Annotated in this window: 57 protein-coding genes (2 of these 57 only partly in view); 12 read left to right on the forward strand and 45 right to left on the reverse strand. The window is 73.4% G+C overall.

Features of this window, described 5'->3' with window-relative positions:
* On the forward strand, positions 1 to 241 hold the final stretch of the coding sequence (locus BCL65_RS11240; RefSeq protein ID WP_106268049.1) for a DNA-formamidopyrimidine glycosylase family protein. Its footprint begins 569 nt before the window's first position; the window shows 241 of its 810 coding nt (coding positions 570-810); its start codon lies off the left edge, out of view; its stop codon occupies positions 239 to 241.
* 20 nt (positions 242 to 261) lie between these two features.
* On the opposite strand, the gene BCL65_RS11245 is transcribed toward BCL65_RS11240, so the two are convergent.
* The 3 genes from BCL65_RS11245 to pgsA form a co-directional block, all read right to left on the reverse strand.
* A complete protein-coding gene (locus tag BCL65_RS11245) occupies positions 262 to 591 on the reverse strand; it encodes a helix-turn-helix domain-containing protein (RefSeq protein WP_106268051.1) in 330 nt (109 codons plus the stop codon).
* Between the two features lie 179 nt (positions 592 to 770).
* Positions 771 to 1259, reverse strand: coding sequence for a CinA family protein (locus BCL65_RS11250; protein ID WP_106268053.1), 489 nt, complete (start codon positions 1257 to 1259; stop codon positions 771 to 773).
* Positions 1256 to 1846, reverse strand: a complete 591-nt coding sequence (gene pgsA, locus BCL65_RS11255; RefSeq protein ID WP_106268055.1) for a CDP-diacylglycerol--glycerol-3-phosphate 3-phosphatidyltransferase — start codon at positions 1844 to 1846, stop codon at positions 1256 to 1258. The genes BCL65_RS11250 and pgsA overlap by 4 nt, the downstream gene beginning before the upstream one ends.
* 108 nt (positions 1847 to 1954) lie before the next feature.
* Between pgsA and BCL65_RS11260 the strand changes: the two genes are divergently transcribed.
* Positions 1955 to 3265, forward strand: a complete 1311-nt coding sequence (locus BCL65_RS11260) for a CapA family protein (protein ID WP_243401014.1) — start codon at positions 1955 to 1957, stop codon at positions 3263 to 3265.
* 27 nt (positions 3266 to 3292) lie between these two features.
* Here BCL65_RS11260 and BCL65_RS11265 read toward each other — a convergent pair whose 3' ends face one another.
* The 3 genes from BCL65_RS11265 to dapA form a co-directional block, all read right to left on the reverse strand.
* Positions 3293 to 5872: an FtsK/SpoIIIE family DNA translocase gene (locus BCL65_RS11265; RefSeq protein ID WP_106268057.1), complete on the reverse strand. Its 2580-nt coding sequence runs from the start codon at positions 5870 to 5872 to the stop codon at positions 3293 to 3295.
* Positions 5873 to 6175: 303 nt separating this feature from the next.
* Positions 6176 to 7861 carry a ribonuclease J gene (locus BCL65_RS11270; protein ID WP_106268059.1) on the reverse strand — a complete coding sequence of 562 codons (1686 nt, stop codon included), beginning with the start codon at positions 7859 to 7861 and terminating at the stop codon, positions 6176 to 6178.
* A gap of 22 nt (positions 7862 to 7883) precedes the next feature.
* On the reverse strand, positions 7884 to 8807 hold the full coding sequence (gene dapA / locus BCL65_RS11275) for a 4-hydroxy-tetrahydrodipicolinate synthase (protein ID WP_106268060.1): 924 nt from the start codon (positions 8805 to 8807) through the stop codon (positions 7884 to 7886).
* A 142-nt stretch (positions 8808 to 8949) separates the two neighbouring features.
* Between dapA and BCL65_RS11280 the strand changes: the two genes are divergently transcribed.
* From BCL65_RS11280 to BCL65_RS11300, 5 genes are read left to right on the forward strand one after another with little or no spacing between them, the layout of a single operon-like run.
* Positions 8950 to 10416, forward strand: a complete 1467-nt coding sequence (locus tag BCL65_RS11280; RefSeq protein WP_106268062.1) for an NAD-dependent succinate-semialdehyde dehydrogenase — start codon at positions 8950 to 8952, stop codon at positions 10414 to 10416.
* Positions 10417 to 10447: 31 nt separating this feature from the next.
* Entirely contained in the window at positions 10448 to 11158 is a 711-nt protein-coding gene (locus BCL65_RS11285; protein WP_106268300.1) for an AzlC family ABC transporter permease, read from the forward strand.
* Complete coding sequence (locus BCL65_RS11290; RefSeq protein WP_106268064.1) at positions 11155 to 11475, forward strand: AzlD domain-containing protein; 321 nt, start codon at positions 11155 to 11157, stop codon at positions 11473 to 11475. The genes BCL65_RS11285 and BCL65_RS11290 overlap by 4 nt, the downstream gene beginning before the upstream one ends.
* A 41-nt stretch (positions 11476 to 11516) precedes the next feature.
* Entirely contained in the window at positions 11517 to 12770 is a 1254-nt protein-coding gene (locus tag BCL65_RS11295) for an MFS transporter (protein ID WP_106268066.1), read from the forward strand.
* A gap of 17 nt (positions 12771 to 12787) precedes the next feature.
* A complete protein-coding gene (locus BCL65_RS11300) occupies positions 12788 to 13294 on the forward strand; it encodes a GNAT family N-acetyltransferase (protein ID WP_106268068.1) in 507 nt (168 codons plus the stop codon).
* Here BCL65_RS11300 and BCL65_RS11305 read toward each other — a convergent pair.
* On the reverse strand, positions 13287 to 14120 hold the full coding sequence (locus BCL65_RS11305; protein WP_165799999.1) for an HdeD family acid-resistance protein: 834 nt from the start codon (positions 14118 to 14120) through the stop codon (positions 13287 to 13289). The genes BCL65_RS11300 and BCL65_RS11305 overlap by 8 nt on opposite strands.
* Before the next feature lie 117 nt (positions 14121 to 14237).
* On the opposite strand from BCL65_RS11305, the gene BCL65_RS11310 reads away from it, so the two are divergent.
* Positions 14238 to 15446 carry an MFS transporter gene (locus tag BCL65_RS11310; RefSeq protein ID WP_106268072.1) on the forward strand — a complete coding sequence of 403 codons (1209 nt, stop codon included), beginning with the start codon at positions 14238 to 14240 and terminating at the stop codon, positions 15444 to 15446.
* A 45-nt stretch (positions 15447 to 15491) separates the two neighbouring features.
* Positions 15492 to 16001, forward strand: coding sequence for a hypothetical protein (locus BCL65_RS11315; RefSeq protein WP_165800000.1), 510 nt, complete (start codon positions 15492 to 15494; stop codon positions 15999 to 16001).
* Here the strand turns inward: BCL65_RS11315 and BCL65_RS11320 are convergent.
* From BCL65_RS11320 to rimP, 13 genes are all read right to left on the reverse strand, one after another.
* The gene (locus tag BCL65_RS11320) at positions 15985 to 16470 is read right to left on the reverse strand and encodes a tetratricopeptide repeat protein (protein WP_106268074.1); all 486 of its coding nucleotides are present in this window, start codon (positions 16468 to 16470) and stop codon (positions 15985 to 15987) included. The two genes, BCL65_RS11315 and BCL65_RS11320, sit on opposite strands and share 17 nt — an antisense overlap.
* Positions 16467 to 17246: a 4-hydroxy-tetrahydrodipicolinate reductase gene (dapB, locus tag BCL65_RS11325; protein WP_258176968.1), complete on the reverse strand. Its 780-nt coding sequence runs from the start codon at positions 17244 to 17246 to the stop codon at positions 16467 to 16469. Before dapB ends, BCL65_RS11320 begins: the two co-directional genes overlap by 4 nt.
* 10 nt (positions 17247 to 17256) lie before the next feature.
* Positions 17257 to 18585, reverse strand: coding sequence for a M16 family metallopeptidase (locus BCL65_RS11330; RefSeq protein ID WP_106268076.1), 1329 nt, complete (start codon positions 18583 to 18585; stop codon positions 17257 to 17259).
* Between the two features lie 8 nt (positions 18586 to 18593).
* Positions 18594 to 20843, reverse strand: a complete 2250-nt coding sequence (locus BCL65_RS11335; protein ID WP_106268078.1) for a polyribonucleotide nucleotidyltransferase — start codon at positions 20841 to 20843, stop codon at positions 18594 to 18596.
* A 210-nt stretch (positions 20844 to 21053) separates the two neighbouring features.
* Complete coding sequence (gene rpsO / locus BCL65_RS11340) at positions 21054 to 21323, reverse strand: 30S ribosomal protein S15 (protein WP_106268080.1); 270 nt, start codon at positions 21321 to 21323, stop codon at positions 21054 to 21056.
* A gap of 98 nt (positions 21324 to 21421) precedes the next feature.
* Positions 21422 to 23422 carry a peroxidase family protein gene (locus BCL65_RS11345; RefSeq protein ID WP_106268082.1) on the reverse strand — a complete coding sequence of 667 codons (2001 nt, stop codon included), beginning with the start codon at positions 23420 to 23422 and terminating at the stop codon, positions 21422 to 21424.
* A 230-nt stretch (positions 23423 to 23652) separates the two neighbouring features.
* The gene (locus BCL65_RS11350; protein WP_106268083.1) at positions 23653 to 24627 is read right to left on the reverse strand and encodes a bifunctional riboflavin kinase/FAD synthetase; all 975 of its coding nucleotides are present in this window, start codon (positions 24625 to 24627) and stop codon (positions 23653 to 23655) included.
* Between the two features lie 91 nt (positions 24628 to 24718).
* Positions 24719 to 25678: a tRNA pseudouridine(55) synthase TruB gene (gene truB / locus BCL65_RS11355; RefSeq protein ID WP_106268085.1), complete on the reverse strand. Its 960-nt coding sequence runs from the start codon at positions 25676 to 25678 to the stop codon at positions 24719 to 24721.
* Between the two features lies 1 nt (position 25679).
* Positions 25680 to 26105, reverse strand: a complete 426-nt coding sequence (rbfA, locus tag BCL65_RS11360; RefSeq protein ID WP_106268087.1) for a 30S ribosome-binding factor RbfA — start codon at positions 26103 to 26105, stop codon at positions 25680 to 25682.
* Positions 26106 to 26191: 86 nt separating this feature from the next.
* Positions 26192 to 29065: a translation initiation factor IF-2 gene (infB, locus tag BCL65_RS11365; protein ID WP_106268089.1), complete on the reverse strand. Its 2874-nt coding sequence runs from the start codon at positions 29063 to 29065 to the stop codon at positions 26192 to 26194.
* Between the two features lie 184 nt (positions 29066 to 29249).
* A complete protein-coding gene (locus tag BCL65_RS11370; RefSeq protein WP_308701014.1) occupies positions 29250 to 29699 on the reverse strand; it encodes a YlxR family protein in 450 nt (149 codons plus the stop codon).
* Entirely contained in the window at positions 29624 to 30664 is a 1041-nt protein-coding gene (gene nusA, locus BCL65_RS11375; RefSeq protein ID WP_106268093.1) for a transcription termination factor NusA, read from the reverse strand. The genes BCL65_RS11370 and nusA overlap by 76 nt, the downstream gene beginning before the upstream one ends.
* Before the next feature lie 2 nt (positions 30665 to 30666).
* Positions 30667 to 31191 carry a ribosome maturation factor RimP gene (gene rimP, locus BCL65_RS11380; protein WP_106268095.1) on the reverse strand — a complete coding sequence of 175 codons (525 nt, stop codon included), beginning with the start codon at positions 31189 to 31191 and terminating at the stop codon, positions 30667 to 30669.
* 164 nt (positions 31192 to 31355) lie between these two features.
* Here rimP and BCL65_RS11385 point away from each other — a divergent pair, with 164 nt between their 5' ends.
* Entirely contained in the window at positions 31356 to 32543 is a 1188-nt protein-coding gene (locus BCL65_RS11385) for a DUF4439 domain-containing protein (RefSeq protein ID WP_125206534.1), read from the forward strand.
* A gap of 27 nt (positions 32544 to 32570) precedes the next feature.
* Here BCL65_RS11385 and BCL65_RS11390 read toward each other — a convergent pair whose 3' ends face one another.
* Positions 32571 to 34418, reverse strand: a complete 1848-nt coding sequence (locus BCL65_RS11390; protein WP_106268099.1) for a proline--tRNA ligase — start codon at positions 34416 to 34418, stop codon at positions 32571 to 32573.
* A gap of 49 nt (positions 34419 to 34467) precedes the next feature.
* On the opposite strand from BCL65_RS11390, the gene BCL65_RS11395 reads away from it, so the two are divergent.
* A complete protein-coding gene (locus tag BCL65_RS11395) occupies positions 34468 to 35376 on the forward strand; it encodes a DNA-formamidopyrimidine glycosylase family protein (RefSeq protein ID WP_106268101.1) in 909 nt (302 codons plus the stop codon).
* Between the two features lie 30 nt (positions 35377 to 35406).
* On the opposite strand, the gene BCL65_RS11400 is transcribed toward BCL65_RS11395, so the two are convergent.
* The 11 genes from BCL65_RS11400 to rpsB form a co-directional block, all read right to left on the reverse strand.
* On the reverse strand, positions 35407 to 36333 hold the full coding sequence (locus tag BCL65_RS11400) for a GNAT family N-acetyltransferase (protein WP_106268103.1): 927 nt from the start codon (positions 36331 to 36333) through the stop codon (positions 35407 to 35409).
* Between the two features lie 22 nt (positions 36334 to 36355).
* The gene (gene ispG / locus BCL65_RS11405; RefSeq protein ID WP_106268105.1) at positions 36356 to 37519 is read right to left on the reverse strand and encodes a flavodoxin-dependent (E)-4-hydroxy-3-methylbut-2-enyl-diphosphate synthase; all 1164 of its coding nucleotides are present in this window, start codon (positions 37517 to 37519) and stop codon (positions 36356 to 36358) included.
* Positions 37520 to 37603: 84 nt separating this feature from the next.
* On the reverse strand, positions 37604 to 38869 hold the full coding sequence (locus BCL65_RS11410) for a M50 family metallopeptidase (RefSeq protein ID WP_106268107.1): 1266 nt from the start codon (positions 38867 to 38869) through the stop codon (positions 37604 to 37606).
* A 57-nt stretch (positions 38870 to 38926) separates the two neighbouring features.
* Positions 38927 to 40120, reverse strand: a complete 1194-nt coding sequence (gene dxr / locus BCL65_RS11415; protein ID WP_106268109.1) for a 1-deoxy-D-xylulose-5-phosphate reductoisomerase — start codon at positions 40118 to 40120, stop codon at positions 38927 to 38929.
* A 16-nt stretch (positions 40121 to 40136) separates the two neighbouring features.
* Positions 40137 to 40691: a DivIVA domain-containing protein gene (locus BCL65_RS11420; protein ID WP_106268111.1), complete on the reverse strand. Its 555-nt coding sequence runs from the start codon at positions 40689 to 40691 to the stop codon at positions 40137 to 40139.
* On the reverse strand, positions 40688 to 41782 hold the full coding sequence (gene rlmN / locus BCL65_RS11425; protein WP_219885657.1) for a 23S rRNA (adenine(2503)-C(2))-methyltransferase RlmN: 1095 nt from the start codon (positions 41780 to 41782) through the stop codon (positions 40688 to 40690). The genes BCL65_RS11420 and rlmN overlap by 4 nt, the downstream gene beginning before the upstream one ends.
* 104 nt (positions 41783 to 41886) lie before the next feature.
* Complete coding sequence (locus BCL65_RS11430; protein WP_106268114.1) at positions 41887 to 42720, reverse strand: phosphatidate cytidylyltransferase; 834 nt, start codon at positions 42718 to 42720, stop codon at positions 41887 to 41889.
* Complete coding sequence (gene frr / locus BCL65_RS11435; protein ID WP_106268115.1) at positions 42720 to 43277, reverse strand: ribosome recycling factor; 558 nt, start codon at positions 43275 to 43277, stop codon at positions 42720 to 42722. Before frr ends, BCL65_RS11430 begins: the two co-directional genes overlap by 1 nt.
* A 42-nt stretch (positions 43278 to 43319) precedes the next feature.
* Entirely contained in the window at positions 43320 to 44084 is a 765-nt protein-coding gene (pyrH, locus tag BCL65_RS11440) for a UMP kinase (protein ID WP_243401016.1), read from the reverse strand.
* A 166-nt stretch (positions 44085 to 44250) separates the two neighbouring features.
* Positions 44251 to 45090, reverse strand: coding sequence for a translation elongation factor Ts (tsf, locus tag BCL65_RS11445; protein ID WP_106268117.1), 840 nt, complete (start codon positions 45088 to 45090; stop codon positions 44251 to 44253).
* A gap of 77 nt (positions 45091 to 45167) precedes the next feature.
* On the reverse strand, positions 45168 to 46121 hold the full coding sequence (gene rpsB / locus BCL65_RS11450; protein ID WP_106268119.1) for a 30S ribosomal protein S2: 954 nt from the start codon (positions 46119 to 46121) through the stop codon (positions 45168 to 45170).
* 461 nt (positions 46122 to 46582) lie between these two features.
* On the opposite strand from rpsB, the gene BCL65_RS11455 reads away from it, so the two are divergent.
* Complete coding sequence (locus BCL65_RS11455) at positions 46583 to 47125, forward strand: murein hydrolase activator EnvC family protein (protein ID WP_106268121.1); 543 nt, start codon at positions 46583 to 46585, stop codon at positions 47123 to 47125.
* A gap of 17 nt (positions 47126 to 47142) precedes the next feature.
* Here the strand turns inward: BCL65_RS11455 and BCL65_RS11460 are convergent, their stop codons facing one another.
* The 13 genes from BCL65_RS11460 to BCL65_RS11520 form a co-directional block, all read right to left on the reverse strand.
* A complete protein-coding gene (locus BCL65_RS11460; RefSeq protein WP_106268122.1) occupies positions 47143 to 48087 on the reverse strand; it encodes a tyrosine recombinase XerC in 945 nt (314 codons plus the stop codon).
* 66 nt (positions 48088 to 48153) lie between these two features.
* A complete protein-coding gene (gene dprA, locus BCL65_RS11465; protein ID WP_106268308.1) occupies positions 48154 to 49407 on the reverse strand; it encodes a DNA-processing protein DprA in 1254 nt (417 codons plus the stop codon).
* The gene (locus tag BCL65_RS11470) at positions 49400 to 50941 is read right to left on the reverse strand and encodes a YifB family Mg chelatase-like AAA ATPase (RefSeq protein ID WP_258176969.1); all 1542 of its coding nucleotides are present in this window, start codon (positions 50939 to 50941) and stop codon (positions 49400 to 49402) included. Before BCL65_RS11470 ends, dprA begins: the two co-directional genes overlap by 8 nt.
* Positions 50938 to 51294 carry a YraN family protein gene (locus BCL65_RS11475; protein ID WP_106268124.1) on the reverse strand — a complete coding sequence of 119 codons (357 nt, stop codon included), beginning with the start codon at positions 51292 to 51294 and terminating at the stop codon, positions 50938 to 50940. Before BCL65_RS11475 ends, BCL65_RS11470 begins: the two co-directional genes overlap by 4 nt.
* A gap of 131 nt (positions 51295 to 51425) precedes the next feature.
* Positions 51426 to 51725, reverse strand: a complete 300-nt coding sequence (locus BCL65_RS11480; RefSeq protein ID WP_106268126.1) for a DUF2469 domain-containing protein — start codon at positions 51723 to 51725, stop codon at positions 51426 to 51428.
* A gap of 7 nt (positions 51726 to 51732) precedes the next feature.
* A complete protein-coding gene (locus BCL65_RS11485; RefSeq protein WP_106268128.1) occupies positions 51733 to 52566 on the reverse strand; it encodes a ribonuclease HII in 834 nt (277 codons plus the stop codon).
* The gene (lepB, locus tag BCL65_RS11490; protein WP_243401017.1) at positions 52563 to 53363 is read right to left on the reverse strand and encodes a signal peptidase I; all 801 of its coding nucleotides are present in this window, start codon (positions 53361 to 53363) and stop codon (positions 52563 to 52565) included. Before lepB ends, BCL65_RS11485 begins: the two co-directional genes overlap by 4 nt.
* Before the next feature lie 126 nt (positions 53364 to 53489).
* On the reverse strand, positions 53490 to 53846 hold the full coding sequence (gene rplS, locus BCL65_RS11495) for a 50S ribosomal protein L19 (RefSeq protein ID WP_106268130.1): 357 nt from the start codon (positions 53844 to 53846) through the stop codon (positions 53490 to 53492).
* Positions 53847 to 53987: 141 nt separating this feature from the next.
* Entirely contained in the window at positions 53988 to 54854 is an 867-nt protein-coding gene (gene trmD, locus BCL65_RS11500; RefSeq protein WP_106268132.1) for a tRNA (guanosine(37)-N1)-methyltransferase TrmD, read from the reverse strand.
* A 1-nt stretch (position 54855) separates the two neighbouring features.
* A complete protein-coding gene (rimM, locus tag BCL65_RS11505) occupies positions 54856 to 55431 on the reverse strand; it encodes a ribosome maturation factor RimM (RefSeq protein WP_106268134.1) in 576 nt (191 codons plus the stop codon).
* 103 nt (positions 55432 to 55534) lie between these two features.
* Entirely contained in the window at positions 55535 to 55774 is a 240-nt protein-coding gene (locus BCL65_RS11510) for an RNA-binding protein (protein ID WP_106268136.1), read from the reverse strand.
* A complete protein-coding gene (gene rpsP / locus BCL65_RS11515; RefSeq protein ID WP_106268138.1) occupies positions 55774 to 56193 on the reverse strand; it encodes a 30S ribosomal protein S16 in 420 nt (139 codons plus the stop codon). Before rpsP ends, BCL65_RS11510 begins: the two co-directional genes overlap by 1 nt.
* A gap of 218 nt (positions 56194 to 56411) precedes the next feature.
* A protein-coding gene (locus tag BCL65_RS11520; protein WP_106268140.1) for an amidohydrolase family protein crosses the window boundary here: on the reverse strand, positions 56412 to 56533 show its 3' end. It continues 991 nt past the right edge of the window; only the last 122 of its 1113 coding nucleotides appear in the window; the start codon falls outside the window, past its right edge; its stop codon occupies positions 56412 to 56414.

Here is a 56533-nt window from a genome sequence, read left to right on the forward strand (position 1 = left end):
CGACCCCGCCCGACGTCGGCTGCTGACCACGGCCCGACGGCTCATGGGCCGCAGCGTCGATGTCGGCCGCTCCCGCGGGCTGCAGGCGGTGCCGCGCGCCGTGCACGGACGGCTCGGCAGACCGTGCCACCGGTGCCGCACACCCGTCGCCGTCGGGCAGGCGAACGAACCGCCGTACGAACGCCCGGTCTTCTGGTGTCCGACCTGCCAACCGCGCGGTGCGACCGACCCGGACCGCTGAGCGGGCCGAGCGGGCGTGCCTCAGCCGACCGGCGTCAGGTCCTCGCGCGTAGAGGTGCCGCGGGAATACATCCCGGCGAGCACGTCGGCCGGGATCGTGTCCGGCACGTGCAGGCCCTCGGCGACGGCGATCTTGTCGCTGACCTCACGGAGCACGAGCGACAGCGGCACGTCGAGGGCCTCGCAGATCGAGGCGAGCAGCTCCGAGGAGGCTTCCTTCTGGCCGCGCTCGACCTCGCTGAGATAACCCAGCGAGACCCGTGCGGCCGAGGACACCTCACGCAGGGTGCGCCCCTGACGCTGCCGCGCGTCGCGCAGCACGTCACCAATCTCTCGTCGAAGGACGATCATGTCGCGCCCCCTTCCTTCCTCCACCACCCCGTGTCGAGGGGTGGCACTACCGTACCCCGAGCTGTGGGGGACACGCCGACCGGGTCGGGCATCGATACGGGTTCGTGGCCTGTCTGCGATCACACCTGCCCAACGCCCGCCGCCCCACCGGTGTTCCCGGCACCCGAGCGCATGCCGGATCACCGCCCGGCGGACACACTTCCTTCACCCCCGAGCAGATCCTCCGCGAGCCCGAGGACCGCACCGACCGCACCCTGGCGCACCGCCGCGCGGCCGCCGTCGAGCTCGAGCCTGCGCACGGCCGACCTCGCCGGGGTCACCACGGCCACGAACACCAGTCCGGGCGGCTTGCCGTCCTGTGCATCGGGACCCGCCACGCCCGTCGTGGCCAGCCCGACGTCCGCACCCGTCGCACGACGGACCCCACGCGCCATCGCCTCCGCCACGTCCGCGTCGACGGCACCGCGCTCCGCCAGCAGCCCGGGCTCCACTCCCAGCAACGTCCGCTTGAGCTCGGTCGCGTAGGCGACCACCCCGCCTCGGACCACCGACGACGCACCCGGCACCTCGACCATCGCGGCCGTCACGAGACCACCGGTCAACGACTCCGCGACACCGATCGTCCAGTGCCGGGCAGCAGCGTGCTCCAGCAACGTCCGAGCACTCATCCGGCGCGCTCCGGGCGTCGGGCGTCGCGGCGGATGCGCCATCCCTGGACGACGTAGTCGACGCCGGTGACGACCGTGACCGCGATGGCGGCGCCCATGACCACCCACGCGAGGACCAGGACCGACGAGTGGAGGTGGTCCAGAGGCAGCAGGAAGAGCAGGATCGCCGCGATCTGCAGCACCGTCTTGATCTTGCCGCCGCGCGAGGCGGGCATCACCGCGTACCGCAGCATCCCCATCCGCATCGCCGTGATACCCAGCTCACGGACCAGGATGACGGCGGGCACCCACCAGGGCAGCTCGCCCAACGGCCACCAGAGCAGCACGAGCGCCGCGCCCACGAGCGCCTTGTCGGCGATCGGGTCCAGGATCTTGCCCAGATCGGTCACCAGGCCTCGCGAGCGGGCGAGGTGGCCGTCGACCTTGTCGCTCACGGCGGCCACGGCGAAGATGCCGGTCGCCACCAGTCGCCACGTCACGGACTGTCCGTCGTCCACGAGCAGCGCCCACGCGAAGACCGGGACGAGGGCGATGCGCACCATGGTCACGAGGTTCGCGATGTTCCACGGCGAGGGTGTGGCGTCCATCCGTCCAGCCTACTGGGGTGGTCGCCGACCCCGTCCCGCCGGCCACTTCACCCACGGCTCCAGGACCGCCGCGCCCCACTGCGGCCCGCACCCCGGTAGTGTCGCGGCGTGCAGCACTCGCGGCCACACGGACCGGCGCACGCGCGCGACCGGGGCGCGCCCGCCGCGACACCGGTCCGTCTGCTGGTGGTCGCGGCGGCCGCCCTGGCGATCGTCACCGCCTGCGAGGTGGTCACCGATCCGGCCCTCCCGGCGGCGACCGTCACGGCGTCGCCGGACCTGACCGTCGCCAAGGATGCCCCGCCGGAACCGGTGCCTCCGGCGACGTTCACGGTCCTGGCGGCAGGGGACCTGCTCCCCCACGGCCCCGTGGTGCGGTCCGCCGACGGTGGCAGCGACTTCGCCGCGCTGCTGTCCGGCCTCGACCCGTGGGTCGCCGGTGCGGACCTGGCGCTGTGCCACATGGAGGTCCCGGTGGCCCCACCCGGCACGGCGCCCAGCGGGTACCCGTCGTTCGGTGCGCCCGCCGGCCTGGTGGACGCCGTCGCCGCCCAGGGCTGGGACGGCTGCTCGACCGCCTCCAACCACTCGGTCGACCGGGCCTATGCCGGTGTGGTGGCCACGCTCGACGCCTTCGACAGCGCCGGCCTCGGGCACGTCGGCACGGCCCGCTCGACGGCCGAGCAGTCCGCTCCGCAGCGGTACGAGCTCGAGCGAGCAGGCCGGACCCTGACGGTGGCGCACCTCTCGGCGACCTACGGGCTCAACGGTCTGCCGATGCCGCCGGAGGCCCCGTGGGCCGTGGACCTCATCGACGCCGACCGGCTGGTCGACGCCGCCGGCCGCGCGCGCGAGGAGGGCGCCGACGTCGTGCTGGTCAGCCTGCACGCCGGTGTCGAGTACACCGAGGAGCTCACCGACGAGCAGGTGGGCGTCGTCGCCGCGCTGGGGGCCTCCGGTGTCGTCGACCTGGTGATCGGGCACCACGCCCACGTACCGCAGCGTGTCGCCCGGGTCGACGGCGGCCCGGGCGGCGACGGGATGTGGGTGGCCTACGGGCTCGGCAACCTGCTGTCGAACCAGAGCGCGGCGTGCTGCGACGCCCGCACGAGCAACGGCGTGCTGCTCTCCGCGACCTTCTCCCAGGACCGGCCGTCCGGTCCCACCCTGATCGACGAGGTCCGCTGGACCGGGACCACCGTCGACCTCGCCGCCGGGCACCGGGTGCACGCGCTGCCGGACGCCCTCCGCGACCCGGGGAGCACCACCCTGACGGAGGCCGAGCTGTCAGCCCGCCAGGAGCGCGTCCGGGACGCCGTCCGGGACGCCGCCGCCGAACGCAGGCGCCCGCCCACGCCCACGGGAGACGAGCCCGTGGTGCTCCCCCGTGACGCCGGCGACGGCGCAGCCCGCGACTGACCTCGCCCGGGCGACGCCGGCGCACCGTCAGCGCACCGGGTCCTCCGCGTCGGTGTCCGCGCCGTCGTGGTACTCGGTGGCGACCGGCGGCCGGTGCGAGTCGGTGCCGTCGGCGTACGGGTCCGTCGTGCCGTCGTCGGACTCCTGGTCGTAGGCCGGTGCCGGTGCCGTCTCCCCGCGGATCAGGGCGAGCGCGGCGGGCAGGTCGTCCGGCTGCACCAGGACGTCGCGAGCCTTCGAGCCCTCCGACGGTCCGACGATCTCCCGGGACTCCAGGAGATCCATGAGACGTCCGGCCTTGGCGAAGCCGACGCGGAGCTTGCGCTGCAGCATCGAGGTGGAGCCGAACTGGGTGGAGACCACCAGCTCGGCCGCCTGGAGCAGCAGGTCGAGGTCGTCGCCGATGTCCTCGTCGATCTGCTTCTTCACGGCCGCCGGGGCCGTGACGTCCTGGCGGTAGACCGGCTTGAGCTGCGACTTCACGTGCTCGACCACGGCGTGCACCTCGGACTCGGTCACCCAGGCGCCCTGCACGCGCATCGGCTTGGCCGCGCCCATCGGGAGGAACAGGGCGTCGCCCTGGCCGATGAGCTTCTCGGCGCCCGGCTGGTCGAGGACCACGCGCGAGTCCGTGACCGACGACGTCGCGAAGGCGAGACGTGACGGCACGTTGGCCTTGATCAGTCCCGTGACGACGTCGACGGAGGGACGCTGCGTCGCGAGCACGAGGTGGATGCCCGCCGCGCGCGCCAGCTGCGTGATGCGCTGGATCGAGGCCTCGACGTCCCGCGGGGCGACCATCATGAGGTCCGCGAGCTCGTCGACGACGACCAGCAGGTACGGGTACGGCGCGATCTTCCGCTCGGAGCCCGGCAACGGCTTGACCTTGCCGGAGCGGACCCCGGCGTTGAAGTCGTCGATGTGCTTGAAGCCGAAGGTCGCGAGGTCGTCGTACCGGGCGTCCATCTCGCGCACGACCCACTCGAGCGCCTCGGCCGCCTTCTTGGGGCTGGTGATGATGGGCGTGATGAGGTGCGGGATGCCCTCGTAGATCGTGAGCTCGACGCGCTTGGGGTCCACCAGGACCAGGCGCACCTGCTCCGGCGTCGCGCGCATGAGGATCGAGGTGATCATCGAGTTGATGAAGCTCGACTTGCCCGCGCCCGTCGCGCCCGCGACGAGGATGTGCGGCATCTTCGCCAGGTTGGCGACGACGAAACCGCCCTCGACGTCCTTGCCCACGCCCATGACCATCGGGTGCTCCGTGCGGCGCGCCGCCGAGGATCGCAGCACGTCACCGAGCACGACCGTCTCGCGGTCGGAGTTGGGGATCTCGATACCGATCGCCGACTTGCCGGGGATGGGCGACAGGATGCGTACGTCCGCACTGGCCACCGCGTAGGCGATGTTGTTGGACAACGACGTGATCCGCTCGACCTTGGTCTTCGCGCCGACCTCGACCTCGTAGCGTGTGACCGTGGGCCCACGGGTGAAGTTCGTGACCTCCGCGTCCACCCCGAAGTCCGCGAACACCTTGGTCAGCGACTCGACGACACGGTCGTTCACCGCGGAACGCGTCTTGTGGGGGGCACCCTCGACGAGGGCCTCCTCGCTCGGGAGCAGGTACACCGTGTCGCCCGAGAGCATCGGCTGCTCCGCGCGCCCGGCCGGGGCGGGCGACGGCTCGGGCGCGGTGCGCGGGGCCGCCGCCGCTGCGGCGGGCACGATGGTGCCGGTGGCCGCGGGCTGCGTGCCCGCGGGGACCCGCTGGGTGCCGCCGGAGCGCTCGCTCTTGCGCCGCCCACCCTGCGCGGCGTCCCCGGCCGGGTCGAGGGTGGCTGCCTTCTCGAAGGCCTCGTCCCCGGCGTACTGGTCCAGCTCCGCCGCGGCCGCGTCCGCGGCCCGCTCCGCCTTGGTGCGACGTTTGCGCCGCTTGCGCGGCTTGGCCGTCTCGTCGGAGCCGTCGTGGGCCGAAACCCCGTCCGCGAGCCGCAGACCGTCGTCGGCGACGTCACCCTCGTGGTGGTTTCCCGTCAACCGGTCGTACAGGCCGCGCACCCGCTCGGGGATGCGATGGACCGGCGTCGCGGTGACCACGAGCAGCCCGAAGAACCCGAGCAGGAGGAAGAGCGGGACCGCCACCCAGGGAGTGACGCCGATGACGACCGGCGTCGCGGCGAGGTAGCCGATGATGCCGCCGGCCTCCTGGACCTGATCGAACCCGTCGCGCGGCGAGGGCGTGCCCTCGGCGATCGCCACGAGCGAGCAGACCGAGACGACCAGGAGGCTCAGCCCGATGGCGACGCGCGAGTTGGCCTGACCGCGCTCGGGGTGGCGCATCACGCGCACACCCAGCCACAGCAGCAGCACGGGGACGGCCACGCCCGCCAGCCCGACGGTGCCCGCCACGACGGCGTGGACGACCAGGCCGAACGTGCCGGGGATCCCCCACCACTCCCGCGCGGCCACGACGAGCGCGACAGCGATGAGGAAGAAGGCCACGCCGTCCCGACGGTGCTCCGGTTCCAGGTCTCTCGCTCCCTTGGTGATCGTGCGTGTCACGGTGCCCAGGCCGTGCGCGACGCCCAGGTAGGCGCCACGCACCATCCGGACGGGCCACGGTGGGCCGCTACGCGCCGGCCGACGACCGGACGTCCGCGCCCCCCGCGAGGCTCCGGAGCGGGCCGACGACGATCGTGCGGACGCGCCACGTCCCGAGGCGGACGACGAGGCGCGCCGCCCCGTCCGTGCCCCGCCCCGTGCAGCCCCGGGATTCTTCCGGGCGGTCGTCCGGGTCGCCATGATGCCCTCACCGTACCCGGGCGGCGAGGTCCGACGTCGCAGGCCGCGGGCGCGTGTCACACCCGGCTGGCGTGAGCAGGGTCACCGCGCTCGCGAGCTCGCTCCGCCTCAGGCCTCGACGACGACGGGGACGATCATGGGCCGACGGCGCAGCCGTCGGTTGACCCACTGACCGATCACGCGCCGCATCACCTGCTGCAGCTGATGAGTGTCCGTCGCACCGCCGGCGATCGCGTCCTCGAGCGCCTTGACCACGTCCGGCTGGATCTCGTCGAACACCGCCGCGCCCTCGGCCATGCCGCGCGCGAGGATCTGCGGACCCGCGAGCACCTTGCCGGTGGCGGAGTCCACGACGGCGAAGACGGACACGAAGCCTTCCTCGCTCAGCACCCGGCGGTCCTTGAGCTCGTTCTCGGTGACCTCGCCGACCGACGAGCCGTCCACGAACACGTAGCCGCACGGCACGGCGCCCACCACGGAGGCGCGCCCGTCCACGAGGTCCACGACGACCCCGTCCTCCGCGAGGACGACGCGGTCGGCAGGGATGCCCGTCTTCACCGCGAGCGCCGCGTTGGCCACGAGGTGGCGCACCTCGCCGTGCACGGGCATGACGTTCTTGGGCCGGATGATGTTGTAGCAGTACAGCAGCTCGCCGGCGCTGGCGTGCCCCGAGACGTGGACCTTCGCGTTGCCCGAGTGCACGACGCGCGCGCCGAGCCGCGTCAGTCCGTTGATGACCCGGAACACGGAGTTCTCGTTGCCCGGGATGAGCGAGCTCGCGAGGATCACCGTGTCGCCGTGGCCGATCTTGACGCGGTGGTCACCGTTCGCCATGCGGCTCAACGCGGCCATCGGCTCACCCTGCGAGCCGGTGCACATGTACACGAGCTCGTCGTCGGGGATGTCGCCGGTCCGCTTGAGGTCGACCAGCACGCCGGGCGGCACGTCCAGGTAGCCGAGCTCCGCTGCGATGCCCATGTTGCGGATCATCGAGCGCCCGGCGAGCGCCACCTTGCGGCCGTGCGCGTGGGCGGCGTTGAGGACCTGCTGCACCCGGTGCACGTGCGAGGAGAACGACGCGACGACGATGCGCTTCTCCGCCTGGGCGAACACGCTGTCCAGGACGGGCCCGATCTCGACCTCGTTGGTGACGAACCCCGGCACCTCCGCGTTGGTCGAGTCCACCATGAACAGGTCGACGCCCTGCTCGCCGAGACGCGCGAAGGCCCGCAGATCGGTGACCCGGCCGTCGAGCGGGAGCTGGTCCATCTTGAAGTCGCCGGTGTGCAGCACCGTGCCCGCACCGGTCGTGACGGCCACGGCCAGGGCGTCGGGGATGGAGTGGTTGACCGCGACGAACTCGAGACCGAAGACCCCGAGCCGGACCGTGTCGTTCTCCGCGACGACCCGCGTCACCGGCTTGATGCGGTGCTCCTTCAGCTTCGCCTCGAGGAAGGCGAGCGTGAGCTGGGAGCCGTAGATCGGGATGTCGCGGCGACGGCGCAGCAGGTACGGCACCGCGCCGATGTGGTCCTCGTGCCCGTGCGTGAGGACGATCGCCTCGATGTCGTCGAGACGGCCGGCCAGGTACTCGAAGTCCGGCAGGATCAGGTCGACGCCGGGCTGGTGGTCCTCGGGGAAGAGGACCCCGCAGTCGATGACGAGCAGCCGGCCGTCGTACTCGAGGACGGCCATGTTCCGTCCGACCTCGCCGAGCCCCCCGAGCGCCACGATGCGCAGTCCGCCCGCAGGCAGTTCGGGAGGAAGGGGAAGTTCGGGGTGCGGGTGGCTCACGTGGCCTCCTGGCCTGTGTGGGTTACGGGAGGGTGGAGACGGTGTCCAGGACACCGCCGGCGGCGAGGGCGGCGCGCATCACGGCGACGTCGGCGTCGGTGGCGGCGACGTTCGGGAGGCGCAGCTCGCGGTTCGTGTGGGCGCCCAGGATCTCCAGGGCCGCCTTGGCCATCACGGCCTGGGCCCCGGCGCCGTTGATGGCGGCGATCACCGGCAGCGTCGTCACGAAGGTCTCGAGGGCGCCGGTGTGGTCGCCCGCGTCGAAGCGCCGCACGACCTCCGCGAAGGCTCCGGCCACGACGTGGGCGGAGACGGAGACGATCCCGGCGCCACCGTGGGAGAGGAACGGCAGCAGCAGGGTGTCGTCGCCCGAGTACCAGGCGAGCCCCGTGGCGGCGCGCAGGGCGGGGACGCCGGTCAGGTCGCCGGTGGCGTCCTTGGTCGCGACGACGCGGGGGTGGGCGGCGATGCGCTCGTACGTCGCCGGCGCGATGCGCACGCCCGCGCGGCCGGGGATGTCGTACAGCATGACGGGCAGCTCGGTCGCGTCCGCGACCGCGGCGAAGTGACGGTAGAGCCCCTCCTGCGTCGGGCGCGAGTAGTACGGCGAGACGACGAGCAAGCCGTCGGCACCGGCTTCCGCAGCCTGCTCGGCCATGCGCACGGCATGGGCGGTGTCGTTGGACCCGGCCCCGGAGAGCACGGCGGCACGGTCGCCGACGGCGTCGACCACCGCACGCACGAGCGCCGCCTTCTCGGGGGCGTGGGTCGCCGGAGCCTCGCCCGTCGTCCCCGACAGCACGAGGCCGTCGTTCCCCTCGTCGACGAGGCGCCGCGCGAGTGCCGCAGCGGCCTCCAGATCGATCTCCCCGGTGGCCGTCATGGGAGTGACCATCGCGGTGAGAACGGCGCCGAACGGGCGCGCAGGGGTACCGGGCAGCGTCATGGGGACACCGTACCGTTTGCCGCCCCTTCCTCGTGCTGCTGTCCACGTGCTCGGGGCCGCCGCGTGAGACGCCGTGCCAGGGTGCTTCCCGGAGCGCACCCGGGCTGTTGCGGCGGCCCGGCGCCGCCACATACTGGATGGTATGACTGCGACGACGGCACCTTCTTCCGTGCGTGACACCCCCACCCAGGTCCTCGTCGGTGGCGAGTGGCGCCCGGCCTCAGGCGGCTCGACCTTCGACGTCGTCGACCCGGCCACCGAGGAGGTGCTGACGAGCGTCGCGGACGGGTCCGGCGACGACGGACTGGCCGCGCTGGCCGCCGCGCACGAGGCGGCACCGGCGTGGGCCGCCGTCCCGCCGCGGGACCGCTCGGAGCTGCTGCGGGCGTGCTTCGAGACGATCGTCGACCGCACGGACGAGCTCGCGGCCCTCATCACGGCCGAGGGCGGCAAGCCGCTCGCCGAGTCGCGTGCCGAGGTCGCGTACGGCGCGGAGTTCTTCCGCTGGTTCGCCGAGGAGGCCGTCCGGGCGCCCGGCCTGATGCGCACGGCACCGGCCGGTGCCAACCGCCAGCTCGTGCATCGCAGGCCCGTCGGCCCGGCGCTGCTGATCACGCCGTGGAACTTCCCGATCGCGATGGCGACGCGCAAGATCGGGCCGGCTCTCGCCGCGGGCTGCCCGGTGGTGATCAAGCCGGCGCAGCTCACTCCGCTCACCACCATGGCCGTCGCCGAGATCCTGCGCGCGGAGCTCGCCGCGCGCGACCTGCCGAGCGGAGTCGTCAACGTGGTGCCGACGTCGTCGGCGAGGTCGGTGACCGAGCCCGTGATCGCCGACGGCCGGTTGCGCAAGCTCTCCTTCACCGGGTCCACGGGCGTCGGCCGGGTCCTGCTCGGGCAGGCGGCGGAGCAGGTGCTCAACTGCTCGATGGAGCTGGGCGGCAACGCGCCGTTCGTCGTCTTCGCGGACGCCGATCTCGACGCCGCCGTCGAGGGCGCGATGGTCGCGAAGCTGCGCAACGGCGGGCAGTCCTGCGTCGCCGCCAACCGCTTCCTGGTGGACGGCAGCGTCGCGCACGAGTTCGCCGAGCGGCTCGCCGCCCGGTTCTCCCGGCTCTCCGTGGGACCGGGCGCCGAGGGGCACGACGTCGGACCGCTGATCGGTGCGAGCGCCGTCGACAAGGTCGACGAGCTCGTCAGCGACGCCACGGACCGCGGCGCGCACGTGCTCGTCGGCGGCGCGCGGCCGGACGGGAGGGGCTACTTCTACTCCCCCACCGTGCTCGCCGGTGTCCCCGCCGACGCCCGCTGCGTCACCGAGGAGATCTTCGGCCCCGTGGCACCCGTCGTCGCCTTCGACGGCGCCGACGAGGCGATCGCCCTGGCCAACGGTACGGAGTACGGCCTGGCGGCCTACGCCTACACCCGGGACGTGGACCTGGCGATGCGGGCCGCCCACGAGATCGAGGCCGGCATGATCGGCATCAACCGCGGCATGGTGTCGGACGCGAGCGCGCCGTTCGGGGGCGTCAAGCAGTCCGGGCTGGGGCGCGAGGGCGGGGCGGCCGGCCTGGAGGAGTACCTGGAGACGGTGTACGTCGCGTTGTGACCCACCCCGCGACGCATGGTTTCCTGTGCCCGTGAGTCGACCCCTGGCTCCCGAGGTCTCCGCTGCCGTCCGGCAGGGCGCCGGCGTCGCCGTCGCCACCGGGCTGTACGGGATCTCCTTCGGCGCGCTGGCCGTGGTCGCGGGTCTGTCCGTGGCACAGACCGCCGCGCTCAGCCTGCTGCTGTTCTCCGGCGGGTCGCAGTTCGCCCTCATCGGCGTCGTGGCCGCGGGTGGTTCACCCCTCGCCGCGGTCGCCACCTCCACCCTGCTCGGAGCGCGCAACATGCTCTACGGCGCGGTCGTCTCCCCCCTGCTGTCCCTGCACGGCTGGCGTCGGGCGGTGGCCGCCCAGGTGACGATCGACGAGTCCACGGCGGTCGCGGTGGGGCAGCGCACCCCCGCGGCCGTCCGCGCCGGGTTCTGGACGGCCGGCGTCGGCGTGTTCGTGCTGTGGAACGCCTTCACGCTCGTGGGCGCGCTGGCCGGTGACGCGCTCGGGGACCCACGGGCCTGGGGCCTCGACGCGGCGGCGGGAGCGGCGTTCCTCGCGCTCGTGTGGCCACGCCTGGCCGAACGACGGGCGCAGGCCGTGGCCGGGCTGGCGGTGGTGGTGACGCTGGCGCTGGTCCCCGTCGCGCCGGCGGGGATCCCGGTGCTCGCGGCGGCCGGTGTCGCCATCGTGGTCGGCGCCACCGCCCCTGCCGCGCCGCCCCCGGCAACGGGTACGGAGGCCGACCGATGACCACCACCGTGCTGTGGTCGACGGTGCTCCTCGCGTCAGTCGCCAGCTTCGGCCTCAAGCTCGCCGGCCACCTCGTGCCCGAGCACTGGCTGGCCACCGCGCGGGTGCAACGGACCTCCACGCTCGTCACCGTGGCGCTGCTCGTTTCCCTGGTGGTCGTGCAGACGTTCGCCGCCGGCTCGTCGGTCGTCGTCGACGCCCGCGTCCCCGCCCTCGCGGTGGCCGCCGTCGCGCTGGCGCTGCGGGCGCCGTTCATCGTGGTGGTCGTCCTCGCGGCGGCGGCCGCCGCCGGCCTGCGGGCGCTGGGCTGGGGCTGAGTGCGGGGCCTGCCTGCTCCGGCACGCTCTAGGCTGGCCCGATGCCCTCCCCCGGCCGCGCGCCGCGCCCCACCGCTCCGCGCCCCGAGGTCGACCTGGCCCGCTGGTCGCTCATGGCGCAGTTCGCCCTGTTCGGGGTGCTCGGCACCTCCTGGATGAGCCGGCTGCCCTCGATCCGGTCCGAGCTCGGCCTCAGCGCCGGTCAGCTCGGCTCGCTCCTGGTGGTCGGTGGCGCCGGCACGCTGCTCGCGGTGCTCGTCACCGGTGCCGTCGTCGCACGCTTCGGGAGCCGGCGGACGCTCGCCGCCGCCACGGCGGGCAACGTGGCCGGCTTCGGCGTCCTCGCGCTCGCCACGGCCACCGGCAGCATCCCGCTGTTCGCCGTCGGCGCGTGCGTGAACGGGATGTGCGGCGCCCTGACCAACATCCCGATCAACATCAGTGCGGCCGGGGTCGAGCGGGCCGTCGGACGGGCTACCCTTCCCCACTTCCACGCGGCGTTCTCCGTCGGCGCCGCACTCGGCGCCCTGGTGGGTGCCGGCTTCGCCTGGTCGGGAGCGCACGTCGCCGTGCAGCTCGTCGTGGTGACCGCCGCCGTGACCCTCGTGCGGGCCCTGCTCGTCGTGCCGGCGACGATGCTGGCCCCCGCCCACGGGCGGCCCGCCACCCTCGGCGCCGATGCCCGGCGTGGCAGCGGGGCGCGCGCGGCGCTGGCCGCGTGGCGGGAGCCCCGGACGCTGCTGATCGGTCTGGTGCTGCTCGCTGCCTCCCTCTCCGAGGGGTCGGCCGGGACATGGCTGGCGCTCGCCGTCGTCGACGGGTTCGCCGCGCGCGAGGCGGTCGGGGCCGTCGCGTACGGGACCTTCGTCGCGTCGATGACCGTCGTCCGGTTCGCCGGCACCGGGCTGATCGACCGCTACGGGCGGGTCGCCGTCCTGCGCGTCTCGGGGTTGTCCGCCCTGGCAGGGCTGCTCCTGTTCGGGCTCGCGCCCGCCCTCGTCCTGGCGTGGGTCGGCGTGGTGCTGTGGGGCTGCGGAGCCGCGCTGGCGAACCCGATCGCCATCTCGGCGGCGTCCGACGAGCCCCTCCACGCCGCGCCACGCGTGTCCGTCGCGACCTCGTTCTCGACGATGTCGATGCTCGCCGCGCCGCCGCTGCTCGGGCTGCTGGCCGACGAGGTGGGCGTGCGTTCGGCCCTGCTCGTGATCTGCGGTGCGGTCGTCCTCAGCATCGCCGTGGCCGGTCAGGTCCGGCCCCCGCAAGACGCACCCGTGGCGTCCACCGCCCGCTGGTGAGCACCTAGGGTGTGGCCATGGCACTGTTCCGCGAGACCGCCGACGTCTCCGTCCGTCCCGCAGTCCCCGGCGACGAGGAGGCCGTGACGCAGGTCCAGGTCGACGCGTGGCGGACCACCCATGCCGAGACGCTCGGGGGCGCCGTCGACGCCCTCGACGAGCAGACGATGCGGCAGCGATGGACCGAGGCGATCGCGCGACCGCCCGGCCCGGGGTTCGCCGTCCTCGTCGCGCTCGACGGACCGAAGGTCGTCGGCTTCGCCGCCGTCGGACCGGGTCAGGTCATGGCACTGGAAGTGGCTCCCGACCACCGGCTCGCGGGCCACGGATCCCGGCTCCTCGCCGCCGCCGTCGACCGGCTGCGCACCGACGGCTCCGAGGAGGTCGTCACCTGGGTCCTCGACGGCGACGACGGCCGCGAGCGGTTCCTCGCCTCCTCGGGCCTCCGGCCCGACGGGGTCGAGCGGGCTCTCGCCGCGGGCGTGCGCGACGTCGTCGAGCGCCGCTGGTCGGCCGTCATCTGACCTCGCGGGGCGTGTCGCGCCCCTCCGGCGGCTCGTCGCCGCCGGCCGCGCCGTCGCCGGCCGCGCCGTCGGCGGCCGTGTCGTCGGTGGCCGTGTCGTCCACCGGGGTGGAGACCGACCTGGGCCCCGCCGCCGCGGCGGGAGCGAACTGCGGGTTCGCGGACCCGAGCACCGAACCGCCCGTCACCACGACGCCGACCTTCTCCGCCTGCTCGCGCAGCCCCCACAGCTCGCGGGAGACGGACCGCACCGCGAATCCGGACACGAGGTGGATCGAGCCCGCGACGAAGGCGAACAGCGCGAAGACGATCGTCACCAGCCGGAGCACGTCGAAGGAGTCGAGCGGACGCGTGACGAGCAGCAGACCGAACAACCCCGCCGTGATGCCGAAGGTGATCATCCACGGCCAGCCGAGGTCGCGGTTGCGCGCCAGGGCGGCGCCACCGACGACGGCGACGATCCCGAGCACGATCGCCCAGCTCGCCAGGACGTAGTAGAGCGGCGTCGGGTCCAGCTCCGGCCAGAACGCCACGGCCACGCCGAAGAGCACGTTGACGCCTGCCTGCGCGAGCCACCACGCCGAGCCCACCTGGTGGCGGTGCACGAACCACTGGACCACGACCAGGACCGCGTCCAGCACGAGGAACGCGCCCACGAGCAGCCGCAGCACCCCCAGCTCGCCGAGGGGCTCGATCATCAGCAGCAGCCCGAGCACCACGAAGGCGATGCCGCGTACGACGGGCAGCCACCAGACCCGCCGGAACGGGTTGCGGAACTCCCCGACGGCTGCGTCCTGCGTCCCCGTGCCCGAGTCCTCGCGTGTCATGCGCAGTCCTCCCGTCGTCCGCTGCTGACCTGCGGTCATGCTACGAGCACGGTCGCCGGGCCGCACGGCAGGACGACGCCGGCGGGCGCGACGGGCGCAGGGTGACAGGATGAGCCGGTGCCACCGTCAGCCTCCACCACCCGCACCGTCCGTGACGCCGCCGGCGGGATCGCGGTCCTCGCGGTCGCGAACTTCGTCGCCATCACCACCGAGGTGCTGCCCGTCGGACTGCTGCCGCAGCTCGCGCGCGGCGTCGGCGTGTCGGAGTCGACCGCAGGGCTTCTCGTCACCGTCTACGCCCTGGTCGTCGCGGCCTGCGCCGTCCCGCTGACCCTGGCCACGCAGCGGTTCCCCCGCAAACCGCTGCTCCTCGTGACGCTCGCGACCTACGTGGCCGGCAACCTGCTCGTCGCCGTCGCCCCGTCCTACGCCGTCATGGCGGCTGGACGCACGCTCGGCGGGATCGGCCACGCCGTGTTCTTCTCGGTGTCGATCGCGTACGCCGCCCGACTCGTCGGCCCGCTCTACACCGGCCGGGCCCTGACCCTCGTCACCGCCGGCGGGACGATGGGGTTCGTCCTGGGCGTGCCCCTGTCGACCTCGCTGGGGACCGCCGTCGGCTGGCGCTGGTCGTTCGCGCTGCTCGCGGGCGTCTGTGCCCTGACGGCGCTCCTGGTGGCACGGCTGCTGCCCGCCGTGGCCGTCGCGACACCGCCGGCGCGGGACCGCGCGGTCGCGCGCCGGGGGCGCCGGCGGCTGGGCGTCGTGGTCGGCACCAACACGGTGCTGTTCGGCGGGCACTACGCCGTGTACACCTACATCTCCCTGCTGCTCCTGAGCACGGGGCTGTCCGAGGCGGCCGTCGGCCCGGTGCTCCTCCTCTTCGGAGCCCTGGGACTCGTGGGGCTGTGGGCGGCTGCCCGCTACCTGGACCGCACGCCACGCGCCCTGACCATCACCGCGATGGCCACCATCGTCGGCTCGCTGACCGCCCTCGCGCTCGTGCTCCCCCACGCCGCGGGCGTGCTCGTGGCCGGCGGCGTGTGGCTCGCCGCGTTCGGTGCCATCCCGGCGACGTTCCAGGCGGCGGCCCTGCGCACGCAGGGCGCCACGGCCGACGTCGCCGGGGCGTTCGTCAACGCGACGTCCAACCTCGGCATCGGCCTCGGAGCCGCCCTCGGAGCCGTCGTCGTCGCCGGACCGGGAACCCGCGTCCTGGCGCTGACCGGCGCCGGCGTCGTCGCGCTGGCCTGCCTCGCCGTCGTCGTGGCGCGCGGCGCCTTCCCGCGGGACCCGGCCGCGGCGAGCGCCGACCCCACGCGGTAACCGGCGCGTGACCCCGGCGTAGCACGTGCGTGCCAGCCTGGACCCATGGGTCAGGTGGGCAGGGGCGCCGGGGCGATCGTCACCGACTACTTCGCCGCGCCGACCGACGCGCTGGCGGCGACCGTCGCCCGGCAGCCGGACGGACCGTCCAGCGCGGCGCGCGGCTCCGGCGAGGCCCTGTTCGACACCGTCCGCATGCCGTCGGTGGACCCGTTCGTCATGCTCGGCACCCTGGCCGGGCACCTCTGCCGGCGCCCCTACGGCGAGGTCACCGGGAACCCACGGCACGGCATCGTCCTGACCGGCGGTGCGGAGGGGCCGTGGGTGGCCACCGTCTCGGACGTCGTCGCCGTCGAGCTCGCCGCGGCGTCCCCGGAGCACCTTGCCGACGTCGCGGTCCTCGCGGCTGGGCCGACCGGGCCGGTCGGCGCCGGGGCCGACGATCTGGCCACCGCACTGCGCGAGCTCGGTGAGCTGGCCGCGCGGGCGCTCGCCGTGCGGCACGCGCTCTACTGCTGGACGGTGCTGACGGACGAGGTCAGCCGCGCGGGCTGAAGAGCGACGAGGCCTGACGCAGCGCCGCCCGCGCACGACGGCGGTCCCCCGCGGCGTCGTAGGCGAACGCCAGGCGGTACCAGGCCCGCCAGTCCGTCGGCGCCGCGTCGACCGCGTCCCGGAACTCGCCGAACGCCTCGTCCGCCGCCGCACGGTCGATCCTGCCGCCGGGCGAGCGCGGGAGGTCGTCCACCGGGAGCTGCCCCGCGGCCGCCAGCTCGTCGGCCATGCGCTGCACGCGCGCGGCCAGCCAGAACTCTCGTGCGACGAGCCCGATCACCAGCAGCGGGATGATCAGCACGGCGAGGCCGATGCCGATGAGCAGCGGCTCGCCGCTGCCCACCATGGCCGCGCCACGCTCCACGATCGCCACGACGTACAGCGCGAGGAGCGCGGAGACGGCGAGCGCCCCGACGAGGCCACGGGGCAGCCGCCGCCGGACGCCCTCCGGCGCGCCGTCGTCGGTCACGACAGGTCCAGCACGTTCTCGAGGCCGACCGTCAGGCCCGGTCGTGACCCGACCTCCCGCACGGCGAGCAGGACGCCCGGCATGAAGCTGGCCCGGTCGAACGAGTCCTGGCGGATCGTCAGCTGCTCACCGGCGTTGCCGAAGAGGATCTCCTCGTGCGCCACCAGACCGCGCAGGCGCACGGCGTGCACCCGGACCCCGTCGACGTCCGCGCCCCGGGCCTCCCAGCCGTCCTGGGTCGCGTCGGGCGACGGCCCGAGCCCCGCGTCGGCCCGGGCGGCGGCGATCGCCGCCGCCGTGTGCCGCGCCGTGCCGGAGGGTGCGTCGACCTTGTTCGGGTGGTGCAGCTCGACGACCTCGGCGGACTCGAAGTAGCGCGCCGCCTTGGCGGCGAACGTCATGGCGAGCACGGCGGACAGCCCGAAGTTGGGGGCGATGAGCACGCCGAGGCCCTCGTCGCCGCGCTCGGCGTTGACCCGCTCGAGGTGCTCCACGACCCGGCCCCGGGACCCGTCGTCCCACCCGGTGGTGCCCACCACGGCGTGCGCCCCGGCGTCCAGGACGGCGTGCACGTTGTGCTCCGTCACCGCCGGGACGGTGAAGTCCACGGCGACGTGCGCGCCGGAGTCCCGGACCCCCGCCCCGACGTCGTCCCCCGCGTCCAGCCGGGCGACGAGCTCGAGGTCCTCCGCCTCCTCGACGGCGGCGCACGTCTGGGCCCCCATGCGCCCGGCGGCGCCGATGACGGCCACCCGGACGACGCTGCTGGTGCTCACGATGATCTCCTCATTCTCCGAAGGGGCCGACCCGCACCATCGAGCGCGGACGCGACGCGAGGTCGGCGGCGAGCTCACGGACGTCGGTGGCGGTGACGGCACGAACACGTTCCAACGACTCGTCGACGGTCAGGAGCTCGCCGAGCACGAGCTCCGCGCGGCCCAGCCGGCTCATGCGCGAGCCGGAGTCCTCCAGCCCGAGGACCATGCCGCCCGAGAGCTGACCGACGGAACGCTCCAGCTCGGCGTCCGTGATGCCGTCGGCGGCGATCCGCTCCAGCTCGGCCACCATCAGCGCGGTGACCTGGTCCACCTTGGCCGGGGTGCACCCGGCGTAGAGCCCGAAGAGGCCCAGACCGCCGTGCCCCTGCCCGAAGGAGTACGTGGCGTACGCGAGGCCGCGCTTCTCCCGGATCTCCTGGAACAAGCGGGACGACATGCCGCCGCCGAGGACGGCGTGCAGCACGGTGGAGGCGAACCGCCGGTCGTCGGACGCGCTGAGCCCCGTCCCACCGATGATCACGTTCGCCTGCTCGACCTGCCGGCGGATCGTCAGCTCGACGCCCGCGGTGGGCACGCCGTCGGACTCGGGGGCCCCCGAGCGGCGCGCGCGGGGCAGCCCCGCGGGGTCCAGGTGCCAACCGCCCGCGACGAGCGCGTCGCCGACCTGCTGGACGACGGTGTCGTGGTCCACGCCGCCGGCCGCCGCGATCACGAGGGTCTCCGGGCGGTAGTGCCACCGGTAGTGCTCCAGCACGGCGTCACGAGGAACGGCGCGGATGGAGTCCGGCGTCCCGCCGATGGGACGTCCGAGCGGGTGCGACCCGAGGGCCGCGGCGGCGAACTCCTCGTGGACGACCTCGCCGGGGTCGTCGTCCGTCATCGCGATCTCCTCGAGGATGACGCCGCGCTCGGTCTCGAGCTCGTCGGCGTCCAGACGCGCCGAGGTGACCATGTCGGCGATCACCTCGATCGCCATCGGGACGTCCTCGTCGAGCACCCGCGCGTAGTAGCAGGTGTGCTCCTTGCCGGTGGCGGCGTTCGCCTCGCCGCCGACGGCGTCGAACGCCTCGGCGATGTCGAGCGCGGAGCGGCTGGGAGTCCCCTTGAAGAGCAGGTGCTCCAGGAAGTGCGTGGAGCCGTGGTGGCCGTCGGTCTCGTCCCGGGAGCCGACCCCCACCCAGGCGCCCACGGTGGCCGAGCGGAGACCGGGCATGTGCTCGGTGAGCACACGCACGCCGCCGGGCAGGACGCTGCGACGGATCGTCGCGCCGTCCTGCCCGGCGGTCAGCTCGGCACCCGGCTGGCCCGCTCCGACGAGCGGGAGGTGCTGGCTCATACGGTCGGTCAGGCCTCCGTGGTCTGCTCGGCGGACTCGGAGCCGGCCTCGGCCTTCTCCTCGTCCTCGGTGACCGCGACGAGCGAGAGCTTGCCCCGCGGGTCGATCTCACCGATCTCGACCTGGATCTTCTGGCCGATGGAGAGCACGTCGTCGACGTTCTCGACCCGCTTGCCACCCACGAGCTTGCGGAGCTGGCTGATGTGCAGCAGCCCGTCCTTGCCCGGGGAGAGGGAGATGAACGCGCCGAACGACGTCGTCTTGACGACGGTGCCGACGAAGCGCTCGCCGACCTCGGGCACGTGCGGGTTGGCGATCGCGTTGATCGCCGCCCGCGCGGCCTCGGCGGACGGGCCGTCGGTCGCGCCGATGTAGACCGTGCCGTCGTCCTCGATGGAGATGTCCGCGCCGGTCTCCTCCTGGATCTGGTTGATCATCTTGCCCTTGGGCCCGATGACCTCGCCGATCTTGTCCACGGGGACCTTGACCGCGATGACGCGCGGCGCGTTCGGGGACATCTCGTCGGGCACGTCGATCGCCTCGGCGAGCACGTCCAGGATCGTCAGGCGCGCGTCGCGGGCCTGACCGAGCGCGGCCGTCAGGACCGACGCCGGGATGCCGTCCAGCTTGGTGTCGAGCTGGATCGCCGTGATGAACTCACGGGTACCGGCAACCTTGAAGTCCATGTCGCCGAACGCGTCCTCGGCGCCCAGGATGTCCGTCATCGCGGCGTACCGGGTCTCCTCGTCCACCGTGTCGGACACGAGGCCCATCGCGATGCCCGCGACCGGGGCCTTGAGCGGCACACCGGCGTTGAGCAGCGACAGCGTCGAGGCGCAGACCGAGCCCATGGACGTCGAGCCGTTGGAGCCGAGGGCCTCGGACACCTGGCGGATCGCGTAGGGGAACTCCTCGCGGCTCGGCAGGACCGGCACCAGGGCGCGCTCGGCGAGCGCACCGTGGCCGATCTCGCGGCGCTTCGGGCTGCCGACGCGGCCCGTCTCACCGGTCGAGTACGGCGGGAAGTTGTAGTTGTGCATGTAGCGCTTGCGCGTGACCGGCCCGAGCGAGTCGATCTGCTGCTCCATGCGGAGCATGTTGAGCGTGGTGACACCCAGGATCTGGGTCTCGCCGCGCTCGAACAGCGCCGAGCCGTGCACGCGCGGCAGCACCTCGACCTCGGCCGAGAGGGTGCGGATGTCCGCGAGCCCACGGCCGTCGATGCGCACGCCCTCGGTGAGGACACGCTGGCGCACGAGCTGCTTCTGCAGCGAGCGGTAGGCGCCCGACAGCTCCTTCTCGCGGCCGTCGAAGCCCGCCTGCAGCTCGCCGAGCATCTGCGACTTGATCTCGTCGAGACGGCCCTCGCGCTCCTGCTTGTCGGCGATCGCCAGCGCGTCGCGCAGCGGGCCGGCCACGGCCGACTCGACCGCGGCGTACGCGTCGTCGGCGTAGTCCGGGAACAGCGGGAACTCCTGGACGTCCTTGGCGGCCTGCTGCGCCAGGGAGAGCTGGGCGTCGCAGAGGGCGGCGATGAACGGCTTGGAGGCCTCGATGCCCTCGGCCACCACCTGCTCCGTGGGCGCGGTCGCGCCCTCGGTGCGGATGAGGTTCCAGGCGTCGTCGGTGGCCTCGGCCTCGATCATCGCGATGGCGACGTCCTCGGTACCGTCGGCGGTGGTGACCTTGCGGCCGGCCACGACCATCTCGAAGACGGCGCGCTCCTTGTCGGAGTGCTTCGGGAAGGCGACCCACTGGTCGTCGACGAGCGCGATGCGCACGGCGCCGGCGGGGCCGGAGAACGGCAGGCCGGAGATCTGGGTCGACGCGGACGCGGCGTTCATGGCCAGGACGTCGTAGGCGTCGTCCGGGTGCTGGGCCATGACCGTGATGACGATCTGGACCTCGTTGCGCAGGCCCTTGACGAACAGCGGGCGCAGCGGGCGGTCCGTGAGGCGGCACGTGAGGATCGCCTCGGTGGACGGGCGGCCCTCGCGGCGGAAGAACGAGCCGGGGATGCGTCCGGCGGCGTACATCCGCTCCTCGACGTCCACCGTCAGCGGGAAGAAGTCGAAGTGGTCCTTGGGGTGCTTGCCGACGGCGGTGGTCGACAGCAGCATCGTGTCGCCGTCGAGGTAGGCCGCGACGGAGCCGGCGGCCTGACGGGCCAGTCGGCCCGTCTCGAAACGGATGGTGCGGGTGCCGAAGCGGCCGTTGTCGATGACAGCCTCGGCGGAAGTGATCTCGGGACCCTCCACGGGTGCCCTCCTGATTCTCGAAGGCGCCGCCATCCGAGCGACGGTCTTCGATCGAGGCCCACGGAACCACGCACCGGACGTGCCGGGCGGTTCGGGGGGCCACTACCGAGGACCGGACCTCGGCCCGGCGGCGCGGTGTGGGTGTCTTACCAGGACATCACACCAGACCAGCCCGGCCCCTGCGAGAGGGGCCGGGCCGGCGGGGTGACGTCAGCGGCGCAGGCCGAGGCGCTCGATGAGTGCGCGGTAGCGCACGATGTCGACCTTCTGCAGGTAACCCTGCAGGCGACGGCGCTGGCCGACGAGCAGCAGGAGGCCACGACGCGAGTGGTGGTCGTGCTTGTGCTCCTTGAGGTGCTCGTTCAGGTCGTTGATGCGCTGCGTGAGCAGCGCGATCTGCACCTCGGGCGAGCCGGTGTCGCCCTCGTGAGTCGCGTACTCGGTGATGATGGACTGCTTGGTGGCAGCGTCGAGCGGCATGGCTCTCCCTCTGGTGTCGTTGCGCGGTGCTCCGGGACTTCTTCACCGGGCGCTCTGGATCCGCGGCCGAACTACGGCACAGCCATGGTATCAGCGGTTCATGCGCCTCCGTCGTGACCCGCGGGACGGCCGTCGACCCGGCGGAACGTCCCGTCGGGGAGCGGGTGCACGCCGGCGAACCGGAGCAGGTCCGTCAGCGTGGTGATCATGCGCCCGTCCTCCAGCCGGACGCCGTCGGCGGGCGTCCACGGGTCGGGCGTGCGCAGGAACGACTCGTCGTCCTGTCGCAGCAGGTAGACGAACGTCTCCGCCAGGATCCGGCTGCCCACCTCGCCCAGGAAGTTGCCGTTGCCCTCGACCGCGGCCTCCTGGAGCACGTAGTACCACAGCGGGGTGCGACCGCGCCCGATCGCGTCGAGGGCCGCCCCCACCTCGGGCGCGGTGCCCGCCGTGAGCTGGTCCCGGGTCAGCGGGGCGACACCGAGCTCCGCGGCGACCTCCTCCCCCGTCGGCAGCGCCAGCATGTAGCCGCGCAGCAGGTTGCGCTGCGCGAGCTGCTTCAGCATGGCGCTGACCGCCTGCGTCATCGGCGACCCATCGGCTCCCAGCGGGACCTTCGCCGGGTCGAGGGGCGCGCCGTCGTCGTCGACCTCGCCGAAGCCCTCCTTGAGCATGGTCCGCAGACCGTCGGCCAGGAACGGGTCGATCTTGCGCGCCCGGCGAGCCGGGTCCGGCTCGCCCTTGTCGACGAACCGGGTCCAGTCGATCGGCCAGTTGGACGGCAGCGCGTCGAGCTGCTGCGCCGCGCTGGGCGACAGCCCGCCCCCGCCGGTGAACCGGAAGAGGTTCTCGAGGGAGGCGAACCCGACGGCGCCCCCGGGGCCGAAGTTGACGTTGAAGTCGTAGCCGTTGCGGACCATCGAGTGGCCGAACCGGAACGCGGCGACGGCGAACTCCAGCGGCATGGCGATGGTACGCAGCGGGCGGAAGAGCAGCGTGTGCTCGTGCAGCACCTGGTCGAGGACCCCGGGCCGGGTGAGCGTGCGCAGGTAGTCGTGCAGCACCAGCCACTGGTAGTGGTGGCGCACGAGGGCGCGGGCCTGCTCGAAGGTGGCCCGGTCGTCGGGGGCGAGCCACGGCTGGGTCAGCCGCACCCAGTCGACGACGGCGTTGTGGAACCGGATGAAGGCCACGTGGAGCTGCGCCACCACGAGGTTCTCGTCGTTGCGGCCGTCGGGGATCTTCGTGCTGCGCCGCAGACCGGGGTTACCGGCGTCCTGCGCCTCCTGCTCGGAGAACCGCGGGAGGTCCCGCTGCGGGTCGTCGCCGGGTTCGACGAGCTCGAACCCCGGTACCGCCGTGGTCGAGACGCGGCCGAGCGCCAGCTTCACGGGGTCGGCGGCCGAGTAGGCGACCTCGCTCCGGGTGGGCCCCTCGGCCTCGCCCGGCAGCCGTGGTCCGCTGCCGTACATGCTGTCCAGGTCCAGCCCGGGGTGACGACCGTTGTGCAGGCTGGCCACGACGTCGTCCGGCCGGACGACGGTGAAGGGGTCGTTGACGATGTCGCCGAGCGCGAGGTCGCCGTCCGCGCCAGCGGTGGTGTCCGGGCCGTTGGTGTTCAGCGTGATGTCGTGGTCGATGAACTGGCCCCAGTAGGTGTAGACCGCCGGGACGGTCGAGTCCTGGGCGGGGTCACGGGCGTCCGACTCGATCATGTGCTCGCCCAGCGACTTCAGCGCCGTGACCGTGGCGGCCACCGTCGCCGCGTCCTGCGACGGCAGGTGAGCCGCGGGGAACTCGGTGCGCAGCCGGGCGAACAGGTAGTCGAAGGACGTCGTCGCGTCGAAGCGGCCGTGCCGGTAGTCGAGCAGGACGGCCGCCGCGGTCCTCGGCAGGAACGGCGCGTCCGACGTGCGCGGGTCGGCGGCCTCGCTCGTCCCGGGCGTGTCGGGGACGACCCGGCCGCCGTGCCCGACGTTGCGCACCGTCCGTCCGTGCGGGGTCTGGTTGAGGTCGACGCGCGGGTCCGGCGACGACGGTTCGGTCTGCGGAGCGGTGATCTTCTGGTCGGCGGTCGCGCCGGCCTGCGGAGCCTCCATGGCCCTGCCTCTCGCACGAGGGTTGCGGCGATCGGCCGTGGGCCGTCGCACGGACGCGTGCCCCCTCAGAGGCGAGCACACGGATGCGGGGCCGGTCGCACCTCCGCCCGAGGCGGTGCGGCGTCGCGAGAGGGGCTGGGCGCCCCAGACCAGGATGCCCCCGGTCCTGCCGGGAGGGAAGGCCGCGGACGGCGTTCGTGACACCCCGGCGGTCTTTTCACCCGCTCGGGTCAGCCGAGGATCGCGCGGGCGCGCGCGACGTCGTCGTGCATCTGGCGCACGAGCGGCTCGATCCCGTCGAAGCGCAGGGTCGCACGCAGGTGCTCGACGAGCTCGAGGACGACCTCCTCGTCGTACAGGTCCAGGTCCGTGCGGTCGAGCACGTACGCCTCGACCCGACGTTCGACGCCGTCGAACGTCGGGTTGGTCCCGATCGAGATGGCCGCCGGCAGCCGGACGTCGGGATGCCCGGGATCGCTCTCGGCGAGCGCGGGGCGCCGCAACCATCCCGCGTACACCCCGTCGGCGGGCACCATGCCGGCGATCCCGCCCAGGTTCGCGGTCGGGAAGCCGAGCTCGCGTCCCCGGGCGTCGCCGTGGACGACGGTGCCTCGCACCCGGTGCGCACGGCCGAGCACGTCGGCGGCCTGGGCCACGTCCCCCTCGGCGAGCAGCGCCCGGGCCGCCGAGCTCGACCACCGCTGCCGGGCGCCGGCAGACTCCGCGAGGCACTCCCCCACGTCGTCGATCGCCACGACCTCGAACCCGTGCTCACCGCCGAGCTCGACCATCGTCGCCAGGGTGCCGGAGTTGTCCCGGCCGAACCGGACGTCGTGACCGACCACCACGCTGCGGGCACCGAGCCCTGCGGTGAGGTACCGCGTGACGAACGCCTCGGGGTCCTGCGCGGCGAAGGCGAGCGAGTAGGGGATGACCAGCACGGCGTCGAGCCCCGTGGCCGCCAGGAGGTCCAGCCGGTCGGCGAGCCCCGTGAGGAGCTCCGGAGCGGACTCCGGCCGGTGCACGACGGCGGGGTGCGGGTCGAACGTCACGGCGACGGCCGCGAGGCCGTCGGCCCGCGCGAGGTGCACCAGCCGGCCGAGGACCGCCTGGTGCCCGCGGTGGACACCGTCGAAGTTGCCGATCGTGACGGCGGACGGACCGAAGCCGTCGGGGACCTGGTCCAGGTCCGTGAACACTTGCACGCCGATCGTGCTCCTCGCTCGGGGTCTCGTGGGGCGCCGCCGGTGACACCGACGGACCAGGATAGTCACGTGCCGCGCGGCACGGGACCGGTCAGCCGGCCGGTGCGAGCACCAGGACCGGTCGCGCCAGACGCTCGCCGTGACGCGTGGTGTCCTCGAGCAGCGCCACGAGCCGTCCGTCGGGGCCGATGCCCGCCAGGGTGCCCTCCGCCCCCGACGGGGCGACCCACTGGCCGTAACCCAGTGCCGTCGACTCGTCAGCCGTCAGCTCACGGACCTCGAACGCGGCCCGGGCGGCGTCCGCCGGCGAGAGCGTGGACAGGACGCCGTCGGCGTCCGCCTGCGCCTCCATCTCGTCCAGGGTGCGCGCTCCGGCCAGCCCGTAGCCGCCCACCCGGGTGCGGCGCAGCGCCGTGAGATGACCCATCGTGCCGAGGGCGACGCCCAGGTCCCGCGCCAGCGCACGGACGTAGGTGCCGGAGGAGACCACGACGCTCGCGTCGAGGTCCGTCACCGGCACGCCGTCCGCCGTGCCGGACCGGACCGCGCGGACGTCGAAGGCGCTCACCGTCACCGGCCGGGCCGCCAGCTCGACGTCCTCGCCGGCCCGGACCCTGGCGTAGGCCCGGCGACCGTCGACCTTGATCGCGCTGACCGTGGTGGGCACCTGCTCGATGTCGCCGGTCAGCGACGCGACCGCCCGCTCCAGGACGCCCGGATCGACGCCGTCGGCGACGCCGGGCGTCCCGACGACCTCGCCCTCGGCGTCGTCCGTGGTGGTGCCCACGCCCAGCCGGATCGTGGCCTCGTAGGCCTTGTCCGCACCGACCACGTAGGTCAGGAGGCGGGTGGCGCGGCCGACGCCGACGACGAGCACCCCGGTGGCCATCGGGTCGAGGGTCCCGGCGTGGCCCACCTTGCGCGTGCCCGCCAGCCGACGGCACCGGGCGACGACGTCGTGGCTGGTCAGTCCGGCGGGCTTGTCGACGACGAGGAAGCCGTCCGCCGCCGTGGGACGGCGTGGCGGCCGCTGAGGGCGGTGCTCGGCCACGTCAGTCGTCGTCGGACGTGCGGTAGGGGTCGGCCTCCCCGGCCGGCTCCTTGCCCTCGCGCAGCGCCGCCAGCTCGGCGTCGCGCCGCCGCGCCTCGAGCAGTGCCGCGTCGAGGTGCGCAGCCGTCTCCGGCACGGAGTCCAGGTGGAACTCGATGCTCGGCGTCAGGCGCATCTGCGTCTGCTTGCCCACCTCCGAGCGGATCATGCCCTTGGCGCTCTCGAGCGCTGCCGCGGTGCCGGCCCGCTCCTCGTCGTCGCCGTAGACCGTGTAGAACACCGCGGCCTGCTGCAGGTCACCGGTGACACGGACGTCCGTGACCGTGACGAACCCGAGGCGCGGGTCCTTGATACGGGTGTCGAGCAGCTGCGCGACGATCTCCTTGATGCGGTCCGCCAGCTTGCGGGCCCGTGGGTTCTGGCTCATCCGTACTCCCTCTCGTGACGCCGACGGCGTCCCGCCGCACCGCTGTGACCAGCGGGAGCGGCGGGACGCCGTCGGTGGTGCGGACCTCAGTCGCGCGGGATCTCGCGCATCTCGAAGGTCTCGATGATGTCACCCTCGGTGACGTCGTTGAACGACCCGAGACCGATACCGCACTCGAAGCCCTCACGGACCTCGGTGACGTCATCCTTCTCGCGACGCAGCGACTCCACGTTGAGGTCGTCGCCGACGACCTTCCCGTCGCGCAGGACGCGCGCCTTCGTGTTCCGGCGGATCGTGCCGGAGCGGACGATCGAACCGGCGATGTTGCCGAACTTCGAGGACCGGAACACCTGGCGGATCTCGGCGCTGCCGAGCTTCGCCTCCTCGTACTCCGGCTTGAGCATGCCCTTGAGGGCCGCCTCGATCTCGTCGATCGCCTGGTAGATGACCGAGTAGAACTTGACGTCCACGCCCTCGCGCTCCGCCAGGTCCTCGACACGCTCGCCGTAGCGGACGTTGAAGCCGATGATCACGGCGTTGTCCACCGTGGCCAGGTTCACGTCGTTCTGCGTGATGTCGCCGACGCCGCGGTGGATGACGCGCAGGTCCACCTCGTCGCCCACGTCGATCTTGAGCAGCGCGTCCTCCAGCGCCTCGACGGCACCGGAGACGTCACCCTTGAGGACGAGGTTGAGGGTCTCGACCTTGCCCTGCTCGAGCGCCTTGGTGAAGTCCTCGAGGCTGATGCGCTTGCGGCGCTTCGCCAGGAGGGCGGCACGCTCGGCAGCCTCACGCTTCTCGGCGATCTGACGCGCCGTGCGCTCGTCCGGCGCCACCAGGAAGGTGTCGCCGGCACCCGGCACGGACGCCAGACCCAGCACGAGGACCGGGCGTGCCGGTCCTGCCTGCCGCACGGACTCGCCGTGCTCGTCGAACATCGCCCGCACGCGGCCGTGGGCCGTGCCCGCGACGATGGCGTCGCCGACGTTCAGCGTGCCGGACTGGACGAGGACCGTCGCGACGGAACCGCGACCCTTGTCCAGGTGGGCCTCGATCGCCACACCGCGGGCGTCCTTCTCCGCGTTGGCGCGGAGGTCGAGCGCCGCGTCCGCCGTGAGCAGCACGGCCTCGAGCAGGTTGTCGATGCCCTGGCGCTGCAGAGCGGAGACGTCGACGAACATCGTGTCGCCGCCGTACTCCTCCGCGACCAGGTTGTACTCGGTGAGCTGCTGCCGGATCTTGTCCGGGTTCGCGCCCTCCTTGTCGACCTTGTTCACCGCGACCACGATCGGCACGTCGGCCGCCTGGGCGTGGTTCAGCGCCTCGATCGTCTGCGGCATCACGCCGTCGTCCGCGGCCACCACGAGGATCGCGATGTCCGTGACCTTGGCACCACGGGCACGCATGGCGGTGAACGCCTCGTGACCCGGGGTGTCGATGAACGTGACGGCACGGTCGGCACCCTCGTGCTCGGTGTGCACCTGGTACGCACCGATGTGCTGGGTGATCCCACCGGCCTCGCCCGCGACGACGTCCGTCGAGCGGATGGCGTCGAGCAGCTTCGTCTTACCGTGGTCGACGTGACCCATGACGGTCACGACCGGCGGACGAGGCATGAGGTCCTCGTCGCCCTCGCCGGCCTCCTCGGCCTCGAGGTCGATGTCGAAGGACCCGAGCAGCTCGCGGTCCTCCTCCTCGGCCGAGACCATCTCGATCCGGTAGCCGAGCTCGACCCCCAGGGTCGCGAAGGTGTCCTCGTCGAGGGACTGCGTGGCCGTGGCCATCTCGCCGAGGTGCATCAGCACCGTGACGAGCGAGGCCGGGTTCGCGTCGATCTTGTCCGCGAAGTCGTTGAGCGAGGCACCGTGACGCAGCCGCACCGTGGTGCTGCCGTTGCCGCGGGGCACGCTGACGCCGCCGAGCGACGGCGCCTGCATCTGCTCGAACTCCTGGCGCTTCGCCCGCTTCGACTTGCGCCCCCGGACGGGACGACCGCCGGCGCGACCGAACGCACCCTGCGTGCTGCCACGACCGGCACCGCCACGACCGCGGAACCCGCCGCCACCGCCGCCGGGGCGGAAGCCTCCGCGCCCGCCGCCGGGTGCACCGCCGGGACCGGCCGGTGCGCCGCCCTGGCCACCACGACCGCGACCGCCGCCGCCTCCGCGGCCACCGGCCGCCGGGCGCTCGCCCGGACGCGGCATGCTGGTCTTGCCGGGCATCATGCCGGGGTTGGGACGCGGACCGCCCGGACGAGGTGCCGCGGGGCGGGGACCGCCGGGGCGCGGACCGCCCGGACGCTCGCCCTGTGCCGGTGCGGCCTCACCGCGCTGCGGACGCTGCATGCCCTGCTGCGACGCGTACGGGTTGTTTCCCGGACGCGGCGAGCCGGAGCGCTGCATGCCCTGCTTGGAGGCATAGGGGTTGTTGCCGGGGCGCGGCTGACCGCCACGGCCGCCGGATCGCTGCTGACCCCCGGGCTTGGAGGCCGGCTTGGGCGCGGCACCAGGCTTGGGCGCGGCACCGGGCTTCGGTGCGGCACCCGGCTTCGGGGCCGTGCCGGGCTTCGGCGCAGCCTCTGCCGCGGGAGCCGCCTCCGGCTCGGGGGCGGTCTCGGCGGCCGCCTCCGGCTTCGGTGCGGCCTCCGGCTTCGGCGCTGCCTCCGGCTTCGGGGCCGGCTCGGCCGCGGGGGCGGCGGGCTCGGCCGGGGCCGGCTTGGCAGGCGCGTTCCGCGCGCCGGGCTTCGGCGCTCCGGGCTTCTTCGGGGCGGGCTGAGCGCTCTTCGCGCCCTGGTCGCCGCCGGCGCCCTGGAACTTGCTGCGCATGGTGCGCTCGACCGGCGCCTCGAGCGTCGAGGAGGCCGAACGAACGAACTCACCTGACGCCTTCAGCTCGGCCATCAGGGTCTTGCTTTCCACTCCGAGCTGCTTCGCCAGCTCGTGGACGCGGATCTTCGCCACATCTCTCCTGTCTCGGCCCCACCGAGAACAGGCAGGACCGTCGTTAGTACCGAGTACTCATCGCTGGGGACTCATCGGGTGCCCATCGGCTTCTGACCCGCTTCCTTGTCGATGTACGCGTGGTGCGGCCGGACGGTGGCGTCCGGTCGTGTCGTGCGCGGCACCTCGGTGCCGCGCAGGGGTGTCAACGGTCCTGCTGCTCCAGATGTGCCCGGACGGCCGAGAGGTCGAGCGGAGCGGCAGCGCGCAGAGCACGCGGCACGGCCCGCCGTCGCACGGCGCCTTCCAGGCAGGCGAGGTCCGGATGGATCCAGGCTCCCCGCCCCGGCAGGCTCCCACGCACGTCGACGACGACCCGAACATCCGTCCGAGATGCGTCGTCGGACGCCGCGATCACCAGCCGCAGGAGGTCCGACCGCAGGTCACGAGCCCGGCACCCGACACACGTACGCACCGGTCCCGCCGTCGGGGGCGAGGGGTGGTGCGGGCGTGCGGAGGCCAGGGCACGCGGCCCGGTCCCTGTCAGTCTAACGCGACTGGTCATGGCTCTCGACCAGCTCAGGCGTCCTCGCCCGGGGACACGGCCACCGCGGCCTCCGGAGATCCCTCGTCCGAGCGGATGTCGATGCGCCATCCGGTCAGCTTGGCGGCAAGCCTGGCGTTCTGCCCTTCCTTGCCGATCGCCAGCGAGAGCTGGTAGTCCGGCACGACCGCGCGGGCGGCCCGGGCGTCGGGATCCACGACGGTGACAGAGCTCACACGCGCGGGCGACAGGGCGTTGGCCACGAACCGGGCCGGGTCGTCGCTGTGGTCGACGAGGTCGATCTTCTCGCCGTGCAGCTCGGCCATCACCGCTCGGACGCGCGAGCCCATCGGACCGATGCAGGCGCCCTTGGCGTTGAGGCCGGACACCTTGGAGCGGACGGCGACCTTGGTCCGGTGCCCGGCCTCGCGGGCCACCGCGGTGATCTCCACCGAGCCGTCGGCGACCTCCGGCACCTCCAGCTCGAAGAGCTTGCGGACGAGCCCCGGGTGGGTGCGGCTGAGCGTGACCTGCGCGCCCTTCATGCCCCGGGAGACCTCGACCACGTAGCCGCGCAGGCGCTCGCCGTGCGTGTACTCCTCGCCCGGGACCTGCTCGTGGGGCGGCAGCACCGCCTCGGTCCCGCCGACGTCCACGAGGACGACGCGGGGGTCGCGCCCCTGCTGGATCACCCCGGCGATGACCTCGCCCTCCTTGCCGCGGAACATGCCCAGGACCTGGTCGTCCTCGGCGTCCCGCAGCCGCTGCACGATCACCTGGCGCGCCGTCGCCGTGGCGATGCGCCCGAAGTTCGCGGGCGTGTGGTCGAACTCCGGACCCAGCTCCACCAGGTCGCGCCCCTCGGGGTCCTCCGGGTCCGGGGTGCGGATCGCCTCCTGGGCGTAGACGGTCACGTGACCCGACCGCCGGTCGAGCTCGACCCGGGCGTGCTGGTAGGCGTCCGGCGTGCGGTGGTACGCCGAGAGGAGCGCCTGCTCGATGGCCTCGACCAGGACGTCCAGGCTGATCTCCCTCTCGCGCTCCAACAGCCTCAGCGTGCTCATGTCGATGTCCATCGTCAGCCTTCCTCACCGTCGCGGGCAGTGCCCGCGTCCTCGTCCTCGAGCCGTTTCAGCTCGACCTCGACCTTGCCCTTGCGCACGTCCGACAACGGGACCCGTGCGCCGTCGTCGAGCACCAGCACCGGACCGTCGGCACCCTCGACGACGTCGCGCAGCCGACCTGTCGTCGTGCCGCCGTCGACCAGCGTGAGCCGCACCGAGCGCGTCCGGGCGCGGCGGAAGTGCCGCGGCTCCGTCAGCGGGCGCGACGCCCCCGGCGTCGAGACCTCGAGCGTGTACTGGCCACGCACCACGTCCGCCGCGTCCAGGGCCGCCGAGATCTCTCGCGACGCGTCGCCGAGGCGGTCCGAGTCGAGGCTGCCGACCTCGTCGTCCGGCAGGTCGAGCGTGATCCGCACCGTCGACCGGCTCCCCGCCCGTGCGACCCGCGCGTCCTCCAGGTGCAGCCCGGCCGCCTCGACGACGGGCGAGACCACCGCACCGATGCGCTCGTCCGGGGTATGGCTCCGCTCTGCTGCCATGGATGCCTCCCGTGGGTTCTCCCGCGCCGGGACGTCCCGCGGCCGGTGTGTCGTTGTACGTCGTGCGTCGTCCAGCCTAACGAACGCGGTGCCGCTCGCGTGCCGAACGACCCGCGCGCACGGGTGGAGGAACGTCACACCCCGACGTGGCAAGATCAGGCACGATGGAACCGCATCCCGCACCTGCTCCGGTACGCCGACGCCGCCACCGGGCCGCCGTCGCCGGTGTGCTCGTCGCCGTGCTCCTGTCGGGCTGCGGGCTGCGGCTCGAGACGCCGCCCCCCGCCGAGCCCGTGCCGGACTCCGTGGAGATCGTGCGCCGCACCGCCGTGTCGGACGCCCTCTACGTCGCCGAGCAGGCCGAGTCGGCCGTGGAGGCGCTCGACGGGGACCGCGCCCGGCTGACCACCGAGCTGGAGCGCGTCGCCACGCAGTCGCGCGAGCAGGCCGCGGAGCTCGGTGGCGTGTACGACTCCGGGCTGGAGCCCGAGAGCACCGACGGCACGCCGGAGGCGTCGCCCAGCGAGGCGCCCGTCGTACCGCAGGACGTCGTCGACGCCCTGGTCGACGCCTCGGGCCGCAGCCGCACCGCGGCCGGGACGACGACGGACGGTCCCCTCGCCCGGCTGCTGGCCTCGGTCGGCGCGGCGCAGGCCGTCTCCGCCGGCCGGGTGGTCGCCTACACCGACGGGACCCTGCCCGCTCCGGTCGCGCCGGTGGTGCCCGAGCCTGCCGTCGCGGACGACGCCGCCGCGAGCGATGAGCCCGACGACGAGGGGACGGACGAGGGTACGGACGACGACGCCTCGGACGGCGGCGCCGCGTCCGCGCTCTCCCTCCTCGCGGCGCCGAGCGAGGAGGAGCCGACACCCACCCCCTCCGTCGAGGAGGGCGTGTCGAGCACGGTGCCCGACTCCGACGAGCCCGCCGTCGTGCCCCGCGGGCTCACGGCGGGCGACCTGCGGACGCTCATCGAGTCGGAGGACGCGGCGGGCTACGCGCTGCGGTTGCGCGCCGCGCGGACCTCCGGCGAGACCCGCGACCGCCTGACCGAGCGCGCCGACGTCCACACGAGCCGCGGCCAGGCCTGGGCGCTGGTCGCGGGGACGAGCCGCACCGAGCAGGACCCGCGTCAGGTGGCGTACACGGTGCCGCGGGGTGGTCGGCCCGCCGCCCTGGTGCGGACGGTGGAGTCCGGCCTGGCCACGAACTACGCCAGTCTCGTCGCCACGACGGCGCCCGAGACCCGGGCCGTCCTGGTGGACCTCCTCGTGGAGTCGGCCGTCACGCTGGACGCCTGGGGCGCGGAGCCGGTCGCGTTCCCGGGCCTGCCGGAGCAGCAGGACGACTGACCGACGCCGTCCCGCTGCCGGGGCGGGTCAGCCCAGCAGGTCGGCGACCCGCGCGGCGACGACGTCGACGGCCTCGGCGACCGCCACCTGCTCGGGCTCGCCCGACCGGGGGCGGACCTCCACGACACCGTCGGCCAGGCCACGGCCGACCACGACGAGCAACGGCACGCCGAACAGCTCGGCGTCCTTGAACTTGACACCAGGTGACACCTTCGGGCGGTCGTCGTAGACCACCTCGACGCCCCGGTCCGCCAGGGCCTCGGCGATCTCGGCAGCCTGGTCGAACACCTCGGTCCCCTTGCCCGTCGCGACCACGTGCACGTGGGCCGGCGCGACGTGGGCGGGCCAGGCGAGACCCTTGTCGTCGTGGTGCGCCTCGGCGAGCGCGGCGAGCACCCGCGTCACACCGATCCCGTACGACCCCATGGTCACCGTGGCCTGCTTGCCCTGCGGGTCCAGCACGTTCAGCCCGAGGGACTCCGCGTACTTGCGGCCGAGCTGGAAGATGTGGCCGATCTCGATGCCGCGCGCCAGCTCGAGCGGTCCCGAGCCGTCCGGCGCGGGGTCGCCGGCACGCACCTCCGCGGCCTCGATCGTCCCGTCCGCGGTGAAGTCGCGCTCCGCGACGAGGTCGAACACGTGCCGGCCCGGCGCGTCGGCGCCCGTGATCCACCGGGTACCGGCGACCACGCGCGGGTCCAGCAGGTACCGGATCGCGGACCGCGTCGCGTCGGCGTCGTCCGAGGTCGCGTCGAGCACCTGCTTGCCCTGCGGACCGAGCACGCCCGGTCCGATGTACCCCTTGACGAGCTCGGGGTGGGCGGCGAAGTCGGCGTCGGTGGCGGGCTCGGCCTCGGCCGGGACCAGCGCGGCCTCGAGCCGCTTGACGTCGACCTCCCGGTCGCCGGGCACGCCGACCACCAGCAGGTCGCGCGACCCGTCGGGCCGCGTCACGGCGAGCACCACGTTCTTCAGGGTGTCGGCGGCGGTCCACGGCCGGTCCGCGCGCGGGTGGTGGGCGTTCGCGAAGTCGACGAGCGTCGCGATCGTCGGGGTGTCCGGGGTGTCCTCGACGTGCGCCGCGGGAGCGTCGTCGTAGGGCACCGCGGCGGGGACGGGCGTCGCGACAGCCTCGACGTTCGCCGCGTAGCCCGCCGCCGAGCGCACGAAGGTGTCCTCGCCGATCGGCGAGGGCGAGAGGAACTCCTCCGACCGGGAGCCGCCCATGGCGCCGGACGTCGCCGAGACGATGACGTACTCGAGCCCGAGCCGCTCGAAGATCCGCTGGTACGCGCCGCGCTGACGCTCGTACGACTGCGCCAGGCCCTCGTCGTCGAGGTCGAACGAGTAGGCGTCCTTCATGATGAACTCGCGACCGCGGATCAGCCCGGCGCGCGGGCGGGCCTCGTCGCGGTACTTGGTCTGGACCTGGTAGAGCGCCAGCGGCAGGTCCTTGTACGACGAGTACAGGTCCTTCACCAGGAGCGTGAACATCTCCTCGTGCGTGGGGGCCAGCAGGTAGTCCGCCTGCTTGCGGTCCTGCAGTCGGAACAGGTTGGGACCGTACTCGGTCCAGCGGCCGGTCGCCTCGTACGGCTCGCGCGGCAGGAGGGCCGGGAAGTGGACCTCCTGCGCCCCGATCGCGTCCATCTCCTCGCGCACCACGGCCTCGATCTTCGCCAGGACGCGGAGCCCCAGCGGCAGCCAGGAGTAGATCCCGGGGGCGGCACGGCGGATGTAGCCCGCCCGCACGAGCAGCCGGTGGCTGGCGACCTCGGCGTCGGCCGGGTCCTCGCGCAGGGTGCGGACGAACAGGGAGGAGAGCCTCAGCAGGTCGCGGGGGCGGGCGGCGCTGCGGGCGGGCACGATCGACATGCGGGCAAGCCTAGCGGCGCGCACGGGATGCTTCGGCGACACTGGGAGCATGCCCGAGCTGCCCGAGGTCGAGGCGCTGGCCCGGTTCCTCGACGAACGGACGTCCGGCCGCACCCTGGTGGCGGCCGACGTCGCGGCGATCGCCGCGCTCAAGACCCACCACCCGCCGGTCACCGACCTCGTCGGCGGGACCGTGAGCGGCGTCGCCCGGCACGGCAAGTGGCTGGACCTCGCCGTCGTGCCCGGTGCCGGCGCGCCGACGGACCGCGGGGCCCTGCACCTCGTCCTCCACCTCGCGCGCGGCGGGTGGGTGCGCTGGCACGAGTCCGCACCCACCACGCCCGTGCGGCCACGGCTGGGAGGCTCGTCCCGGGGTGCCGCGCTGGCCCTGCGCCTGCGGTTCGACGACGGCACCGGCGTGGACCTCACCGAGGCCGGGACCCGCAAGCGGCTCGCCGTCCACGTGGTCCACGACCCCCAGGACGTCGACCAGGTGCGCACGCTCGGGGTGGAGCCGCTGTCGGCGGAGTTCACGCCGGAGGTCCTCGGGAGGCTCCTGGGCGCACGCAACCAGCAGGTCAAGGGCCTGCTGCGCGACCAGCACGCGATCGCCGGCATCGGCAACGCCTACTCGGACGAGATCCTGCACGTGGCCCGCGTGTCGCCCTTCCGGCTGACGCGGACGTTCACCGACGACGACGTCGCCGCGCTGCACGACGCGACCGTGACGACGCTGCGCGCCGCGGTGGCGACGTCGGCGGGCCGGCCGGCGGCGCAGCTCAAGGACGCCAAGCGGTCGCAGATGCGGGTGCACGGCAGGACCGGCGAGGCGTGCCCGGTGTGCGGGGACGCCGTGCGCGAGGTCAGCTTCGCGGACAGCTCGCTGCAGTATTGCGCGACCTGCCAGACCGGTGGCCAGGTGCTCGCCGACCGTCGCACCTCGAAGTTCCTGCGCTGACCGCAGGCGCACCGGCACGAGGCCGGGAGCTCAGAACAGGACCGTGGAGAACGTGCCCACCTGCTCGAAACCCACCCGGCGATAGGCCGCGAGCGCCGGAGCGTTGTACGCGTTGACGTACAGCGACACGGTGGGTGCGACGTCGCGCCGTGCCAGGGCGACGACGGCGGCCATGCCCGGGATCGAGAGGCCCTCTCCCCGCCGGGCCGGGTCGACCCAGACGCCCTGCACCTGCGCGACTCCCCCGGCGACCGCCCCGAGCTCGGCCTTGAAGACGACGGTGGCCCCGCCGCCCGGGTCCTCGGCGACGCGCACGTAGGAGCGACCCTCGGCGATGAGCGAGCGCACGCGGGCGGCGTACGCCCCGCCGCCTGCGGCGACCGGCGAGTAGCCGACCTCCTCGGTGAACATCCGCACGCAGGCGGGCAGGACGAGGTCCAGCTCCGTCGCGCGGGACCGCCGGACCCCCGGGTCCGGCGCGACGTCGGGGTCGCGGTCGATCACCAGGGACGGCTGGTCGGTCCGCACCTCGCGCGGCGGGGGCCACACGCGCGAGAGGAGCCCCCAGAGACGCTGCACCACCGCCCGGTCCCCCACGATGGAGCTGGAGCGCCGGCCCTGGGCGCGCGCGGCGGCGGCGAAGGCGGTGACGGCCTCGTCGACGGTGCGCGGCCCCAGCGCGGCGGGGACGACCGGCACGAGGTTCGCACCCGCCCAGCACACCGCCTCCAGCGGGCCCGACGCGGGGAAGCCCCACAGCTCGCCGCCCGCCGCGGCGAGGCCGGAGCGGTCGGCGACGTCGATCCGGGCGGCGGCGAGGACGGAGGCGACAGGGTCCGCGGCGCAGACGCGACGTGCCGCGGCGAGGTCCGCCGGTCCGAGGACCCGCGCGGCCGGCCCGCGCCGGGCGTCGGACAGCGCGGCGCGCGGGTCACGCAACGCCGGCCGCCAACCCATCGCTCTGCCTCCCCGGGACGTGTCAGGACACCGAGACGACCGGTGCGCCGGCCTGCGCGTCGTTCTCGGGCGCCGGCATCGACTCCGCGATCCGCATGGCCTCCTCGATGAGCGTCTCGACGATCATGGCCTCGGGCACGGTCTTGATGACCTCGCCCTTGACGAAGATCTGCCCCTTGCCGTTGCCGGACGCGACGCCGAGGTCCGCCTCGCGGGCCTCGCCCGGGCCGTTGACGACGCAGCCCATGACCGCGACGCGCAGCGGGACCTCCATGCCCTCGAGCCCGGCGGTGACCTTCTCGGCCAACGAGTACACGTCCACCTGGGCACGTCCGCAGGACGGGCACGAGACGATCTCCAGCTTGCGCTCGCGCAGGTTGAGCGACTGCAGGATCTGCAGGCCGACCTTGACCTCCTCGACCGGCGGCGCGGACAGCGAGACCCGGATGGTGTCCCCGATCCCCTGGCTCAGCAGGGCGCCGAACGCCGTGGCGGACTTGATGGTTCCCTGGAACGCGGGCCCCGCCTCGGTCACGCCGAGGTGCAGCGGCCAGTCGCCGCGCTGCGAGAGCAGCTCGTAGGCGCGCACCATCACGACCGGGTCGTTGTGCTTGACCGAGATCTTGAAGTCGTGGAAGTCGTGCTCCTCGAACAGGCTCGCCTCCCACACGGCCGACTCGACGAGGGCCTCCGGCGTCGGCTTGCCGTACTTCTCGAGCAGCCGCTTGTCGAGCGAGCCGGCGTTGACGCCGATGCGCAGCGAGGTGCCGTGGTCCTTGGCGGCCTGGGCGATCTCCTTCACCTGGTCGTCGAACCTCTTGATGTTGCCGGGGTTCACCCGGACGGCCGCGCAACCCGCCTCGATCGCCGCGAACACGTACTTCGGCTGGAAGTGGATGTCCGCGATGACCGGGATCTGGGACTTCTTGGCGATGATCGGCAGCGCGTCGGCGTCGTCCTGCGTCGGGCAGGCCACCCGGACGATGTCGCAGCCAGATGCCGTGAGCTCCGCGATCTGCTGGAGCGTGGCGTTGATGTCCGTCGTCTTCGTCGTCGTCATCGACTGGACGCTGACGGGCGCGTCACCGCCGACGTACACGTCGCCGACCCGGATCTTGCGGGTCTTCCTGCGCGGGGCGAGCACGGGGGCGGGAGCGGCAGGGATGCCGAGGTTCACTGCAGTCACGACCCCAGTATCGCGCGTCCTGGGGCGTGCTACGCACGCGGGAGGCGGACGTCACCTCGTCGGGCCGCGGCGGTCACACGAACTTCACAGGAGGCGGACCGGATCGACGAGGTCGGCGACCATGAGGACGGCTCCCACGCCGACGAGCACGACGAACACCACGTAGGCGACCGGCATCATCTTGGCGACGTCCGCCGGGCCGGGCAGGGTGGCACCCCGGACGCGCGCGACGGTGCGCCGCGCGCCCTCGTACAGGGCGTTGACCACGTGGCCCCCGTCCAGCGGCAGCAGCGGGATGAGGTTGAACATGAACAGCGCGATGTTGAGCGCCGCGAGCAGCATGAGCATGAGCTGCATGCGGGCCAGGACCGTGTAGTCCTCGGCCCCGGCGGCGTCGACGGCGACGCGACCGACGCCGACGACGGACATGACCGAGTCCTGGGCGCGCGGCTCGTCGGTGAACGCCTGGTAGGCCGCGTCGTAGATGCGCACCGGCAGGGTGGCGATCGCGTGCGCGGTGCCGGAGACCTGCATCCACACGGCCTCGGGCACGCTGGAGGCCGGCAGCGGCTGCCGCTCCACGCTCGAGGACACGCCCAGCAGCGCGCCGTCGACCATGACGGGCTCGCCGTCGTCGCCCGTCACGGCGTACCCCTCGTCGTCCGTCAGAGGACGCTCCGCGGGGGTCGGCGTGACCTGCAGCGTGACCTCCTCGCCGTCGCGCAGCACCGTGAGCGGGACGTCCTCACCGGCGCGGTCGTTCACCATGCCGACCAGCTGGGACCATTCCTCGACCGGTACGCCGTCGAACGACACGACCTCGTCGCCGGGCCGGACCCCGGCGGCGGCCGCCGCGGAGTCCTCACCGACGTCCGCGACCGTCGTCGTCGCCGCGGGCATCCCGATGCCGAGGAACACCACGGCCAGCAGCACGACGGCGATGACGAGGTTCATCACGGGCCCGCCGAGCATCACCACCAGCTTCTTCGGCGTGGAGAGGTGGTAGAACGCCCGGTGCTCCTCCCCCGGCCGGATCTCGCTGACGCTGGCGTCGCGCGCGTCGGCCACGACCCGGGCGAAGAAGCCGTCGCGCGGACGGCTGCCGGCCGGCGCGGGCGGCATCATCCCGACCAGGCGCACGTACCCGCCGAGCGGGATCGCCTTGAGCCCGTACTCGGTCTCGCCCTTCGTCCGCGACCAGAGCGTGGGACCGAACCCGACCATGTACTCGCTGACGCGCACGCCGAACTTCTTGGCCGGCACCATGTGGCCGACCTCGTGCAGCGCGATCGAGACGAGGATGCCGAGCACGATGACGACGATGCCGACGACGACGGGAAGGATGTCCACGCCTGCCAGCGTAGGCGACGTTCCTGGGTGCGCGGGGCGCCCCGTGCGCCGGGCGGCTCAGCTCCGGGCGAGCAGCTCGTCGGCGCGGCCCCGGGCCCAGGCCTCGACCGCCTCGACGGTCTCGAGCGTGACCTCGGCCGGTGCGACGCCCTCGTGCTCGCCCAGCACGCGTTCCACCGTGTCGACGATGTCGCAGAACCCGACCCGCCCGCTCAGGAAGGCCGCGACGCCCTGCTCGTTCGCGGCGTTGTAGACCGCCGGATGGGTGCCCGACGCCGCGGCGGCGGCCCGCGCGAGCCCGACGGCCGGGAAGGTCGCGTCGTCCAGCGGCTCGAACGTCCAGGTCGTCGCCTGCGACCAGTCGCACGGCGGGCTGACCACGTCGAGCCGGTCCGGCCAGGACAGGCCGAGGGCGATGGGCAGGCGCATGTCCGGCGGCGACGCCTGGGCGATCGTGGACCCGTCGCAGAACTCGACCATCGAGTGCACCACCGACTGCGGGTGGACCACGACCGTGATGTCGTCGGTCGGGACGTCGAAGAGCAGGTGCGCCTCGATCAGCTCGAGCCCCTTGTTCATCAGGCTCGCCGAGTTCACGGTCACGACCGGGCCCATGGCCCACGTCGGGTGGGCGAGCGCCTGCTCGGCGGTGACCGCCTTGATCTCGTCCCGGGTGCGGCCGCGGAACGGCCCGCCCGAGGCCGTGAGGATCAGCCGACGGACCTCGCTGCGGGCGGGCGAGTGGGCACCGCCGCGCAGCGCCTGGGCGATGGCGGAGTGCTCCGAGTCCACGGGCACGATCTGGTCGGGGGCGGCGAGCGCCTTGACGAGCGGACCGCCCACGACGAGCGACTCCTTGTTCGCCAGCGCCAGCGTGGAGCCGGCCTCGAGCGCCGCCAGCGTCGGTCGCAGCCCGACCGAGCCCGTGATGCCGTTGAGCACGACGTCGGCGCCGCGGCCGGCCACCTCGGTGGCGGCCTGCGGTCCGGCGAGGACCTCGACGTCGTCGGCGCGCGAGCCCAACCGGGTGGCCAGGGCCGCGCGCAGGTCGTCCGCCCGCGCGGGGTCGGCCACCGCGACCGTCCGCACGGCGAGCGCCTCGGCCTGCTCCGCGAGCAGACCGACGTCGGAGCCTCCGGCGCTGATCGCCTCGACCACGAACCGGTCGGGATGGGCGGTGACGACGTCGATGGCCTGCGTGCCGATCGAGCCGGTCGAGCCGAGGAGGGTGACGGTGCGAGGAGAGCTCATGGCGTCATCCTCGCAGTCACTCGACGCCGAGCAGCACCTCGATGGCCCGCGCCAGGAACTTGTCCACCGACGCCTCGCCGTAGGCGTCCGCACCCTTGGCCCGGCCGAAGGTGGCCGAGCGCACCTCCGCGGCCGTCAGGGGCTCCTGCCGGTCGAAGTACCCCACCAGGCGGTCGCACAGCGCGTCGACGTCATCCATGTCGTAGCCCTGCTGGCCGCGCTCCGCCGGGGCGAACTTGGCGCCGTCCGGGCGGCCCAGCCGGCCGTACAGCGTGCGAGCGCGCTCCGCGAGAGCGCCCATCCACGCCTCCTGCCCGTGCTGGTTGACGAAGTCGGCCCGCTGCCGGGCGATGAACGCACCCTCCAGCCGGTCGAGGGCGGCGTCGACCTCGTGCGTGTTGTACCCGCCGCGGACGAGCTCGAACGTCGACGTCGCGATGTCCGCGTTCGTCATCGGCTCCGGCGTCCGACCCTCGTACGCCTGACGCGCGTGGTCGAAGAAGTCGTCGACCTCGTCCGGGTCGTACCCGGAGCGCATCTTCGACACGGTGGAAAAGAGGGTGCTGCTCACTCGTCGTCCTCCTCGGCGGCCAGCTGCCCGCAGGCGCCATCGATGTCGCTCCCACGGGTGTCACGGATCGTGGTGGGGATGCCGTGCCCGCGCAATCGTGCCACGAACTCGTCCTCGACGGAACGCTCGCTGGCCGTCCAGATGGACCCCGGGGTGGGGTTCAGCGGGATGGGGTTGACGTGCACCCACCCCCGGCCCCGGGCGTTGAGCTTCTCGCCGAGCAGGTCCGCACGCCAGGCGTGGTCGTTCATGTCCTTGATCAGCGCGTACTCGATCGACACCCGGCGCCCGGTCACCTCGAAGTACCGGCGGGCGGTGTCCAGGGTCTCGTCGACGCTCCAGCGGGTGTTGATGGGCACCAGCTCCGAGCGCAGGTCGTCGTCCGGGGCGTGCAGGCTCAGCGCCAGCGTCACGGGGATGCCCTCGTCGGTGAGCCGGCGCATCGCGGGGACGAGACCCACCGTGGAGACGGTGATGTTGCGGGCCGACATGCCCAGGCCCTGCGGCGCCGGCGCGACGAGCGCCCGCACCGTCTCGATGACCGCCTTGTAGTTGGCCAGCGGCTCGCCCATGCCCATGAACACCAGGTTGTTCAGCCGGGCGGGGCCGCCGGGGATCTCGCCCCGGTCCAGCGACCGGAACGCCGCCCGCACCTGCTCCAGGATCTCCGCCGTGGACAGGTTGCGGGTCAGGCCCAGCTGACCCGTGGCGCAGAACGGGCAGGCCATCCCGCAACCCGCCTGCGACGACACGCAGAGGGTCGTCCGGTTCGGGTAGCGCATCAGCACCGACTCGACCTTGGCGTCGTCGAAGAGGTGCCAGAGCGTCTTGACGGTGGTGCCGCCGTCGGCCTCCATGCGCCGCGTGGGGCGGATCAGTGGCGGGAACATCGTCGTGGCGAGCGCGTCCCGGGTCGACTTCGGCAGGTCCGTCATCTCGGCAGGGTCCGAGGTGAAGTGGGTGAAGTAGTGGGCCGCGAGCTGCTTGGCGCGGAACGGCTTCTCGCCCATCTCCACGACGGACGCGACGCGCTCGTCGGGAGTGAGGTCCGCGAAGTGCTTCGGCGGCTTGCCGCGACGCCTCGGCGCCATCTGCAGCGGAAGAGGCTTCGTCTCGTCGGACGGCCGGACGGCGGGGACGCCGAGCGCGGTCGTGGTGCGAGCGGTGGGTGTTGCCATGACGATTCCTTCGGGGCTCAGACGGTCGCCTGCAGGACGAGGTACACGAACGGCGCGGTGACGACGAGCGAGTCGAGTCGGTCCAGCACGCCCCCGTGGCCCGGGAGGAGCGAACCCATGTCCTTCAAGTCTAGGTCGCGCTTGATGAGGGACTCGGCGAGATCCCCGGCGGTCGCCGTGACGGCGGTCAGCACGCCGAGACCGACGCCGACCCACCACGGTGCGTCCAGCACCAGCAACGCCCCGGCGACGCCGACGACGACCGCCAGCAGCACCGAGCCGCCCAGCCCTTCCCAGCTCTTCTTCGGGCTCACCGACGGCGCGAGCGGGTGCCTCCCGAAGAAGACGCCGGCGACGTAGCCCCCGACGTCGTTCGCCACCGCGAGCAGCACGAAGAGCACCACGCGGAGCTCACCGTCCGGCTCGTCGAGGATGAGCAGGACGAAGCCCGCCAGGAACGGCAGGTAGGTGGCGGCGAAGACGCCCGCCGAGGCGTCCCGCAACGCTCGCGGGCCGGAGCCGTCGAGCACGCGCCAGACCACGACCGCGCCGACCGTGAGCACGAACGCCACGAGCAGCGCCTCGGGTCCGGCCGCGTAGGCCGACACCGCCATGCCGGCGCCCCCGACGAGCAGCGGCGTCAGGGGGATGGCGATGTCACGCCGTGCGAAGGCCTTGCGCAGCTCCCACAGCGCCGCGCTCTGCGCCAGGATCACGAACGCGACGAACGGCTCCGGCCGGAACCAGAGCGAGGCCGCGAGAGCGACGAGCAGGCCGACTCCGACCGCGACGGCCGCCGGGAGGTTGCGCCCGGCTCGAGAGGGTCCGCGCTGCGCGTCGACGGATGACATCAGACCTCGAGCAGCTCGCTCTCCTTGCCGGCGAGGAGCTGGTCCACGAGGTCGACGTGCTTCTTGGTCAGCGACTCGAGCTCCTTCTCCGCACGCGAGCCCTCGTCCTCGCCGACCTCGCCGTCCTTGACCAGCCGGTCGATCTGCTCCTTGGCCTTGCGGCGCACGCCGCGCACCGAGATCCGCGCGTCCTCCGCCTTGGTCTTGGCGAGCTTGACGTAGTCCCGGCGGCGCTCCTCGGTCAGCGTCGGCATGACGATGCGGATCGAGTTGCCGTCGTTCGACGGGTTGACGCCCAGGTCGGACTCGCGCAGAGCCTTCTCGATCGCCGCCATCGACCCCTTGTCGAACGGTGTGATCAGGACCGTGCGCGCGTCCGGGATGTTGAACGAGGCGAGCTGCTGCAGCGGCGTGGGAGCGCCGTAGTAGTCCACCTCGATCGAGGAGAACATGCCGGAGTTCGCACGGCCCGTGCGGATACCGGCGAACTGCTCCTTGGCGAACTCGATCGCCGTGTCCATCTTCTCCTCGGCCTCGAGGAGGGTGTCGTCGATCACCCGGTGCTCCTTGTTCGTGAGATGTGGCTTCGTCAGGACGACTCAGCGGGTCGTGACCGAGGTCCCGATCTTGTCGCCGAGCAGTGCACGGGTCACGTTACCGTTCTCCTCCAGCCCGAAGACGCGCATGTGCACGTCGTTGTCGCGGCACAGCGAGAGCGCGGTGGCGTCCATGACGTTCAGGCCACGGACGAGCGCGTCGGTGTACGTGAGGTGGTCCAGCTTCTCCGCGGCGGGGTCCGTCCGGGGATCCGCGCTGTAGACGCCGTCGACACCGTTCTTGCCCATCAGCACCTCGTCGCAGTGCGTCTCGAGGGCGCGCTGCACGGAGACGGTGTCCGTGGAGAAGTACGGCATGCCGGCCCCGGCCCCGAAGATGACCACGCGGCCCTTCTCCAGGTGCCGGATGGCGCGCAGCGGGATGTACGGCTCGGCCACCTGCCCCATGGTGATGGCCGTCTGCACACGCGTCTTGACGCCGTCCTGCTCGAGGAAGTCCTGCAGCGCCAGGCAGTTCATGACGGTGCCGAGCATGCCCATGTAGTCGGCGCGCGCGCGGTCGAGGCCGGCGCGGGAGAGCTCGGCGCCGCGGAAGAAGTTCCCGCCGCCGACGACGATCGCGACCTGCACGCCCTGCCGGACGGCGTCACCGATCTCCTGCGCGACGCGACGCACGACGCCCGTCTCCAACCCGACGTTGCCTCCGCCGAACGTCTCGCCCGAGAGCTTGAGCAGCACCCGTCGCGTGCCGGTCTCCCTGTGCGGGACCTGCGTGGCGACGAGCTGGTCCTGATCGATCTGGGTCATGCCACCGTCCGTCTCTGTGCACGCCCGGGACGATCTGCCCGGGGTCGGTCTCCTCGCGCATCCTGGCACCGGATGCGCGCGCCCGCTCTCCGGCGGTCCATCCCGGACGCGAGCGAGCATGCGACGGCCCGGCCGCACCAGGGGGCACGACCGGGCCGAGGACGCGTCAGTTGCCGACGCGGAAGCGGACGAAGGCCTGCAGCTCGCCACCGGTGGCGGCGACGTGCTTGGCGACCGTCGTCTTCGGGTCCTTCGCGAGGGGCTGGTCCAGCAGGACGACCTCCTTGAAGAAGCCGTTGAGCCGACCCTCGACGATCTTGGGCAGCGCCGCCTCGGGCTTGCCCTCGTTCTTCGAGGTCTCCAGCGCGATCTCGCGCTCCTTGGCGACGGTGTCCGCCGGGACGTCGTCACGCGTCAGGTACGTCGGCGCGATGGCGGCGACGTGCTGGGCGACGTCCTTCGCCACGGGCTCCGCGGCCTCGTCGGTGACCACGAGGACACCGATCGACGGCGGCAGGTCCTTGGCGGTCTTGTGCAGGTACGCCGTGACCTTCGGGCCCTCTACACGAGCCACGCGGCGCAGGACGATCTTCTCGCCCATGGTCGCGCCCCGGACGGCGACGAGGTCGGCGACCGTCCCGCCCTCGGCGGGCGCGGCGAGCGCGGCGTCGAGGTCGGAGGCCCCGGCCGCGGCGACGGCCTCGAGCACGGCGTCGGCCAGCGCGATGAACTGCTCGTTCTTCGCGACGAAGTCCGTCTCGGAGTTGAGCTCGATCATCGTGGCGGTCTGCCCGGCGTCGCCGTCGGAGACCTTCACGGCGACGAGGCCCTCGGAGGCGGCGTTGCCCTCGCGCTTGGCCGCGCGGGCGAGGCCCTTCGTGCGGATGATCTCGATGGCCTTGTCGGTGTTGCCGTCGGCCTCGTCGAGCGCCTTCTTGACGTCGAGCATGCCGGCACCGGTGCGCTCGCGCAGGGCCTTGATGTCAGCGGCGGTGTAGTTCGCCATGGGGGGATGTCCTCCGTGCTGGTGTCGGTGTGCGGTGAACCGGCGGGCCGGGCGTCTGACGCCCGGCCCGCCGCCGATCACTCGGACTTCTCGGTCTTGGCCTCGGCCTCGGGCTCGGCCACGGCGACGGCCTCGGCCGCCGGAGCGGCGTCGGCGCCGGGGGCGACCGCGTCCTCGGCACCCGCGGCGCCCTCGGTCGCGGCGGCGTCCGGAGCCTGCTCGGCGGCCTCCACGGCGTCCTCGGCCTTCTCGGCCTCGGTCTCGGCACCGGCGAGCAGCTCGCGCTCCCACTCGGCCAGCGGCTCGGCCTCGGTCTCGGCGGTCGCGCCCTTCTTGCCGGAGGCGCGCTGCATCAGGCCCTCGGCGGCCGCGTCGGCGACGACGCGGGTGAGCAGCGTGACGGAGCGGATCGCGTCGTCGTTGCCCGGGATCGCGTAGTCGACCATGTCCGGGTCGCAGTTCGTGTCGAGGATCGCCACGACCGGGATGCCCAGCTTGCGCGCCTCGTCGACCGCGAGGTGCTCCTTGTTGGTGTCCACGATCCACACGGCCGACGGCGTCTTGGCCATGTCGCGGATGCCACCGAGCGTGCGGGCGAGCTTGTCCTTCTCGCGGCGCAGGACGAGCAGCTCCTTCTTCGTCAGGGACGAGGAGGCGACGTCGTCGAAGTCGATCTCCTCGAGCTCCTTGAGGCGCTGGAGACGCTTGTGCACGGTGGTGAAGTTGGTGAGCATGCCACCGAGCCAGCGGTGGTTGACGTACGGCATGCCGACGCGGGCGGCCTGCTCGGCCACGGGCTCCTGCGCCTGCTTCTTGGTGCCGACGAACAGGATGGTGCCGCCGTGGGCGACGGTCTCCTTGACGAACTCGTAGGCGCGGTCGATGTACGACAGCGACTGCTGGAGGTCGACGATGTAGATGCCGTTGCGCTCGGTGAAGATGAACCGCTTCATCTTCGGGTTCCAACGGCGGGTCTGGTGCCCGAAGTGGACACCGCTCTCGAGGAGCTGGCGCATGGTCACGACGGCCATGACTGGTCCTTTCGCCGCGCGGACCCGGGATCCTCCCGGTGACCGCGCGCATCAGGTGACCGCCGTCGAGGGCGGTCACGGTGCTTCGGTTGTCGGCGGCGGGCATCCGGCCCGGCACCCCTGGCAACACGCCGGGTCTGCACCGCCGTCCCCGGAGGGACGCACGGACCGCTGCAGGCTCGGCCGTGCCCACCTCGGCCCTGCGAAGGCCGGAGGGGCACGTGCGTGATGCGCGATGTCGACCGCTGCCTGCCTCGTCCCGGCAACCGACGAGGTGGTCGGGAGGCGGGAACGACGCGTGGGCAGCACTGGTCGCAGCAGGAAGTCTACCCGACGAGGCTCTCGGGGCGGACCGGTCACGGGGGTGGTGCCGCTCACCCGGTCGGCACCCACGACCGTTGCCGTCCACAGGATCGTCGAACCCGTCGACGACAACGGCTGCGGCGGGCCAGCCTCGCAGGATGCCACGCTTCGCTCGGACGTCCCCCGCTCACCTCCACGCCGTGCTCGCCACCGCCCTGACCGTCCTCGCGCTCGTGGGCGCGTCGGCGACCACCACGGTCCAGGCCGCCACCGGCAGCACGCCGGGCGCTTGGCAGCCGCCCACCCCGGGCGACGTGGTCCGACGGTTCGACCTGCCTGCCCGTCCCTGGCTTCCCGGGCACCGCGGGATCGACCTCGCCGCCCCAGCCGGGACTCCCGTCGTCTCGCCGGCACCGGGTGTCGTCACGTTCGCCGGGCAGGTCGGCGGCAAGCCCGTGGTCGTCGTGTCCCACGGCGACCTGCGCTCGACCCTCGAACCCGTCGAGCCCGGCACGCGGGTGGGCGACCACGTCCACGCCGGCGGGCTCGTGGGCCGGGTGGCAGCGGTCGGCGGCTCGTCGCACTGCGCGCCGACCGGCTGCCTGCACTGGGGCGTGCGTCGCGGCACGGCGTACCTCGACCCCCTCGCGCTGCTCGGACGCGCCGCGCCGATCGTGCTGCTGCCGCTGCCCACGGCATGATCCGCCGCGCGAGACGCTCACGCCCGGGGGAACGCCTGGCGGAAGACCTGCTGGAGCCGTTCCGCATCGACGTGCGTGTACCGCTGCGTGGTCCCCAGATCGGCGTGCCCCAGCACCTCCTGCACCGACCGCAGGTCGGAACCACCGGCCAGCAGGTGCGTCGCCGCGGAGTGGCGCAGGTCGTGCGGCGCGATGTCGTCGACGCCCGCGGCGGCGGCGAGCCGGTGCACGTGCTCGCGCGCCTGGCGCTGCCCCCACCGGCCACCGCGGTCACCGAGGAGCAGCGCCGGCGGGGAGTCCGCACGGTCCAGCTCGGGGCGCCCCCGCGCCAGCCAGGCAGTCACGGCGCGGGCCGCGGGCACACCGAACGGCACCACGCGCTCCCGGCCGCCCTTGCCGAGCACCCGCACGAGCCGCTCACGCAGGTCCACGTCGCGGACGTCGCAGGCGACGAGCTCGCCGATCCGCACGCCTGAGCCGTAGAGGAGCTCGGCCGCGGCCCACACCCGCAGCGCGGTCGGCAGCTCCCCGGCCTCCGCCTCCTCGGCCAGCTGCCGCGCCGTGTCGAGCAGCTGCGCCGCCGCCTCGGTGGACAGCACGGTGGGCAGGGTGCGAGAGATCCGCGGGTTGGCCAGGCGGACCGACGGATCGGACGAGATCAGCCCTTCCCGGTGCGCCCACCGCAGGAACGCCCGGACGGCGGCGCTGCGCCGCGCGAGCGTCGCCCGGGACAGTCCCCGGTCCGCCTGCGTACCGAGCCAACCGCGCAGCACGCCGAGGTCGATCTCGTCGAGCCCCGAGATCCCGTGCCGCACGGCGTACCGCAACAGGCCCGTGACGTCGGCCCGGTACGCGCGCCGCGTGTGCGCCGAGTGGCCACGCTGGGCAGCCAGGTGCCGCGTGAAGCTGTCCACCGCGTCGGCGAGCGCGGTGGGCAACGGCGGGACGTCCGGGCTGGTCATCACCGCCAGTGTGCCGCGCCGAGGTGGGGCGACTGCGCAGGTGGCACGGCGTTTCGCCCCGCGGTCTCAGCGGCGTCCTCCCGTGCCGCGCCACCGCGGACCGTCGCGTCGGGTGAGCCCGCGCCGGTCGAGCGCACCGAGCACCGACACGACGCGCCGCGGTGGCAGGCCGGCCGTCCGCGCCAGGGCGTCGACCGTGGCTCCGGAACGCACCGGCAACGCGTCGAGGACGAGCAGCTCGTCGGGACCCAGACCCGCCCGCGGGTCGCTCCGGGGACCGGCGTCGTCCGGGTGAGCGGGAGCGGCGTCGGCACCGAGGTCCCCCGCGAGCTCTGCCGCCTCGTCGGCGTCGGAGACGCAGACGGCCGCCCCGTCCCGGAGAAGTCCGTGGCAACCGGTCGAGGCCATCGACGTCACCGGTCCCGGCACCGCGCCGACCGGCCGGGAGATCTCTACCGCGCGCCGCGCCGTCGACAGCGCACCCGACCGGCGGGCGGCCTCGACCACCACCGTGGCGCCCGTGAGCGCGGCGATGACGCGGTTGCGGGAGAGGAACCGCTGGCGGAACGGCGCCGACCCGGGCGGTACCTCGCTGAGGACCGCGCCACCGGACCCGACGACCCGTCGCAGGAGGGCGTTGTTCCCCTGCGGGTAGAACCTGTCGACCCCGCCGGCCAGCACCGCGCACGTCGCGCCACCGCTCGCGACCGCCCCGCGGTGCGCCGCGGCGTCGATGCCGTAGGCGCCCCCGGACACGACGGTGAAACCACGGTCGACGAGCCCCGCCGCGAGATCCTCCGCGACCCGCTCGCCGTAGGACGTGGCCGCGCGCGCACCGACCACGGCCACCGACCGCCGCGACCAACCGGCCACATCCGTGCTGCCGCGCACCCACAGCGCGAATGGCGCGGCGACACCCAGGTCGTCGAGCCGTCGCGGCCACCGCGGGTCCGCCGGGGTCAGCAGCGCCCCCTCGTACTGGTCCAGGACGCGCAGCTCGCGCCGCGGGTCCAGGCTCGCCAGACGCTGCGACCAGCGCCCGACGGCGTCGACGAGACGCTGCAGCGTGCACTCCTGCACGGCCGCGGCGAGCCGACCCAGCTCCTCCCCGCGCAGCACCCGCGCGGGGTCGTCGGCCGCCTCCAGCAGCCAGGCGAGTGCGCCGGCCGCACCGAGGTGCGCGACGAGAGCTCCGGCGACGGCGTCGCCGGGTTCGGCCAGCCGGCTCCAGGCGGCGGCGGCCAGCACCGGATCCTCGGCGTCGAAGCGGACGCGGACCCGGGGACGCAGCGGTTCCAGGTCGAACAACGGCTCACCCACGGCGCTCACCCGTCCGGAACATCATCGCGGCGTCGACGTCGGCCGTCGTCGGGGCCTCGCGCCCGTCCAGGTCCGCGACCGTCCAGGCGACCCGCAGCAGCCGGTCCGCGCCGCGCATCGACAGGTCGCCGGCGTCGATCTGCCTCTCCACCTGGGCGAGCACCCCGGGCTGCCCCCGGAGACGGCCCCGCACCCACGGCCCGGGGAGCTCGACGTTGGTGCTCCACCCGGTGCCCGCCCAGCGTTCGCGGGCGGCCGCACGAGCGTCGCGCACCCGCTCGGCCACGACGGCGCTGGGCTCGCCGCGCCCACCCAGCACGCGTTCCGCCCGGGTGAGCCCGGCGAGGTGCACCTGGAGATCGACCCGGTCGAGCAGCGGCCCCGACAGCCTGCCCACGTAGCGACGGCGCGCCGTGGGCGTGCACGTGCACTCGAGCCCGGCGTTGGTGCTCGCCATCCCGCACGGGCACGGGTTGGCCGCCAGCACGAGCTGGAACCGGGCCGGGTAGCGCGTCGCCCCGCCGCTCCGGTGCAGGACGAGCTCGCCGGCCTCGAGCGGCTGGCGCAGGGTCTGGAGCACGCGGGGCGCGAACTCGGGCGCCTCGTCGAGGAACAGCACGCCCCGGTGCGCCCGCGACACGGCACCCGGCCGCGCGAGCCCGGTGCCCCCACCCACGATGGAGCTGGGCGTCGCCGTGTGGTGCGGGTCCTCGAAGGGTGGCCGCTGCAGGAGCCCGCCGCCCGGGTCGAACGTCCCGGCGACCGAGTGCACGCCGGTCACCTCCACGGCCTCGGCCTCCGTCAGGTCCGGGAGGATCCCGGGCAGGCGGGCGGCCAGCATCGTCTTGCCCGCGCCGGGCGGTCCGATCATCAGCAGGTGGTGCCCGCCCGCGGCCGCCACCTCGAGCGCCATGCGCGCCTCGCTCTGGCCCACCACGTCCTGCAGGTCACCCACGGGTCGGCGGGGCACCTCCGCGCGGACGCGAGGCACTGCCACGACGTCGTGACCGCGGTCGAGCGCACCGCCGTGGAGACGCACCACGTCCGCCAGGTGCACGGCCTCGTGGACCGTCGCACCGGGCACGAGACGCGCCTCGGCGGCGTCCGCCGCCGAGACCACGACGTCCCCGCACCCGCCCGCGACGGCCGCCGCCACCGCCGGCAGGACACCACGGACGGGCTGCAGGCGTCCGTCCAGCCCCAGCTCGGCGAGGTGCACGACGCGCTCGAGGCCGTGGTGGGGCACCACGCCGGCCCCGGCCAGCACGGCCACGGCGACGGCGAGGTCGAACCCCGTCCCGGACTTGCGCAGGGACGCCGGTGACAGGTTGACGGTGATCTTGCGCTGCGGCCAGGCGATCCCGCTGGACAGCACGGCGGCACGGACCCGGTCCCGCGACTCGGCGAGCGCAGCGTCGGGCAGTCCCACCAGCGTGAATCCCGGCACGGAGGCCGCGAGCTGGGCCTGCACCTCGACGACGTGGCCCTCCATCCCGGTCAGCGCGACGGAAGCCGTGGTGCCCAGCCCCGTCACAGGACACCCTGCAGGTGCTCGACCTGGGCGGCACCGGACCGCGGCAGCACGACGGCCACCACGTCGATGCGCACCTCGCACCGCGGGGCCGAGCGGCTGTGCAGCCACTCCCCCGTCAGGCGCCTGATCCGCTCGAGCTTCACCCGCGTGACCGCCTCGGCCGGGTGGCCGAACGCCGTCCCGCGCCGCGTCTTGACCTCGACGACCACGAGGGTCTCTCCCTGGCGCGCCACCAGGTCCAGCTCACCGCGGGTACCGCGCCAGTTGCGCTCGATCACCTCGTACCCGCGCTCGGTCAGGTAGCGCGCAGCCACCCGCTCTCCGTATCGCCCCACGGCGTCCTTGGCCAGCACGGAACCACCTCCGCGCACCACGGTGGCGGGTTGTCGCGGCCCCCGTCTCCGTCCGGACCGGACCCGTGGACGGCCAGAGCCTGTGCACGGGCTCGAGGCCGCTGGATCCCGCGGCCGTGACGGCCGGCGCGCTACAGGGCGATGTCGGCCTTCGCGAGCTCTTCGACGTTGACGTCCTTGAAGGTCACGACCCGGACCGACTTCACGAAGCGTGCGGAGCGGTAGACGTCCCAGACCCAGGCATCGGCGAGCCGCAGCTCGAAGTAGACCTCACCGGCCGCCGAACGCACCTGGAGGTCGACCTGGTTCGCCAGGTAGAAGCGGCGTTCGGTCTCCACCACGTAGGAGAAGAGCCCGACGACGTCGCGGTACTCGCGGTAGAGCGCGAGCTCCATGTCGTTCTCGTAGTTCTCGAGGTCCTCGGCACTCACGCGGCCATCATCCCACCCGGGAGCGCAACGGCACGCCCGACCCGACGCTCACCTCGTCGAGCGTGACCACCCTGGGCTCCGGCGCGGCCGGGTTCGGCGGCGGGTCGACGGCGGCCGCCGCGGTCGCGGCAGGGGCCGTGTCGTCCAGCACCCGCAGGTTCCAGGACCGCCGGTGCTGCGGCGTCGGTCCGTGCCGACGGAGCGCCTCCAGGTGAGCCGGCGCCGAGTACCCCTTGTTCTGCTCCCAGGCGAAGGCCGGGTACTGGGCAGCGAGCCGGCGCAGCAGCCCGTCCCGCTCCACCTTGGCGAGCACGCTGGCCGCGGCGACCGAGGAGCACTGCAGGTCGGCCTTGACGAGGGTCCGCACCCCGGGCTCCGGGGCGTCGAGCGTGCGGCTCGGGTCCAGGTCCGCCGCCTCGAAGAGGTCCGCGTGCGGCCGGCTGAGCCAGTCGTGCGACCCGTCGAGCAGCACGACGTCGACGTCGCCCGCCGTGCGGCGCACCTGCGCGAGCGCGCGGCGACCCGCCAGGCGCAGCGCCGCGACGATCCCGTGCGCGTCGATCTCTGCCGGCCCCGCGTGCCCGACGGCCCAGGCCACGGCCCAACGGCGCAGCGGGTCCACCATGTTCTCGCGCGCCGAGGGCGAGAGCAGCTTGGAGTCGGTCAACCCGCGCGGGGCCGTCCTCGTGCCGGCGTCGACCACGACCAGTCCGACGCTGACCGGCCCGGCCAGCGCGCCGCGGCCGACCTCGTCCATGCCGCCCACGAGCAGCGCGCCCTCGCCGATCAGGGCCCGTTCGGACCGCAGCGTGGGGCTGCGGCGCGTGCTGCGCACGCTCACGGCTCGGGCACCCCGTCGAAGACGTCGCCCGGGTTGCGCAGCACCCGGGCGTCGCCGAAGGGCCACACGATCACGAAGGCGGATCCCACCACGTTGTCCATCGGGACGAACCCCCCGCCGGGCTTGCCCGTGTTGTACCGCGAGTCCTGCGAGTTCGGCCGGTTGTCCCCCATCACGAAGAGCATGTCGTCCGGCACGACCGTCTCGAACTCGGTCTCGCTGGGGTCCACCCCCGGCGCGATGTACTCCGTCTCGTCGATAGCGACCCCGTTGACGCTGACGCGGCCCTCCGCGTCGCAGCACACGACCGTGTCCCCGGGAGTACCGACGACCCGCTTGATGAGGTGCTCGCCCGTGTCCTGCGGGAGCAGCCCGACGAACGTCGCGGCGTCGCGCACCGCGTTGCCGACCGGGCCTCGGTCCGGCGCCTCGTACGGCGGGAGCCACCCGCCCGGGTCCTTGAAGACGACGATGTCTCCGCGATGGACGTCCAGGGCGTCCGGGACGAGCCGGGAGACCATCACCCGGTCGCCGACCTGGAGCGTGTCCTCCATCGACGAGCTCGGGATGTAGAAGGCCTGGACGAGGAACGTCTTGATGAGCCAGGACAGGACCAGGGCGCTGATCACGATGATGGCCGTCTCGCGCAGCAGGCTCAGGCCTCCGCCCGAGCGCGCCGGTCGAGCCGCGGCGTGCGCGGGGACGGTCCCGGACCGCGTGGCGTCGGCCGGCGACCCGTCGACGGCATCGGGGTCCGGTGTGCCCTCGGGCTCGGGTCGGCGCTCTGCGGATGTCACAGGGTCGGAGTCTGCCACGTCCACACCCTGCCAGAAGCACGACCCCACCGCGAAACGCCGACGGGCGGCCCCTCCGCTGGAGGGGCCGCCCGTCGGGACGCTCGGCGGGAGACCTCCCGCCACGGCTCACTTGGCCGGGGTCGCGCGCTTCTCGCGGATCTTCGCCTTCTTGCCGCGCAGGGCACGCAGGTAGTAGAGCTTCGCGCGACGGACGTCACCACGGGTGACGACCTCGACGGAGTCGACGGTCGGGGCGTGCACCGGGAAGGTGCGCTCCACGCCGACGCCGAAGCTGACCTTGCGGACGGTGAAGGTCGAGCCCACGCCGCTGTTCCGGCGGGCGATGACCACGCCCTGGAAGGCCTGGACACGAGAGCGGTTGCCCTCGACGACCTTCACGTTGACCTTGACGGTGTCTCCGGCACGGAAGTCCGGGATGTCGTCGCGCATCGCTGCCGCGTCGACGGAGTCGAGCGTCTTCATGGTTGTCTCCCCACCCTGCCACAGGTCAGAGCAAGCTCTGGGCCCACGCACGGCGGGCCGAAGTCTTGTCGAAGGTGGTGCACCGTCCTCGGCCCGATGGTCTCCCCTGTGGCAGAGTCCGGGCTGCGGCACACCAGCGCCCTATTCTGCCACACGCTCCAGGCGAGGGCCCGGTCGGGAGCCGTCCGGACCCTCGTGAGCCTCGCCACGCGGCCCGCCCACCGGCTCCACCACGCGCCAGCCGAGGCCGGCCAGGACCTCGCGGTCGTGCGCGTCGAGCACGTCCGGGTCGAGCGCAGCCACCATGTCGGGGCGGCGTGCGGCCGTGCGCTCCAGGGCCCGGTCGCGACGCCACCGGTCGATGCGGGCATGGTGACCGGAGAGCAGCACCTCCGGCACCTCGCGTCCGTCCCAGGCCGGCGGTTTGGTGTAGACGGGATACTCCAGCAGCCCCGCCGCACCGTGGGACTCCTCGACCAGCGAGTGCGGGTTACCGACGACGCCGGGCAGCAGCCTGCCCACCGCCTCCACCATGACCATGGCCGCGACCTCGCCACCGTTGAGCACGTAGTCGCCGATCGACAGCTCGCTGACCCGGTGACCGGCGGCCCGGTAGTGCTCCGCCACCCGGGCGTCGATGCCCTCGTAGCGTCCGCAGGCCACCACCAGCTGGTCCTCGGTCGCGAGCTCCTCGGCGTGACGCTGCGTGAACACGTCGCCCGACGGCGTCGGCACGACCACGTGCGCGCCGCCCGTCCCGGCGCCGGTGTCCGCGGCCGGCTCCGGCAGCAGGTCGTCGAGCGCGCGTCCCCAGACGTCGGGCCGCATGACCATGCCCGCTCCCCCACCGAAGGGCGTGTCGTCCACGGTCCGGTGCCGGTCGGTGGTCCAGTCGCGCAGGTCGTGGACCCGCAGGTCGAGCAGCCCTGCCCGCCGGGCCTTGCCCACGAGCGACAGGTCGAGCGCGGCGAGGTAGTCCGGGAAGATGGTGACGACGTCGATCCGCACGTCAGGCCTCGTCCTCGTGCTCGTCGGATCCCTGCTCGGGGCCGTCGTCCGCCCGGTCGACGACGACGGCGCCGGCGTCCCGGGCCAGCAGACCACCGGGAGGGGTCAGCTGCACACGGCCGCCGGGCACGTCCACCACCGGCACGATCGCGTGCACGAAGGGCACGAGGGTCCGCTCACCACCGGTCTCGCGCAGCACCAGGACGTCGTGCGCGGGCAGGTGCTCCAGGCCGACGACCTCGCCCACGACCGTGCCGTCGGCGAGCTCGGCCCGCAGCCCGGCCAGCTCGTGCGGGTACCAGGCGTCCTCCTCGTCCGACTCCCCCGACTCGACCACGAGCTCGACGCCGCGCAGGGCCTCGGCCGATCCGCGGTCCGACGACTCGGCGAACTGGACGAGCCAACGGCCCTGGTGCACGCGGGTCGCGGCGACCGTGAGCGGACCGGCGTCGGGCGGCACGGTCGCGAGGACCGCCCCGGTCGTGAACCGCTCCTCCGGGACGTCCGTCCGGACGTCGAGGGCAACCTCGCCGCGCAGGCCGTGGGCCTTGCCGATGCGAGCCACCACCAGCTCCATGTCTACTCCTCGTGGTCGGTCGGGCCTCGGCCCGGTGAACACGACGAGGCCCGGTCCCGTGGCGGGACCGGGCCTCGTCGGTGCTGCTCGTCGCTCTCGATGCTCAGCGGCGGTCGACGTCCACGACGTCGACGCGGACCGCGCCGTCGTTCGACAGCGCGCCGACGACGGTACGGAGCGCCTTCGCCGTGCGGCCACCGCGGCCGATCACCCGTCCGAGGTCGTCGGGGTGGACCCGGACCTCGAGCAGGTCACCGCGGCGCTGCGTGCGTGCCGTGACCTGGACGTCGTCCGGGTTGTCCACGATGCCGCGCACCAGGTGCTCGAGAGCGTCCGCGAGCATCAGGCCTCGGCCTCAGCCTCGTCGGACTCCTCGGCCTTGGCGGCGGACTTCTTCTCGGCAGCCTTCGCCTTGGCCTTCTCGGCCTCCGCGTGGACGGCCTCGACGGCGGCGGAGCTGTCGCCCGCAGCCTGCTTGGTCCGCAGGGTGCCCTCGGCACCCGGCAGGCCCTTGAACTTCTGCCAGTCGCCCGTGACCCGCAGCAGGGCGGCGACCTGCTCGGTCGGCTGGGCGCCGACACCGAGCCAGTACTGGGCGCGCTCCGAGCTGATCTCGATGAGCGACGGCTCCTCGGTGGGGTGGTACTTGCCGATCTCCTCGATCACCCGACCATCACGCTTGGTGCGCGAGTCGGCGACGACGACGCGGTAGTACGGTGCCCGGATCTTGCCGAGGCGCTTCAGACGAATCTTGACGGCCACTGGTGTGGACTCTCCTGGTTCTGTGGGTGCGACCCGGACACGCGCGGGTGGGGTCCTGCGGGTGGGCGGGTCAGGACTTGGCCTGCGCAGGTGAGAGGGGCCTGGGCACGCCGAGTACCCCGCTATTGTGCCAGACGCCGGCGACCGGCCCAACCTCGGCTCGGTCACACCCGGGCACAGCGTGCCGGACGCCGCCTGACGACCCGCTCAGGGCACGTTCACGGGGCCACGACACGTCCGCGCAGGACGACGGCGGTGGGGTGGCGCAGCACCTCGACGTCCTCGCGGGGATCTGCCGGGTAGACGACGAAGTCGGCGCTGGAGCCCTCCACCATCGCCC

This window comes from Isoptericola halotolerans (assembly GCF_003003075.1).
Classification (GTDB): domain Bacteria; phylum Actinomycetota; class Actinomycetes; order Actinomycetales; family Cellulomonadaceae; genus Isoptericola; species Isoptericola halotolerans_A.

Bases quoted from the DNA above. Each gene is read 5' to 3' on its own strand.
- BCL65_RS11245 (WP_106268051.1), bottom strand. From the start codon at position 591: ATGATCGTCCTTCGACGAGAGATTGGTGACGTGCTGCGCGACGCGCGG.
- BCL65_RS11250 (WP_106268053.1), bottom strand. From the start codon at position 1,259: ATGAGTGCTCGGACGTTGCTGGAGCACGCTGCTGCCCGGCACTGGACG.
- pgsA (WP_106268055.1), bottom strand. From the start codon at position 1,846: ATGGACGCCACACCCTCGCCGTGGAACATCGCGAACCTCGTGACCATG.
- BCL65_RS11265 (WP_106268057.1), bottom strand. From the start codon at position 5,872: ATGGTGCGTGGCGCCTACCTGGGCGTCGCGCACGGCCTGGGCACCGTG.
- dapA (WP_106268060.1), bottom strand. From the start codon at position 8,807: ATGACGCTGCCCGGTACCCCTGCGCGCCCGTTCGGCGCCGTTCTCACC.
- BCL65_RS11280 (WP_106268062.1), top strand. From the start codon at position 8,950: ATGACTGCGACGACGGCACCTTCTTCCGTGCGTGACACCCCCACCCAG.
- BCL65_RS11290 (WP_106268064.1), top strand. From the start codon at position 11,155: ATGACCACCACCGTGCTGTGGTCGACGGTGCTCCTCGCGTCAGTCGCC.
- BCL65_RS11295 (WP_106268066.1), top strand. From the start codon at position 11,517: ATGCCCTCCCCCGGCCGCGCGCCGCGCCCCACCGCTCCGCGCCCCGAG.
- BCL65_RS11300 (WP_106268068.1), top strand. From the start codon at position 12,788: ATGGCACTGTTCCGCGAGACCGCCGACGTCTCCGTCCGTCCCGCAGTC.
- BCL65_RS11305 (WP_165799999.1), bottom strand. From the start codon at position 14,120: ATGACACGCGAGGACTCGGGCACGGGGACGCAGGACGCAGCCGTCGGG.
- BCL65_RS11315 (WP_165800000.1), top strand. From the start codon at position 15,492: ATGGGTCAGGTGGGCAGGGGCGCCGGGGCGATCGTCACCGACTACTTC.
- BCL65_RS11330 (WP_106268076.1), bottom strand. From the start codon at position 18,585: ATGAGCCAGCACCTCCCGCTCGTCGGAGCGGGCCAGCCGGGTGCCGAG.
- rpsO (WP_106268080.1), bottom strand. From the start codon at position 21,323: ATGCCGCTCGACGCTGCCACCAAGCAGTCCATCATCACCGAGTACGCG.
- BCL65_RS11345 (WP_106268082.1), bottom strand. From the start codon at position 23,422: ATGGAGGCTCCGCAGGCCGGCGCGACCGCCGACCAGAAGATCACCGCT.
- rbfA (WP_106268087.1), bottom strand. From the start codon at position 26,105: ATGAGCCAGAACCCACGGGCCCGCAAGCTGGCGGACCGCATCAAGGAG.
- BCL65_RS11370 (WP_308701014.1), bottom strand. From the start codon at position 29,699: ATGGCGCATCGACATCCGCTCGGACGAGGGATCTCCGGAGGCCGCGGT.
- nusA (WP_106268093.1), bottom strand. From the start codon at position 30,664: ATGGACATCGACATGAGCACGCTGAGGCTGTTGGAGCGCGAGAGGGAG.
- rimP (WP_106268095.1), bottom strand. From the start codon at position 31,191: ATGGCAGCAGAGCGGAGCCATACCCCGGACGAGCGCATCGGTGCGGTG.
- BCL65_RS11385 (WP_125206534.1), top strand. From the start codon at position 31,356: ATGGAACCGCATCCCGCACCTGCTCCGGTACGCCGACGCCGCCACCGG.
- BCL65_RS11390 (WP_106268099.1), bottom strand. From the start codon at position 34,418: ATGTCGATCGTGCCCGCCCGCAGCGCCGCCCGCCCCCGCGACCTGCTG.
- BCL65_RS11395 (WP_106268101.1), top strand. From the start codon at position 34,468: ATGCCCGAGCTGCCCGAGGTCGAGGCGCTGGCCCGGTTCCTCGACGAA.
- BCL65_RS11400 (WP_106268103.1), bottom strand. From the start codon at position 36,333: ATGGGTTGGCGGCCGGCGTTGCGTGACCCGCGCGCCGCGCTGTCCGAC.
- dxr (WP_106268109.1), bottom strand. From the start codon at position 40,120: ATGAGCTCTCCTCGCACCGTCACCCTCCTCGGCTCGACCGGCTCGATC.
- rlmN (WP_219885657.1), bottom strand. From the start codon at position 41,782: ATGGCGCCGAGGCGTCGCGGCAAGCCGCCGAAGCACTTCGCGGACCTC.
- BCL65_RS11430 (WP_106268114.1), bottom strand. From the start codon at position 42,720: ATGTCATCCGTCGACGCGCAGCGCGGACCCTCTCGAGCCGGGCGCAAC.
- pyrH (WP_243401016.1), bottom strand. From the start codon at position 44,084: ATGACCCAGATCGATCAGGACCAGCTCGTCGCCACGCAGGTCCCGCAC.
- tsf (WP_106268117.1), bottom strand. From the start codon at position 45,090: ATGGCGAACTACACCGCCGCTGACATCAAGGCCCTGCGCGAGCGCACC.
- rpsB (WP_106268119.1), bottom strand. From the start codon at position 46,121: ATGGCCGTCGTGACCATGCGCCAGCTCCTCGAGAGCGGTGTCCACTTC.
- BCL65_RS11455 (WP_106268121.1), top strand. From the start codon at position 46,583: ATGCCACGCTTCGCTCGGACGTCCCCCGCTCACCTCCACGCCGTGCTC.
- BCL65_RS11460 (WP_106268122.1), bottom strand. From the start codon at position 48,087: ATGACCAGCCCGGACGTCCCGCCGTTGCCCACCGCGCTCGCCGACGCG.
- rplS (WP_106268130.1), bottom strand. From the start codon at position 53,846: ATGAAGACGCTCGACTCCGTCGACGCGGCAGCGATGCGCGACGACATC.
- rimM (WP_106268134.1), bottom strand. From the start codon at position 55,431: ATGGAGCTGGTGGTGGCTCGCATCGGCAAGGCCCACGGCCTGCGCGGC.
- BCL65_RS11510 (WP_106268136.1), bottom strand. From the start codon at position 55,774: ATGCTCGCGGACGCTCTCGAGCACCTGGTGCGCGGCATCGTGGACAAC.